The sequence below is a fragment of the Luteimicrobium subarcticum genome (assembly GCF_002798015.1).
Taxonomy (GTDB): domain Bacteria; phylum Actinomycetota; class Actinomycetes; order Actinomycetales; family Cellulomonadaceae; genus Luteimicrobium; species Luteimicrobium subarcticum.
The window spans coordinates 1-57,671 of sequence record NZ_PGTZ01000013.1 but is presented as its reverse complement, the minus strand read 5'-3'; the positions used below and the strand labels follow the sequence as shown (position 1 = coordinate 57,671).

General features: G+C 72.5%; 49 protein-coding genes and 1 riboswitch (1 of these 50 running past the window's edge). Of the genes, 16 read left to right on the top strand and 33 right to left on the bottom strand.

Going from position 1 to position 57,671, the window contains the following annotated elements; all coding sequences use genetic code 11:
- Nucleotides 1–1,485, bottom strand: partial view of a DUF6807 family protein gene (locus CLV34_RS15355; protein WP_100351195.1) — the 5' portion only. It extends 588 nt beyond the left edge of the window; 1,485 of the gene's 2,073 nt are visible here — the first part of the coding sequence; it begins with the start codon at nt 1,483–1,485; its stop codon lies off the left edge, out of view.
- 234 nt (nt 1,486–1,719) lie between these two features.
- Here CLV34_RS15355 and CLV34_RS15350 point away from each other — a divergent pair, with 234 nt between their 5' ends.
- The 8 genes from CLV34_RS15350 to CLV34_RS15315 all read left to right on the top strand — a co-directional run bounded on the left by CLV34_RS15350 (nt 1,720) and on the right by CLV34_RS15315 (nt 11,028).
- On the top strand, nt 1,720–2,667 hold the full coding sequence (locus CLV34_RS15350) for a carbohydrate ABC transporter permease (protein ID WP_100351194.1): 948 nt from the start codon (nt 1,720–1,722) through the stop codon (nt 2,665–2,667).
- A 13-nt stretch (nt 2,668–2,680) separates the two neighbouring features.
- Nucleotides 2,681–3,601 (top strand): carbohydrate ABC transporter permease, encoded by a 921-nt coding sequence (locus tag CLV34_RS15345; RefSeq protein ID WP_100351193.1) that lies wholly within the window; start codon nt 2,681–2,683, stop codon nt 3,599–3,601.
- 93 nt (nt 3,602–3,694) lie between these two features.
- The gene (locus tag CLV34_RS15340) at nt 3,695–5,017 is read left to right on the top strand and encodes an ABC transporter substrate-binding protein (RefSeq protein ID WP_100351192.1); all 1,323 of its coding nucleotides are present in this window, start codon (nt 3,695–3,697) and stop codon (nt 5,015–5,017) included.
- A 91-nt stretch (nt 5,018–5,108) separates the two neighbouring features.
- Nucleotides 5,109–5,873 (top strand): 2-dehydro-3-deoxy-D-gluconate 5-dehydrogenase KduD, encoded by a 765-nt coding sequence (gene kduD / locus CLV34_RS15335; protein ID WP_100351191.1) that lies wholly within the window; start codon nt 5,109–5,111, stop codon nt 5,871–5,873.
- Between the two features lie 88 nt (nt 5,874–5,961).
- A complete protein-coding gene (kduI, locus tag CLV34_RS15330) occupies nt 5,962–6,798 on the top strand; it encodes a 5-dehydro-4-deoxy-D-glucuronate isomerase (RefSeq protein ID WP_100351190.1) in 837 nt (278 codons plus the stop codon).
- Between the two features lie 5 nt (nt 6,799–6,803).
- Nucleotides 6,804–7,940, top strand: coding sequence for a glycoside hydrolase family 88/105 protein (locus tag CLV34_RS15325; RefSeq protein WP_245859290.1), 1,137 nt, complete (start codon nt 6,804–6,806; stop codon nt 7,938–7,940).
- A 116-nt stretch (nt 7,941–8,056) separates the two neighbouring features.
- Entirely contained in the window at nt 8,057–9,523 is a 1,467-nt protein-coding gene (gene uxaC / locus CLV34_RS15320; protein WP_100351189.1) for a glucuronate isomerase, read from the top strand.
- 5 nt (nt 9,524–9,528) lie between these two features.
- Nucleotides 9,529–11,028 (top strand): tagaturonate reductase, encoded by a 1,500-nt coding sequence (locus CLV34_RS15315; RefSeq protein ID WP_157803881.1) that lies wholly within the window; start codon nt 9,529–9,531, stop codon nt 11,026–11,028.
- A 10-nt stretch (nt 11,029–11,038) separates the two neighbouring features.
- On the opposite strand, the gene CLV34_RS15310 is transcribed toward CLV34_RS15315, so the two are convergent.
- The 4 genes from CLV34_RS15310 to CLV34_RS17130 all read right to left on the bottom strand — a co-directional run bounded on the left by CLV34_RS15310 (nt 11,039) and on the right by CLV34_RS17130 (nt 17,130).
- The gene (locus tag CLV34_RS15310; RefSeq protein ID WP_100351187.1) at nt 11,039–12,799 is read right to left on the bottom strand and encodes a SpoIIE family protein phosphatase; all 1,761 of its coding nucleotides are present in this window, start codon (nt 12,797–12,799) and stop codon (nt 11,039–11,041) included.
- Nucleotides 12,800–12,832: 33 nt separating this feature from the next.
- Nucleotides 12,833–13,873, bottom strand: coding sequence for a Gfo/Idh/MocA family protein (locus tag CLV34_RS15305; RefSeq protein ID WP_100351186.1), 1,041 nt, complete (start codon nt 13,871–13,873; stop codon nt 12,833–12,835).
- Nucleotides 13,874–13,970: 97 nt separating this feature from the next.
- Nucleotides 13,971–15,731 (bottom strand): alpha-glucosidase, encoded by a 1,761-nt coding sequence (locus tag CLV34_RS15300; RefSeq protein WP_100351185.1) that lies wholly within the window; start codon nt 15,729–15,731, stop codon nt 13,971–13,973.
- 64 nt (nt 15,732–15,795) lie between these two features.
- A complete protein-coding gene (locus CLV34_RS17130; protein ID WP_245859289.1) occupies nt 15,796–17,130 on the bottom strand; it encodes an MFS transporter in 1,335 nt (444 codons plus the stop codon).
- 109 nt (nt 17,131–17,239) lie between these two features.
- On the opposite strand from CLV34_RS17130, the gene CLV34_RS17240 reads away from it, so the two are divergent.
- Nucleotides 17,240–17,839 carry a TetR/AcrR family transcriptional regulator gene (locus CLV34_RS17240; RefSeq protein WP_100351184.1) on the top strand — a complete coding sequence of 200 codons (600 nt, stop codon included), beginning with the start codon at nt 17,240–17,242 and terminating at the stop codon, nt 17,837–17,839.
- A gap of 16 nt (nt 17,840–17,855) precedes the next feature.
- Here CLV34_RS17240 and CLV34_RS15285 read toward each other — a convergent pair whose 3' ends face one another.
- Nucleotides 17,856–18,860 carry a magnesium and cobalt transport protein CorA gene (locus tag CLV34_RS15285; protein ID WP_100351183.1) on the bottom strand — a complete coding sequence of 335 codons (1,005 nt, stop codon included), beginning with the start codon at nt 18,858–18,860 and terminating at the stop codon, nt 17,856–17,858.
- 136 nt (nt 18,861–18,996) lie between these two features.
- Between CLV34_RS15285 and CLV34_RS15280 the strand changes: the two genes are divergently transcribed.
- Nucleotides 18,997–19,833, top strand: a complete 837-nt coding sequence (locus CLV34_RS15280) for an MBL fold metallo-hydrolase (RefSeq protein WP_100351182.1) — start codon at nt 18,997–18,999, stop codon at nt 19,831–19,833.
- Between the two features lie 85 nt (nt 19,834–19,918).
- Here CLV34_RS15280 and CLV34_RS15275 read toward each other — a convergent pair whose 3' ends face one another.
- A complete protein-coding gene (locus tag CLV34_RS15275; protein WP_100351181.1) occupies nt 19,919–21,220 on the bottom strand; it encodes a carbohydrate-binding protein in 1,302 nt (433 codons plus the stop codon).
- 380 nt (nt 21,221–21,600) lie between these two features.
- Here CLV34_RS15275 and CLV34_RS15270 point away from each other — a divergent pair, with 380 nt between their 5' ends.
- Nucleotides 21,601–23,697 (top strand): glycosyl hydrolase family 28-related protein, encoded by a 2,097-nt coding sequence (locus tag CLV34_RS15270; RefSeq protein ID WP_100351180.1) that lies wholly within the window; start codon nt 21,601–21,603, stop codon nt 23,695–23,697.
- Between the two features lie 75 nt (nt 23,698–23,772).
- Here CLV34_RS15270 and CLV34_RS15265 read toward each other — a convergent pair whose 3' ends face one another.
- Complete coding sequence (locus CLV34_RS15265) at nt 23,773–24,540, bottom strand: SDR family oxidoreductase (RefSeq protein WP_100351179.1); 768 nt, start codon at nt 24,538–24,540, stop codon at nt 23,773–23,775.
- 53 nt (nt 24,541–24,593) lie between these two features.
- On the opposite strand from CLV34_RS15265, the gene CLV34_RS15260 reads away from it, so the two are divergent.
- Entirely contained in the window at nt 24,594–25,166 is a 573-nt protein-coding gene (locus CLV34_RS15260; protein ID WP_170044710.1) for a dihydrofolate reductase family protein, read from the top strand.
- A gap of 13 nt (nt 25,167–25,179) precedes the next feature.
- Here CLV34_RS15260 and CLV34_RS15255 read toward each other — a convergent pair whose 3' ends face one another.
- The 3 genes from CLV34_RS15255 to CLV34_RS15245 form a co-directional block, all read right to left on the bottom strand.
- Nucleotides 25,180–26,061: a sugar ABC transporter permease gene (locus tag CLV34_RS15255; protein ID WP_100351178.1), complete on the bottom strand. Its 882-nt coding sequence runs from the start codon at nt 26,059–26,061 to the stop codon at nt 25,180–25,182.
- Complete coding sequence (locus tag CLV34_RS15250) at nt 26,061–27,689, bottom strand: ABC transporter permease subunit (RefSeq protein WP_100351177.1); 1,629 nt, start codon at nt 27,687–27,689, stop codon at nt 26,061–26,063. The genes CLV34_RS15255 and CLV34_RS15250 overlap by 1 nt, the downstream gene beginning before the upstream one ends.
- 138 nt (nt 27,690–27,827) lie before the next feature.
- Entirely contained in the window at nt 27,828–29,087 is a 1,260-nt protein-coding gene (locus CLV34_RS15245) for a sugar ABC transporter substrate-binding protein (protein WP_100351176.1), read from the bottom strand.
- Nucleotides 29,088–29,333: 246 nt separating this feature from the next.
- Here CLV34_RS15245 and CLV34_RS15240 point away from each other — a divergent pair, with 246 nt between their 5' ends.
- Nucleotides 29,334–30,359: a LacI family DNA-binding transcriptional regulator gene (locus tag CLV34_RS15240; protein WP_100351175.1), complete on the top strand. Its 1,026-nt coding sequence runs from the start codon at nt 29,334–29,336 to the stop codon at nt 30,357–30,359.
- A gap of 37 nt (nt 30,360–30,396) precedes the next feature.
- Here the strand turns inward: CLV34_RS15240 and CLV34_RS15235 are convergent, their stop codons facing one another.
- Entirely contained in the window at nt 30,397–30,885 is a 489-nt protein-coding gene (locus CLV34_RS15235) for a MarR family transcriptional regulator (RefSeq protein ID WP_100351174.1), read from the bottom strand.
- Entirely contained in the window at nt 30,882–32,039 is a 1,158-nt protein-coding gene (locus tag CLV34_RS15230; protein WP_100351173.1) for an ROK family transcriptional regulator, read from the bottom strand. Before CLV34_RS15230 ends, CLV34_RS15235 begins: the two co-directional genes overlap by 4 nt.
- A 262-nt stretch (nt 32,040–32,301) precedes the next feature.
- Here CLV34_RS15230 and CLV34_RS15225 point away from each other — a divergent pair, with 262 nt between their 5' ends.
- On the top strand, nt 32,302–36,165 hold the full coding sequence (locus tag CLV34_RS15225) for a glycoside hydrolase family 3 protein (RefSeq protein WP_211289484.1): 3,864 nt from the start codon (nt 32,302–32,304) through the stop codon (nt 36,163–36,165).
- A gap of 76 nt (nt 36,166–36,241) precedes the next feature.
- Here CLV34_RS15225 and CLV34_RS15220 read toward each other — a convergent pair whose 3' ends face one another.
- The 3 genes from CLV34_RS15220 to CLV34_RS15210 all read right to left on the bottom strand — a co-directional run bounded on the left by CLV34_RS15220 (nt 36,242) and on the right by CLV34_RS15210 (nt 37,975).
- On the bottom strand, nt 36,242–36,883 hold the full coding sequence (locus tag CLV34_RS15220) for a maleylpyruvate isomerase N-terminal domain-containing protein (protein WP_157803880.1): 642 nt from the start codon (nt 36,881–36,883) through the stop codon (nt 36,242–36,244).
- Nucleotides 36,884–36,954: 71 nt separating this feature from the next.
- The gene (locus tag CLV34_RS15215; RefSeq protein WP_100351171.1) at nt 36,955–37,245 is read right to left on the bottom strand and encodes a DUF1905 domain-containing protein; all 291 of its coding nucleotides are present in this window, start codon (nt 37,243–37,245) and stop codon (nt 36,955–36,957) included.
- A gap of 10 nt (nt 37,246–37,255) precedes the next feature.
- Entirely contained in the window at nt 37,256–37,975 is a 720-nt protein-coding gene (locus tag CLV34_RS15210; protein WP_100351170.1) for a hypothetical protein, read from the bottom strand.
- Nucleotides 37,976–38,086: 111 nt separating this feature from the next.
- On the opposite strand from CLV34_RS15210, the gene CLV34_RS15205 reads away from it, so the two are divergent.
- The gene (locus CLV34_RS15205) at nt 38,087–39,145 is read left to right on the top strand and encodes a phosphotransferase family protein (RefSeq protein ID WP_100351169.1); all 1,059 of its coding nucleotides are present in this window, start codon (nt 38,087–38,089) and stop codon (nt 39,143–39,145) included.
- Between the two features lie 9 nt (nt 39,146–39,154).
- Here the strand turns inward: CLV34_RS15205 and CLV34_RS15200 are convergent, their stop codons facing one another.
- The 11 genes from CLV34_RS15200 to CLV34_RS15150 all read right to left on the bottom strand — a co-directional run bounded on the left by CLV34_RS15200 (nt 39,155) and on the right by CLV34_RS15150 (nt 47,330).
- Nucleotides 39,155–39,688, bottom strand: coding sequence for a hypothetical protein (locus tag CLV34_RS15200; RefSeq protein ID WP_100351168.1), 534 nt, complete (start codon nt 39,686–39,688; stop codon nt 39,155–39,157).
- On the bottom strand, nt 39,685–40,980 hold the full coding sequence (locus CLV34_RS15195) for a DUF58 domain-containing protein (protein WP_100351167.1): 1,296 nt from the start codon (nt 40,978–40,980) through the stop codon (nt 39,685–39,687). The genes CLV34_RS15200 and CLV34_RS15195 overlap by 4 nt, the downstream gene beginning before the upstream one ends.
- Entirely contained in the window at nt 40,977–41,975 is a 999-nt protein-coding gene (locus CLV34_RS15190) for an AAA family ATPase (RefSeq protein WP_245859296.1), read from the bottom strand. Before CLV34_RS15190 ends, CLV34_RS15195 begins: the two co-directional genes overlap by 4 nt.
- Before the next feature lie 86 nt (nt 41,976–42,061).
- Nucleotides 42,062–42,610 (bottom strand): hypothetical protein, encoded by a 549-nt coding sequence (locus CLV34_RS15185; RefSeq protein ID WP_100351166.1) that lies wholly within the window; start codon nt 42,608–42,610, stop codon nt 42,062–42,064.
- The gene (locus tag CLV34_RS15180; protein ID WP_157803879.1) at nt 42,607–43,386 is read right to left on the bottom strand and encodes a DUF4129 domain-containing protein; all 780 of its coding nucleotides are present in this window, start codon (nt 43,384–43,386) and stop codon (nt 42,607–42,609) included. Before CLV34_RS15180 ends, CLV34_RS15185 begins: the two co-directional genes overlap by 4 nt.
- 78 nt (nt 43,387–43,464) lie before the next feature.
- Nucleotides 43,465–43,830, bottom strand: coding sequence for a fluoride efflux transporter FluC (locus tag CLV34_RS15175; protein ID WP_100351164.1), 366 nt, complete (start codon nt 43,828–43,830; stop codon nt 43,465–43,467).
- Nucleotides 43,827–44,264, bottom strand: a complete 438-nt coding sequence (locus CLV34_RS15170) for a fluoride efflux transporter FluC (protein ID WP_100351163.1) — start codon at nt 44,262–44,264, stop codon at nt 43,827–43,829. The genes CLV34_RS15175 and CLV34_RS15170 overlap by 4 nt, the downstream gene beginning before the upstream one ends.
- Complete coding sequence (locus CLV34_RS15165) at nt 44,261–44,815, bottom strand: universal stress protein (protein WP_100351162.1); 555 nt, start codon at nt 44,813–44,815, stop codon at nt 44,261–44,263. Before CLV34_RS15165 ends, CLV34_RS15170 begins: the two co-directional genes overlap by 4 nt.
- A 44-nt stretch (nt 44,816–44,859) precedes the next feature.
- Nucleotides 44,860–44,950: riboswitch (Fluoride riboswitch) on the bottom strand.
- A 23-nt stretch (nt 44,951–44,973) separates the two neighbouring features.
- Complete coding sequence (locus CLV34_RS15160) at nt 44,974–45,384, bottom strand: nitroreductase/quinone reductase family protein (RefSeq protein ID WP_100351161.1); 411 nt, start codon at nt 45,382–45,384, stop codon at nt 44,974–44,976.
- 93 nt (nt 45,385–45,477) lie between these two features.
- Nucleotides 45,478–46,803: a carboxylesterase family protein gene (locus tag CLV34_RS15155; RefSeq protein ID WP_100351160.1), complete on the bottom strand. Its 1,326-nt coding sequence runs from the start codon at nt 46,801–46,803 to the stop codon at nt 45,478–45,480.
- 146 nt (nt 46,804–46,949) lie between these two features.
- The gene (locus CLV34_RS15150; protein ID WP_100351159.1) at nt 46,950–47,330 is read right to left on the bottom strand and encodes a winged helix-turn-helix transcriptional regulator; all 381 of its coding nucleotides are present in this window, start codon (nt 47,328–47,330) and stop codon (nt 46,950–46,952) included.
- Nucleotides 47,331–47,475: 145 nt separating this feature from the next.
- Here CLV34_RS15150 and CLV34_RS15145 point away from each other — a divergent pair, with 145 nt between their 5' ends.
- Nucleotides 47,476–47,841, top strand: a complete 366-nt coding sequence (locus tag CLV34_RS15145) for a DoxX family protein (RefSeq protein ID WP_100351158.1) — start codon at nt 47,476–47,478, stop codon at nt 47,839–47,841.
- 61 nt (nt 47,842–47,902) lie between these two features.
- On the opposite strand, the gene CLV34_RS15140 is transcribed toward CLV34_RS15145, so the two are convergent.
- The 6 genes from CLV34_RS15140 to CLV34_RS15115 form a co-directional block, all read right to left on the bottom strand.
- On the bottom strand, nt 47,903–49,033 hold the full coding sequence (locus CLV34_RS15140) for a hypothetical protein (protein ID WP_100351157.1): 1,131 nt from the start codon (nt 49,031–49,033) through the stop codon (nt 47,903–47,905).
- The gene (locus tag CLV34_RS15135; protein ID WP_100351156.1) at nt 49,030–49,686 is read right to left on the bottom strand and encodes an RNA polymerase sigma factor; all 657 of its coding nucleotides are present in this window, start codon (nt 49,684–49,686) and stop codon (nt 49,030–49,032) included. The genes CLV34_RS15140 and CLV34_RS15135 overlap by 4 nt, the downstream gene beginning before the upstream one ends.
- Before the next feature lie 107 nt (nt 49,687–49,793).
- Complete coding sequence (locus CLV34_RS15130) at nt 49,794–51,578, bottom strand: ABC transporter ATP-binding protein (protein ID WP_100351155.1); 1,785 nt, start codon at nt 51,576–51,578, stop codon at nt 49,794–49,796.
- Nucleotides 51,575–53,599, bottom strand: a complete 2,025-nt coding sequence (locus tag CLV34_RS15125) for an ATP-binding cassette domain-containing protein (RefSeq protein WP_211289482.1) — start codon at nt 53,597–53,599, stop codon at nt 51,575–51,577. Before CLV34_RS15125 ends, CLV34_RS15130 begins: the two co-directional genes overlap by 4 nt.
- A 111-nt stretch (nt 53,600–53,710) precedes the next feature.
- The gene (locus tag CLV34_RS15120) at nt 53,711–56,233 is read right to left on the bottom strand and encodes an MMPL family transporter (RefSeq protein WP_100351154.1); all 2,523 of its coding nucleotides are present in this window, start codon (nt 56,231–56,233) and stop codon (nt 53,711–53,713) included.
- Between the two features lie 158 nt (nt 56,234–56,391).
- Nucleotides 56,392–57,498 carry an AI-2E family transporter gene (locus CLV34_RS15115; RefSeq protein WP_100351153.1) on the bottom strand — a complete coding sequence of 369 codons (1,107 nt, stop codon included), beginning with the start codon at nt 57,496–57,498 and terminating at the stop codon, nt 56,392–56,394.
- Nucleotides 57,499–57,671: the final 173 nt, after the last annotated feature.

The window sequence follows — 57,671 nt, the reverse complement described above, 5'->3', positions numbered from 1 at the left end:
GTGGGCCGCGTCCTCGGAACCGCCGCCGCGCGCACCGCCGTCGCCGCGCGAGACCTGGCGCCCGTGGTTCGCGAGCATCGTCAGGCCCTCGCCGGGGACCCAGGTCGGGCCGCCCCAGAAGGTCGTGCCGTCGACGTCGGGCAGCGCGAGCGACAGCCCGTGGTGGTGGCGCCGGTCCGCGGGGTGGGCGGACGTCAGGCGGGTGCCGGACAGCGCCCGGACGGGGTGCAGGTAGGGGCGGGGCGAGTACTCGGCCGGGACCGGCTCGCCCGTCACGTAGCGCGCGAGACGCTGCCGGTCGGCGGTGAGCACGGTGCCGACGACGTCGCTGCGCCAGCCGGTCGTGCCGGGCTCGGCGGGGTGGCGGCCGTCGTCCTCTTCGGGCGTCTCGGGCGACGGCCCGGTCGAGCTGCGCAGCACGAGGTGCGTGCGCAGCAGCTCGGTCGAGCTCTCGGGCAGGGCGAGCGCGGACGTCGTGTCGGCCGCTGCGCCGTGCGTGGCGTGGGACGTCGCGATCTGCTCGTGCAGCATGCTCCACGCCCGCTCGCCCAACGCGCTGCGCGGCACGGCGACGGTCGTGAGCGGGGGGGTCGCGAAGCGGGCGAGGTCGATGTCGTCGAACCCGACGACGGAGATCTGACCCGGCACGGGGACGTCGAGCTCGCGCAGCCGCCCGAGCAGCCCGAACGCGACGAGGTCGTTGTAGGCGACGACCGCGGTGGCGCGGGTCGCGACGACGGCCTCGGCGGCCTCGTACCCGTCGGCGATGGTCGCGCCGCACGGCAACGAGATGAAGCTGACCCCGCCGAACGACGCCTGCGCGGTCTCGAACCCGGCGAGACGCTCGGCGTTCGACGTCGAGGCCTGGGGGCCCGCGAGGTAGACGACGGAGCGGTGCCCGAGCGACATGAGGTGCTCGATGGCCTGGTACATGGCCTCGGCGTAGTCGACGCTCACGGCCGGCACGGACGACTCGGGCAGCGTGCGGTTCACCAGGACGACGGGCCCGGTGGTCGCGACCGCCGCCGCGAGCTCCTCGTCGGTCATGCGCGGCGCGACCATGATGAGCGCGTCGACCCGGGAGCGCGTGTTGCGCACGGCGCGCGTCTCGCGCTCGGGCCGCTCGGCGGTCTCGGCGACGACGACCCCATACCCGGCGGCGTCGGCCCCGGACGCGACGCCGCGCAGGACCTCCTGGAACATCGGGTTGGTGAGGTCGGGCACGACCACGCCGACGGCCTGGGTGCGACCGAGCGAGAGCGACCGGGCGAGCGCGGAGGGCCGGTAGTCGAGCTCTTGGGCGACCTTCCGGACGCGCTCGGCGAGCACGGGGTCGACCTTGCGACCGTTCATGACGCGCGAGACGGTCGCACGGGAGACGTGCGCCGCGGCGGCGACGTCGCCGATCGTGGCGCCGGCGGCGGCCTGCGACCTGCCGCCGCGTCCGGCGCCGCGCGGCGGGACCTCGGGAACTTCGTCGTTCATCGTGCGTCTCCTTGGAAACAGGTTTCTCGCAGACGCTAGCGCACTGTGGCCGACTCTGTCACGACCCCGCACCGCAGGTCAGCCGCGTCCCAGCAGCCTTTCGTGCCCGACCGCCGTGGGACCGTTCCCAAATTGATGCTTGCCCTCTCGTCGCGAGGGCGCTACCTTCTAGCAACCGGTTACTGACGACCGGGGCCACGACGCCGTGGACCATGCCTGACGAGGAAGTGAGACATGTCAGCGATCACCGAGCTGCGGTCGATGAAGCGGAAGCGGGGCACCCCGGCGACCAAGACGTCGACCAACCTGCGCCGGTCCGACGGGAAGGCCGCCGCCGTCTTCCTCGCCCCCTGGTTCCTCGGGCTCGTGACGGTGACGCTGTTCCCGCTCGTCGCGTCGCTCTACCTCTCGTTCACGAAGTACGACCTGCTCAGCTCACCCCAGTGGGTCGGCTTCCAGAACTTCGTCGACCTGTTCCACGACGAGCGGATCTGGCAGTCCCTCAAGGTCACGATGCTCTACGTCGTCACCAGCGTCCCGCTCCAGCTCGGGGTCGCGCTGCTCGTCGCCGTCCTGCTCAACCAGGGCATGAAGGGGCTCGCGTTCTACCGCTCCGTGATCTACCTGCCGTCGCTCATGGGCGGCTCGGTCGCGATCGCGATCTTGTGGCGGGAGATCTTCGGCGAGGAGGGGCTGCTCAACAAGTTCCTCGCCCTGTTCGGCATCCACGGCACCGGCTGGGTCTCCAACCCCGACACCGCGCTGTGGACCATCGTCCTGCTGCACGTGTGGACGTTCGGGTCGCCGATGATCATCTTCCTCGCCGGCCTGCGGCAGATCCCCGACATGTACTACGAGGCGTCCCAGCTCGACGGCGCGTCCCGGTGGCGCCAGTTCCGGTCGATCACGCTCCCGCTGCTGAGCCCGATCATCTTCTTCAACCTCGTCATGCAGGTCATCACGGCGTTCCAGGCGTTCACCCAGGCCTACGTCGTGTCCGGAGGCACGGGCGGCCCGTCCGACTCGACGCTCTTCTACACGCTCTACCTCTACCAGGAGGGCTTCTCGAACCTGCACATGGGCTACGCGTCCGCGATGGCGTGGGTCCTCGTCCTCATCATTCTCGCCCTCACCGGCCTGAACTTCTGGCTCTCGAAGTTCTGGGTCTTCTACGGGGACTGAAAGGAAATCCGTGATGGCGACGCCAACACTCACCCCCACCGACCTCGGCACCCGGATCTCCACGCTCGCCGAGGCCGCTCCCGAGAAGCACCGCCGCGGCCTGTGGCGCAGCCGGACGACGTCCGTCCTGCGGCACACCGTCGTGATCATCGCGTGCCTGCTGATGATCTACCCGCTGCTCTGGATGCTCGGCAGCTCCTTCAAGCCCACCGAGGAGATCTTCCGGGACCTCTCGATCGTCCCGCGGCACTGGGACTTCTCGAACTACTCGACCGGCTGGAACTCGCTGACCTACCAGTTCGGCAAGTACATGCTGAACTCCGCGGCGATCGTCATGGGCTGCCTGCTCGGCAACCTCGTCAGCTGCTCCATGGCGGCCTACGCGTTCGCCCGGCTCCAGTTCCGCGGCCGACGCATCTGGTTCGCCGTCATGCTCGTCACGATCATGCTGCCGATCCACGTGATCATCGTCCCGAGGTACGTGATGTTCCAGCACCTCGGCTGGGTCAACACGTTCCTGCCGCTCATCGTGCCGAGCCTGCTCGCCACGGACGCGTTCTTCATCTTCCTCATGGTGCAGTTCTTCCGCGGCATCCCCATGGAGCTCGAGGAGGCCGCGCGCCTCGACGGCTGCGGCCACGCCCGGATCTTCCTCCAGGTCATGCTGCCGCTGTCCGTGCCGGCCCTCGCCACCACCGCGATCTTCACGTTCATCTGGACGTGGAACGACTTCTTCAGCCAGCTCGTCTTCCTCACGTCCGACGACGTCAAGTCCGCGCCGCTCGCGCTGCGCATGTTCCTCGACTCGTCGTCCGGCAGCTCGTGGGGACCCATGTTCGCCATGTCGGTCGTCACGATCATCCCGATCTTCCTCATCTTCCTGTTCGGGCAGAAGTACCTCGTCCGAGGCATCGCCACGACAGGGATCAAGTAGGCCCAGCAAGTCCGAACCGTCCACCAGCCGACGACAACGACGTCGGGAGGCCGCCCCCGTGCGGTCCCGAACAGCCAAGGAGACACCACGACCATGTCCATCTCGACCAGCCGCCGCGCACGCAGCGTCGGCCTCCTCACGGTCCTCGCACTCGCTGCGACCGGCCTCGCCGGCTGCGCCGCGACCCACGACAACGGCAGCTCCGGCGGGGGCGGCGGTGACAAGGTCACCATCAAGTTCGCCTGGTGGGGCTCCGACTCGCGCGTCGAGTCGACCCAGAAGATCATCGACGCCTTCGAGGCGTCGCACTCGAACATCCACGTCGAGCCGGTCTCGATGACCTGGGACGACTACTTCGAGAAGCTCAACGTCATGGCCGCCGGCGACGACATGCCCGACGTCGTGACGCAGGACGACCGCTACCTCACCGAGTACGCGAGCCGTGGCCTGCTCGCCGACCTCGCGTCCACGGACGTCGACACCAGCAAGATCGACCAGTCGGTGCTCGACGTCGGCACGATCGACGGCAAGCTGTACGGCATCGCGAGCGGCATCAACGTGCACGCCGTGGTCGCCGACCCCGAGGCGTTCAAGGCCGCCGACGTCGCCATGCCGGACGACACCACCTGGACGTGGGACGACTACTCGCGCATCGCCGCCGAGGTCACCAAGAAGTCGGGCGGCAAGGTCTACGGCGTCCAGAACTACAGCTTCATCGAGCCGGTGCTCGAGGTGTACGCCCGCCAGCACGGCGAGGAGATGTTCACCCCGGACGGCAAGATCGGCGTCTCGCAGGACACCGTCGCGTCCTGGTTCCAGCGCTCGGTCGACCAGATCAAGTCCAAGGCGGAGCCGTCCGCGTCGAAGGCCACCGAGGTCCAGGGCGCGGGCGTCGACGGCTCGCTCCCCGCGACCGGCAAGGGCGCCATGGCGTGGTTCTGGTCGAACCAGCTCTCGGCCCTGGAGAAGGACTCCGGCCACTCGCTCACGCTGCTCCGTGCACCCGGCGACCACGACTTCTCCCGCACCGGTGAGTACATCCGTGCCGCGATGTACTACTCGGTCTCCGCGAAGTCGAAGCACCCCAAGGAGGCCGCGGAGCTCGTCGACTTCATGCTGAACTCGCAGGAGGCCGGTGACATCAACCTCACCGACCGCGGCCTGCCGTCCAACCTCGACGTGCGCACCGCGATCCTGCCCAAGCTCGGTGACGCCGACAAGACGAGCGCGAAGTTCATCGAGGACCTCACGAACGACAAGGTCGTCGTCGACTCCAAGCCCGTCCCGCCGAAGGGCTCGGGCGAGGTCTCGGACATCACGGGCCGCATCAACTCCGACGTGATCTTCGGCAAGAAGTCGCCGCAGGACGCAGCGAAGGCCTGGATCGACCAGGTCAACAAGGCCATCGGCCAGTAGCGCCGTGCCGGCGTCGGTGGGGCGGGCGCGCCCCACCGACGGCCGCCCACCCCACCAGCCCCGCACCCGCTCCCGGAGAAGGAGACCCACCATGCCCGCCGACCTGTTCCGCCTCGACGGACGCGTCGCGCTCGTCACCGGTGCGTCGCGCGGGCTCGGCGCCGGCCTCGCCCGCGCACTCGCCGACGCGGGTGCTGACGTCGTGTGCGTCCAACGCTCGGACGACCCCACGACGCTCGACGCGGTCCGTGCCGCGGGCCGCCGCGCCCACCTCGTCACGGCGGACCTCGCGACCGCCACCCCCACCGAGCTCGAGGCCGTCGTCGACGACGCCGTGACCGCCCTCGGCCGGCTCGACGTCCTGGTCAACAACGCGGGCACGATCCGCCGGGCCCCGGCTGCCGAGCACCCCACCGCCTGGTGGGACGAGGTCGTCGCGGTCAACCTCGACGCCGTGTGGCACCTGTCCCAGGCCGCGGGCCGCCACATGCTGGCGCGCGGCTCCGGCAAGATCCTGAACATCGCCTCGATGCTGAGCTTCCAGGGCGGCATCACGGTCCCCGGGTACGCCGCGTCGAAGCACGCCGTCCTCGGGCTCACGCGGGCCCTCGCGAACGAGTGGGCGGCTCGCGGCGTCAACGTCAACGCGATCGCACCCGGCTACATGGCGACTGACAACACCGCCGCACTGCGCGACGACGCGGACCGCGCCGACGCGATCAGCGCCCGCATCCCCGCCGGACGGTGGGGCACGCCCGACGACCTCGCGGGCGCCGCCGTCTTCCTCGCCTCCGACGCGTCGGCGTACGTGCACGGTGCCGTGATCCCCGTCGACGGCGGCTGGCTCGTCCGCTGACGAGGGGCGCACGCCCGTGCCGCACGGCCGCACCCCCTTTCCGCGAGAGCACCCGACCCACCCCATGAACCAGAGCTGGAGACCCCTGATGGAGCAGCGCTACGCGACCCACCCCGCCCAGGTCCCGGGCATGGACACCGCGGCCCTGCGCGACACCTACCTCGTCGAGCGGGTGTTCGTGCCCGGCGAGGTCACGCTCGTGTACACGCACCACGACCGCATCGTCCTCGGCGGTGCGGTCCCCGCGGGCGCCGAGCTCGCACTGCCCGTCCCGCCCGAGCTGCGGTCCGAGTACCTGCTCGAGCGCCGCGAGGTCGGCATCGTGAACGTCGGCGGGCCGGCCCGCGTCGTCGCGGACGGCGAGACGTACCTCCTGCCGAACGGCGCCTGCCTGTACCTCGGTCGCGGCACCCGGGACGTCGTCCTGAGCGACGACCCCGAAGGGACCGGGCCGGGCGCCCAGCTCTACCTGTTCTCCGCCCCCGCGCACACGACGTTCCCGAACGCGCTCGTGCTGCCCGGCGAGGGCACGGTCCGCGAGCTCGGCGACCAGCTCACGAGCAACCGCCGCACGCTGCACCAGTACATCCACGAGAACGGCGTGCGGTCCTGCCAGGTCGTCATGGGCGTGACCGAGCTGCACCCCGGCTCGATGTGGAACACCATGCCGGCGCACACGCACGACCGGCGCACCGAGTGCTACCTGTACTTCGACGTCCCCGAGGACGCCCGCGTCGTCCACCTGTGCGGCGAGCCGACCGAGACGCGGCACCTCGTCGTCGCCGACCGGCAGGCCGTCATCTCGCCGTCGTGGTCGGTGCACTCGGGCGTCGGGACGTCGTCCTACCGGTTCGTGTGGGCCATGGCGGGCGAGAACCAGCGCTTCGACGACATGGACGTCGTGCCCGCGACCGAGGTCCGGTGACCCCGGTGACCACGGACTGGCCCGCGTACGGCGACGCGACGACCGACTGGGCACGCCTCGGCGCGGACACCGTGCTGGCACGCGAGCCCCTCATGAACCCGCACGACAAGTGGGAGTACGAGGACGGCCTGATGCTCGACGGCGTGCACGCCGTGCACCGCCTCACCGGCGACCCCCGGTACTTCGAGTACGTCCGGCACAACATCGACCACTTCGTGCAGCCCGACGGCACGATCCGCGCGTACCGCGCCGACGAGCTCAACCTCGACCACGTCAACAACGGCAAGGCCGTCCTCGACCTGTGGGACGCCACCGGCGACGAGCGGTACCGCCGCGCCGCCGACCTGCTGTTCGCGCAGCTGCAGCGACAGCCCCGGCTCAGCACGGGCACGTTCTGGCACAAGGCGATCTACCCGCACCAGACGTGGCTCGACGGCCTGTACATGGCGTCCGTGTTCTACGCGCGGTACTGCGCGACGTTCGACCGCGCCGACCTGTTCGACGACGTCGCGCTCCAGTTCACGACCGCGTACGACCTGACCCTCGACCCCGCGTCCGGCCTGTGCCACCACGCGTACGACGAGTCCCGGTCGATGCCGTGGGCCGACCCCGTCACCGGACGCTCGCCGCACGTGTGGCTGCGCGCGCTCGGGTGGTTCGTCATGGCCATGACCGACGTCCTCGAGCACCTGCCCGCGGACCTCGCGGCACGCGCCACGATCGAGGGCAACCTCCGCGCGCTGCTCGAGGCGCTGCGGGGCGTCGCGGACGAGCGCACCGGTCTCTGGTACCAGGTGCCCGACCAGGGCGACCGACCGCTCAACTACCTCGAGTCGTCCGGGTCGTTCATGGTCCTCGCGGCGGTCGCGAAGGGTCTGCGGCTCGGCTACCTCGACGACGACGCCTGGTCGCAGCACCTCGACCGGGCCGCCGAGTCCTCGGCGCGCGAGTTCCTGTCCGTCACGGCGCGGGGCTGGGTCACGGTCAACAAGGTCTGCCAGGTCGCGGGGCTCGGGGGTCCCTCCGGGCGCGACGGCTCGTACGCCTACTACATGAGCGAGCCGATCGTCGCCGACGACCACAAGGGCGTCGGCCCGTTCCTCCTCCTCGCCGCCGAGCGGGGGCGCGCTGCGAGCGGCTGACCCCGACCGGGCGCACCCGGCCGGCCGGACCCGTCCGCCTGCCTCCGCCCCCTCCACCCGCCCGCCGCCGCGACGCCGCGGCGCCGCACCGTCCTTGAACTCCCCCGGAGCCACCCATGAGCACCATCGCCCGCACCCCGACCGACGACGCCACCCGTGCCGACCGGACCTGGACCCTCGACCCCGACCGGGCCCTGCCCGCCGACCCCGCCGTGCGCCCGATCGCCCGCGAGATCTACGCGGAGACGAAGGCCCTCCCCCTCGTGTCGATGCACGGCCACGTGCCCGTCGAGTGGTTCGCCGAGGACCGGCCGTTCCCGAACCCCGCCGACCTGATCGTCGTGCCCGACCACTACCTCGTGCGCATGCTGGTCTCGCAGGGCGTCCCGAACGAGCTGCTCGGCGTCCCCGCCGCGCCCGGCTCGGGCGTCGTCGCCGAGACCGACCCGCGCGCGATCTGGCGTCGGTTCTGCGCCGGCTGGAAGCACTTCCGCGGCACCGCGACCCGGTTCTGGCTGGAGACCGAGCTCGTCGAGATCTTCGGCGTCACGCTGCGCCCCGCCGAGGACACCGCGGACGCGATCTTCGACCAGGTGGCTCGCGCCATCGCGGACGACGCGTTCCGTCCGCGCGCGCTCCTCGACCGGTTCGACATCGAGGTCCTCGCGACGACCGACCCGGCCTGGTCGACGCTCGAGCACCACGCCGCGCTCGCCGCGGACGGCTACGGCGACCGCGTCGTCCCGACGTTCCGCCCCGACCCGGTCGTGCTGCTCGACAGTGCGACGTGGGGGCAGGACGTCGAGCGCCTCGGCGAGGCCGCCGGCGAGGACGTGTCGTCGTACCGCGGGTACCTCGCGGCCCTGCGCACGCAGCGCCTGCGGTTCAAGGCCGCGGGCGCGCGCGCCACGGACCACGGCCACCTCGCGACCGACACCACGCCGCTGACGGACGCCGAGGCAGCCGGGATCTACGGAGCGGCCCTCGCCGGGACCCTGGGGCCGGGCGACGCCGACGCGTTCGCGGGCCACATGCTGTTCCAGATGGCCGCCATGTCCGCCGAGGACGGGCTCGTCATGCAGCTCCACCCGGGCGTCCTGCGGGACCACGACCGTGGTCGGCACGCGGTGTTCGGCCCGGACACGGGCTTCGACATCCCCGTCGTCACCGAGTACACCCGGGCGCTGCGCCCGATGCTCGAGGCGTTCGGGCACCACGCCGGGTTCCGGGTCGTGCTGTTCACCGTGGACGAGGACGCGTTCTCGCGCGAGCTCGCGCCCCTGGCGGGCGTGTACCCGTCGGTGCGGCTGGGCGCGCCGTGGTGGTTCCTCGACGCGCCCGACGCGATGCGCCGGTTCCGGGAGGCGGTCACGGAGACCGCGGGCTTCTCGAACATGTCGGGGTTCGTCGACGACACGCGGGCGTTCTGCTCGATCCCCGCGCGCCACGACCTGGCCCGCCGCGTCGACGCCGGGTACCTCGCACGGCTGGTCGCCGAGCACCGCCTCGACCTCGACGAGGCCCTCGACACGGCCGTCGACCTGGCCTACCGCCTGCCGCTCGCGGCGTACGCGACGCGGTGAACGCCGTGGCCGACACCACGACGCTCCTCCCCCTCGACGCGAGCACGGTCGCCAAGCCCGACCTGCCCGTGCGCATCCTGCAGTTCGGCGGCGGCCGGTTCCTGCGGGCCTTCGCGGACCAGATGGTGCAGCGCGCCAACGAGGCCGGCGTCCTGCACGCCGGGATCGCGATCGTCCAGGCGACCGACGCTCCCGACCGTGCCGCGAGCGCACTCCAGGCCCAGGACGGGCTCTACCACGTCGTCCTCGAGGGGGTCCGTGACGACCGGCCGGTGCGTGAGGTCACCCGGGTCGAGTGCGTGCGGGCGGTCGTGCGGGCGCACGGCGAGTTCGACCGGTACCGCGAGCTGTACCTCGACCCGGACGTGCGCGTCGTCGTGTCGAACACGACGGAGGCCGGGATCGTCTGGGTGGAGGACGACGACCTCGCCGCCCGGCCGCCGGCGTCGTTCCCGGCGAAGGTCGCGGCGCTGCTGCACGACCGGTTCCGGCACTTCGACGGCGACCCCGCCGCGGGACTGGCGTTCGTGTGCTGCGAGCTCATCGAGGACAACGCGACCACCCTGCGCGCGTACGTCCTGCGGCACGCGGCGGACGCCGCCCTGGGCGAGGACTTCGCCGCCTGGGTCCGCACCGCCTGCACCTTCCACGACTCGCTCGTCGACCGGATCGTGCCCGGCTTCCCGCGCGACGAGATCGACGCGATCCAGGCCGAGCTCGGCTTCGCCGACGAGGACGTCGTGAAGGGCGAGCTGTACGGGCAGTGGGTCATCGGCGGCGACCCCGTGATCCGGGACCTCCTGCCGCTCGACCGCGCCGGGCTGCCCGTCGTGTTCCTGCCCGACGTGCGGCCGTTCCGCGACACGAAGGTGCGGATCCTCAACGGTCAGCACTCGGCGCTCGCCCCCGTCGGGCTGCTGCTGGGCTGCGAGTCCGTCGGCGAGACCGTGGCGCGACCCGAGGTGGCCGCGTTCCTCGACCGGCTGCTGCGGACCGAGATCCTGCCGACCGTCCCGGGCGACCCGGCGGCCGCCGAGGCGTTCGCCGCCGAGATCGCCGAACGGTTCACCAACCCGTTCCTGCACCACCGGCTGTCCGACATCATGCTCAACGCGTCGTCCAAGTGGGCGGCGCGCAACCTCCCGGTGCTGCTGGACGCGTGGGGCGCGGGGCGGGAGGCACCGCTCACGACGTTCGGGCTCGCGGCGATCCTCGTCGTGCTCGGCGGGGGCGGCCGGTACCCCGCGGGTCAGGTGATCGTGCGCGACGACCCGGACGTCCTCGCGGCCGTCCGCGACGCTCTCGCGGCCGACGACCTCGTGGTCGGGGTCCGACGGGTCGTGGACGTCACCGGCTGGTTCCCCGCCGCGGACGACGACCGGGCCGAGCGCCTCGCCCGTGCCGTCGCGCAGCAGGTCGCGCGGGTGCTGGAAGCGGGGGCGGCGACGGCGCTCGGGGACCTGCTCGCCGTGCCGGCCGTCCCGACGGACGGCCGGGTCGCCTGAGCCCGGGGAGTCAGAGACCTTCGACGTGAACCGTGAGGACGGCCACGTCGTCCTCGTGCAGGTCTCCGACAGACATCGCGTCGACGAGCGCACGGGGTGTCACGTGGTCCAGGTCGGCGAGCCGCTCGGCGAGCCGGTCGAGCCCGACCTGGAGGCGCTCGCCGCGCCGTTCGACGAGCCCGTCGGTGTAGAGCACGAGGGTGTCGCCGGGGCCGAGGCGCGTCTCGTGGTTGCGCCGCGGCAGGTCGGGTGCGACGCCGAGGATCAGGCCGTGCACCCCGATGAGCCGTTCGACGCGCCCGTCCGCACGCCGGACGAACGCGGGCGGGTGCCCGGCGCTCGACCAACGGACCTTGCGGAAGCCGTCCTCGCCCGGCGGTTCGACGTAGGCGAGCAGCACGGAGGCGGTCGCCTCGATCCCGGTGCCGATGTTCGCCTCGTCGACGAGCTGGAGGGTGCCGGCGGGCGACTGCGCCTCGTCGGACCACAGGGACCCGCGCAGCAGCAGCCGCAGCTGGCCCATGAGGGCGGCGGCGTCGATGTCGTGGCCGGTGACGTCCCCGATGAGGACGGCCGTGCCGCCGCACTTGAGGATCAGCGCGTCGTACCAGTCGCCGCCGACCTGGTCGCCGGTGACGGCGGGGATGTACGCACCGTCGAGCGCGAGCCCCGCGGGGTCGGGCAGCTCGGTGAGCATCGCGGTCTGCAGGACGTGGGCGACGTCGTGCCGGTGCTGGAGCAGCCGGGCCCGTTCGAGCGCGAGCGCGGTGTACCCCGCCATGGTGGTGAGGAGCGCCCGGATGACCGCGTCGAACGGCCGGGGCTCGAGCCAGCGGAGCATGAGCACGCCGATCACGGCGTCGCGGGTGACGAGCGGGAGCAGGACGAGCGCACCGGGACCCCCGAGGCCGTCCATCCGGGGGAAGGACGCGGTGAGCTCGTCGGCGTCGGCGAAGTAGAGGGCCTCCCGGCGACGCACGCACTGCACCGACGGCCACTGGTCGTCGGTGTGCAGGTCGTCGGCCGACCACATGCTGCGGGGCATGTCGGGGACGTCGGCAGCGCGGACCCACTCGAGGAGCCGTCCGCGCCCGTCGGTCAGGGCGATCCCGGAGCGCGCGGCCCCGATCTTCTCGGCGGCGAGCTGCTGCGCGGTGTCGAGGACGTCGTCGACCGTCGTGGTCGCGGAGAGCGCCTCCGCGAGCGCGAGCTGGATGCTGGCGTGCCGGTGGCGCCGGTTGGCGTCCTCCTCGGCGGTGCGCGCGCGGCGCGTCTCCTCCTGGAGCCGCACCTGGACGGAGCACGCGTCGGCGAGGTCCGCGAGCGCCTGCAGGTCCCGCTCGGTCCAGTCGCGCGGCTCGTGGTCGATCGCGCAGAGCGACCCGACGGTCCTGCCCTCGGTGTCGCGGACGGGGTAGCCGGCGTAGGCGACGACGTCGGCGTCGCGGGCGGCGGGGAGGTCGCGCAGGTCCGGCTGCTCGCGCGCGTCCGCGACGACGAGCGGCTCGGCGGTGCCGATGACGTGCTGGCACAGCGTGTCGGTGGTCGGCATGCTGGCTGTGTGCTCCCAGGGGCCGCTGCCCACCGCGCCGGGGAACGTGAGGCAGCCGTCGCCGGTCGACATCGAGACGAGCGCGACGGGGACGTCGAGCGTGACGGCGACGAGCCGTGCGAAGCGTTCGAATGCGGGGTCGGGCGAGGCGTCCGCCGGTCGAGCCGGTGGGTCGGTGGCCGGGCTGAGCGTGCGGGCCCCCGTCTGCACGTCGGTCATCGCTGCATCATGGCAGGTTCTGGGACATCTGTGTCAGATCTCGACCCGCCGACCTTCCCGGGCCGACACCCGGGCCGCGTCGAGGACCTGCGCCGTGCGGACGGCGTCACGCGGGTCGACGGGCACGGGGGCGTCGCCCGCGAGCCAGTCCGCGACCGCACGGTAGAAGTCCGCGTGGCCGCCCTGCGCCTGCGGGACGGGGGTGCGCTCGCGCCCGTGGGTGAGCCAGCCGAGCGTGCCCTCGGGGGCGTCGGCGTCGAACACCTCGAACGGTGAGGCGTCCTGCTCGAACGTCGTGACGACGTAGGCGCCGCGCGTCCCGAGCACCCGGGTGCGCGGCCCCGGGGCGCCCACGACGGACGCCGCCCACAGCCGGCTCGTCACACCGCCCACCCCCGAGCCGGACCCGGCGGGCGCGGCATGGTGCAGCGTGAGGAACACGTCGTCCTCGGTCGGGGTGGTCAGGGCGCGCAGCTCGGCGTACACCGACTCGACCGGCCCGAAGAGCTGGGTGGCCGAGTCGACCAGGTGCGGGCCGAGGTCGAGGAGCAGCCCGCCGCCCACGGGGTCGTTCTCCTTCCACCGCTGCATCGGCACGGGCCGCCACCGCTCCCACCGGCGGTCGAACGTGTGCACGTCACCGAGCTCGCCGCGCCCGAGCAGCGCGGCCAGCGTGAGCTGCTCCGGGTCCCAGCGGCGGTTCTGGAACACCGTGAACGGCGCGTGCGCCGCCTCGGCCGTCTCGACGATCTCCTGGGCGCTCGCGGCGTCCGTCGCGATCGGCTTGTCGAGGACGAACGGCACGCGCGCCCTCGCGACCGACTCGGCGTGCTCGACGTGCAGCCCGGACGGCGACGCCAGCACGATCACGTCGTACAGGCCCGTCTTGCCGAGCAGCGACGACAGCGAGTCGAACAGGGACGCGCCGGGCCAGTCGCCGGCCGCCTGCCCCCGGCGGACGGGGTCGCGCACGACGATCGCCGTGACGGTGTGGCCCGCCTCGCGGATCAGGCGACCGTGGATGCCGCGGCCGGAGCCGCCGTAGCCGACGAGGGCGAAGCGCAGGGAGGTCATGCCCCATCGTCACCCGGCGACGCGACGACGGGCGCGAGCGACGCGCGCGGTCCTCCGGGATCGGCCCGGGATCGGCGCAGGATCGGCGCCGGCAGCCTCAGCCCAGCACGACGGCTTCCCACGGGTCGAGGTCGATGCCGGGCTCCTCGTCGTCGCCCGGGCGGTCGAGGCCTGCACCCGCGAGCACGCCGCCCCCGACGATCGTCCCGGTCGCGTGGTGCTCGGTGTTCCCGAGGACGACGCGCATCCCACCGACGTCGAGGGGCGCGCGGCGCCGCTCGCCCGACAGGTTCGCGACGACGACGAGGCGCTCGCCGGCGAACGTGCGCTCGAAGGCGTAGAGGTACTCGTCGTCGGGCAGGAGCATCGTGAGGTCGCCGTGCGCGACGACCGGACGCTCGTGCCGGAGCGCGATGAGCCGCCGGTAGTGGTGGAACACGGAGCGCGGGTCGTCGTACTGCGCCTGCGCGTTGAGCCAGGTGTGGTTCGGGGCCACGGGCAGCCACGGTGTCCCGGTGGTGAAGCCCGCATGCTCGGTGCCGTCCCACTGGACGGGGGTGCGCGCGTTGTCACGACCCATGGCGCGGATGCCGTCGAGCACCCGCTCCGGCGTGAGGCCGCCGGGCGCCTCGCCCGCGACCGCCTCCGCGTACGCGTTGAGGGACTCGACGTCCTGGGCGTCGTCGATCGAGGCGTACGGCACGTTCGTCATGCCGAGCTCCTCGCCCTGGTACACGTACGGCGTGCCGCGGTGCAGGTGCAGCACGGTCGCGAGCGCCGTGGCGGACTCCCGCCAGTGCTCGCCGTCGTCGCCGAACCGCGACACCGCCCGGGGCTGGTCGTGGTTGTCCCAGTAGAGGGCGTTCCAGCCGACGGCCGCGAGCCCGTCCTGCCAGCGACCCAGCGACGCCCTGAGCGCGCGCAGGTCCAGGGGTACCGGGTCGAACTTGCCGCCCGGACCGTGGTCGAGACCCACGTGCTCGAACTGGAACACCATGTCGACCTCGCGGCGCGCCGGGTCCGTGTAGAGGACGGCGTCCTCGATCGTCACCCCCGGCATCTCGCCGACGGTGAGCAGGTCGCGGTCCGGGTAGCGGTCGAACACCTCCCGGCGCATCTCCTGGAGGTACTCGTGGCGCTTCGGCCCGAACCCGTAGACGAAGCCGTCCGCCTCGGGGCCCGTGAGGTCGATCGGCTTCGAGATGTTGTTGACGACGTCCATGCGGAACCCGTCGACGCCCCGCTCGACCCACCAGCGCATCATCGACCAGACCGCCTCGCGGACGTCGGGGTTCTCCCAGTTGAGGTCGGGCTGCTTGGTGTGGAACAGGCGCAGGTAGTACTCGCCCGTCGCCTCGTCCCAGGTCCACGCCGGGCCGGAGAAGTAGGAGCGCCAGCCGTTCGGCTCCGCGCCCGGCTCGCCGCCCACGTGCCCGGCCCGCGGCGGCCGCCACACGTACCAGTCGCGCTTGCTGGACGCGCTCGACGCTCTGCTCTGGACGAACCACGGGTGCTCGTCCGACGTGTGGTTCACCACGAGGTCCATCACGAGCTTCATGCCGCGCCGGTGCAGGTCCGCGATCAGGCCGTCGAGGTCGTCGAGGGACCCGAACAGGGGGTCGACGTCCTGGTAGTCGCTGATGTCGTACCCGTTGTCGGCCTGCGGCGACCGGTACGCGGGAGACAGCCAGACGACGTCCACGCCGAGGCGCTGCAGGTGGTCGAGGCGGCGCCGGATCCCGGGGATGTCGCCGATCCCGTCGCCGTCGGAGTCCTGGAACGAACGCGGGTACACCTGGTAGACGACTGCGCTCTGCCACCACGGCGGGGTCGCCGCGTCCTTCACGGGACGCGTCACCGCGTTTGTCGGTCTGGTCGTCTCGGTCGTCGTCTCAGGGCTCACGCCCCCATTCCACCGGACCTCAGGCCTCCGCGCCGCACGGGACCGGGCAGCGCAGGGCACCGGCCGGGTCCCCGTCTTGCGCGGCGGTCGCTTCCGCGCGCGCGGTCCGGCGCGCCGCCCGTCCGTCGAGCGCGAGGGCGCCCGCAGCCACGACGGCGAGGACGATCGCGGCCGCGCCGTACTGGTAGGCGGTGTCGACGAGCCCGCCGCCGTGCACGACGAGCACTCCCGCGACGATCGCCGGGACACCCATCCCGACGTAGGCGACCACATAGAGCACGGCCAGGAGCCCGGCCCGCTCGTGGGCCTGCGCGAGCGGGACGACCAGCCGGATCGAGCCCTGAAAGCTCGATCCGAAACCGATCCCCGCCACGACCGTGCCCGCGAAGAAGAGCGGCAGCGACGACGTCGCGACCGCGACGAGGCTGAGCCCGACCCCGACCACCAGGGCAGGCATCGCGACGAGGAGCACGGTGCGCGGCGCGAGGTCGCGCAGGAGCCAGACGGCGACGGCGGCGCTGCCGGCGAGCGCGAACAGGGACGCACCCCCGGCGGCGGTGCTCGTCGAGCCCGAGAGCTCGTGCACGAGCGCCGGACCGAGGGCCCCGTAGAGCCCGGCGAGCGACCAGGCGGCGAGGAGCGCCGGCACGATGCCGACGAGCACGCGTCGCGCTGCGCGAGGAGCGCCGAGCCGCGGCCGGAGCGAGGCGACGGCACCGGGTCGGGTGCTCGCCAGCGTCTCTGCCATCAGCAGCAGCCCGACGGTCTGCAGGGCGAGGAGCACGCCGAGGACGTCGTAGACGAGGTGGGTGGGTTGCGGCAGGAACTGGACCAGGAGGCCCGAGCCGATGGCCCCGGTCGCGGTCCCCACGGGTGTCGCGACAGCGTTCGCGAAGGCCCCGCGCGTGCTCGACAGGTCGAGGAGGGCTGCCCCGACCGCGGCGGCCGCCGCTCCGGTCGCGAGGCCCTGGACGACCCGGGCCACGAGCAGGGCGTCGACACCCTGGGCCGTCGTGAACACGACCATCGCGGCGAGCTGCGCGAGTGCGGCGGCCACGAGGACGGGTCGTCGGCCGACGTGGTCCGAGAGGCGCCCGGCGACGAGGAGCGCGGCGAGGACAGCCAGGGCGTAGACGCCGAAGACGACGGTGGTGGTCAGGGGGGTGAAGCCCCACTCGGCCTGATAGGTCGCGTAGAGCGGGGTGGGCGCGCTGGCGGACGCGAGGAACACCACACCGAGCGACACGACGAGGCCGAACGCGAGCGCCGGGGGCAGGGTGCGACGGGTCGGCCTGCCGTGGGCGGGGTTGGCGGCGGCGACCGGGTCGGCAGGGGCGCGGAGCGTGGTGGTCACGGTTCCTCCTCGGGAGCAGCCCCCTGGCGGGGACGGTCCACACAGCCTGAGTAGACAGGTCTGTCTGATGCTGTCGACACTAGACAGACCTGTCTGTTAATGTCAACACATGGCCACCGCGACCCAGCCGTCGGCCCGTGAGCGTCTCCTCGCCGCCGCGGACGAGCTCTTCTACGCCGAAGGGATCCACGTCGTCGGCATCGACCGGATCATCGAGCGCGCGGGAGTCGCCAAGGCCTCGCTCTACACGACGTTCGGCAGCAAGGACGCCCTTGTCGGGGCCTACCTCGACCTGCGGCACGACCGGAGCAGGGCGCGCATCGAAGCCGCGGTGGCCCGGCAGACGGCGCCCCGCGCGCGCCTGCTCGCCCTCTACGACGCCCAGGCCGAGCTCTTCGCCCAGCCGACCTTCCGGGGGTGCGCGTTCGTCAACGCGAGCGCCGAGTCGGACGCGGGCGACGCGGCGGACGAGCGCACCCGCGCGCACCGCGACTGGCTCCGCACCTACCTCACCGGGCTCGCCCGCGAGGCCGGGGCCACGGACCCCGACGAGCTCGCCCGACAGCTCGTCGTGATCTACGACGGTGCGAACCTGTCGTACCGCCTCGACGGCAACCCTGCGGCCACGGAGCTCTCCCGGCGCAGCGGCGCCGCGCTCGTCGACGCCATGGTGCCACCGGCCCGTGCGGGCGGCGCCTCGTCCGCCTGACCGGCGACGACGGACCTCAGAGCCAGTCCTTCAGCTTGAACACCGTGTAGAGGCCGCCCGCCGTGACGAGCATCAGCAGGATCGCGAACGGGTAGCCCCAGTACCAGTCCAGCTCGGGCATGCGCGAGAAGTTCATGCCGTAGATCCCCGCGACCAGCGACGGCGTGAAGAGGATGGCCGCCCAGCCGGACGCCTGCTTCATCTGCTCGTTCTGCCGCAGAGCCGTCTCGTTCTGCCGGTTCCCGACGAGCGACGTGTGGACGTCGAGCGCGTTCGCGAGCACGGAGCGCAGGCCGTCGACGCGTTCGACGCCCGCCGCCACGTGGTCGGCGACGTCGCGCAGCGCGCGCTGGAGCTCGAGGTCCTCGTCGTGCCCCCGCCACCGGATCTCGAGCTGCCGCAGGATCCCGACGAGCGGCGCCATGGCCCGCTGCAGCGACATGACCTCGCGCGACAGGAAGTAGATGCGGCGGGCGAGCGCGTCGTCGCCTCCTTCGCCGCCGAAGAGGTGGTCCTCGATCTCGTCGACGTCGTTCTCCAGGCCGTCGAGCACGGGGGCGTACTCGTCGACGACCTGGTCGAGCAGGGCGTGCAGCACCGCGGACGGCCCCGCCGCGAGCCGGTCGGGGTCGGCCTCGAGGCCGCGCCGGACCTCGTCGAGCCGCGGCGTCTGCGAGCGGCGCACGGTCACGACGAAGTCGGTGCCCACGAACACGGCGAGCTCGCCGACCTCCACCTCCTCGACGTCGTCGAGGTACCGGGCCGGGCGCAGCACGAGGAACAGGGAGTCGCCGTACCGCTCGAGCTTGGACCGCTGGTGGCCGGTGAGGACGTCCTCGACGGCGAGCGGGTGCAGGCCGAGCTCCGCGGCGACCTCGTCGATCTCCTGGACGGTCGGCTGGTAGAACCCGAGCCACGCCATGGCGCCGTCGGCGCGCATCCGGTCGAACGTCACGTCGAGCGAGGCAGGGTCCTCGATGCGGCGCCCCTGGACGTACAGGGCGTTGTCGACGAGCGGCACGGCTCTCCTCCGAGGTCGCAGGGCAGGGCTCTCGCACTGTAGCCGTGGAACGCCCGGGAGACGCCCGGGACGACTGGGCCGGTGTCGGCGAGGGTGGCAGGCTGGGACGCGCACCCAGGACGCGAGAGGACACGACATGACGGACGACTTCTGGATCTGTGCGACGTGCGGCGTGGAGCACGCCGAGCGCCCCGACGTGTGCGCGGTCTGCGCCGACGAGCGCCAGTGGGTGCCGGAGGGCGGCCAACGCTGGACCACTCTCGACGAGCTCGCCGCCGCCGGGGCCCGTGTCGGGGTCGACGAGCTCGAGCCCGACCTGTTCGGCCTGGAGGTGCACGACCCGTCGGGCGGCCACGCCGTCGGCATCGGGCAGCGCGCGAAGGTCGTCCGGACCCCCGCCGGCCTGCTCCTGTGGGACCCCCTCGGCTACGTCGACGACGACGCGGTGGCCGCGGTGCGCGCGCTCGGCGAGGTCGTCGCGATCGCGGCCAGCCACCCGCACATGTTCGGCGTGCAGGTGGAGTGGAGCCGCCGGCTCGGCGGGGTGCCGGTGCTCGTCGCGGAGCCCGACCTGGGCTGGGTCGCCCGCCCGGACGACGCGGTGCGGCCGTGGTCGGGCGACCTCGAGGTGCTGCCCGGCGTGACGCTCACCCAGCCCGGCGGCCACTTCCCTGGCAGTGCCGTCGCGCACTGGGCCGAGGGCGCGGACGGTCGCGGCGTGCTCCTCGCGGGAGACACGATCATGGCGAACCCGGACCGCACGTCGGTGAGCTTCATGCGGTCGTACCCGAACCGGATCCCGCTGTCGGCCGCGGTGACGCTGCGCGTCGCCGCGCACGTCGGACGGTTCGCGTTCGACCGGCTCTACAACAACTTCGAGGGCGTGGTCACGGCGGACGCGGCGGCCGTCGTCCGCCGGTCGGCAGAGCGGCACGCCGCCTGGGTGCGCGGCGACTTCGACCACCTGACGTGAGCGGCGTACGGCCCCGCCCTCTGGCGCAGCGACGGGCCGCCCCCGGAGGGACGGCCCGTCGGTGCTGCTGGTGCGGTGCCCCGGCTCAGAGACCGAGGTCCGCGATGAAACGCTTGGTGTACGAGGCACCGGAGTCGCGGTCGAGCGACCAGAAGCGCACCCCGGCGAGACCGTTCGCCTTGGCGAACGACGACACGGTGTCGGCGTCGGCGAGCGAGAAGTTCTCACCGGCGACGTCGTTCGGGCCGTTCATCGGGCAGAGCTCGATCTTGCTGTAGGGGATGCCGAACGTGTGCTGCAGGTTCTTCGCCGCCTGGACCGCCGAGGCGCCCATGTCGCACTGGCCGCCCGACATGACGCACACCGCGGCGGACGGGCCCCCGTAGTCCATCGTCATGAGGTCGATCGTGTAGTTCGACAGGTTCGACGCCTTGATGGCGTTGACGACGGACGTGCCGAGCGAGTTGAGGCCGGCGTAGCTGCCGTCCGACGCGGCCCAGGTCGCGAGCGTGAAGGAGAACCGCAGCTTCGGGTACGCCGTCGAGGCCGACGCGGCCGCGTTGACCAGGTTGGTGATGTCGCTCGCCGACATGCCGTTCTCGATGTCGAAGTCGAGCCCGATCATGTGCGGGGTGGCGTAGCGGGCGATGAACTTCTGCAGGTCGGCGCCGGACCCGCACGTGAACGACCCGGCGGCACCGCCGGTCGACACGATGTAGTTCAGGCCGGCCTTGTCGAGGTTGCCGATGTTCGCGTCGATGAAGCTCTGCGCGTTGACCCCCGCCCAGCCCTCGTTGGTGCACGTCCCGGTCGCGAACGCGAGCGTGATCGAGCCCATCTTCGGGGCGACGTTCGAGAAGAAGCTGTTCGTCCCGACGAGCGGCTGCATCGAGCCGCCGGCGTTGGTGCGCAGGGTGTTCGTGTTCCAGTCCATCGAGACGGTGATGTCCTTGTACGGGCTGAACACGAAGCCCGACCCGACACCCGTGCCGCCGGTGCTCGTGGGGGTGCTCGTCGGCGTGCTGGTCGCCGTCGGCGTGCTCGTCTTCGTGGGGGTGGCCGTCGGCGTGGCCGTCTTCGTGGGCGTGGCCGTCGGCGTGCCGGTCCCGCCGGTGCACGCGCCCTGCGACGTCCAGGGCTTGCCGCTGCCGGAGGCACCGCTCTGGGTCGCAGGGTCGTCGCCCTGGGTCCACCAGTTGGCCTTGTAGTTGACGCCGTTCTCGCTGGCGGCCTGGCCGCCGGTGTAGACCGTGGAGGCGCTCCACGCCGCGGCGCAGGCCGTGGTCGTGGCGGCGTGCGCGGCGACCGCGGTCGCGAGGCCGCCGGTCAGCGCCAGGGCGCCGGCTGCGGCGACCGCGCCGAGGCGCGCATCGAGCCTGAGCTTCATCGTGACTCCTTGCTCCGGCCCGGTCGCGGGGGCGACCGGGCAGCAGGACGGGGCGACGCGCGAGGTCGAACCAGCGGACCGGTCGGCGTCCCGTCACGGCCCGCTGCCTTGCGGACCGCTGACGTCATGTTTCGTCCGGTTTCGGGGAGAGTTCAAGGACTCGCGCGGAAGTCTGTGGGCTACACGTATCTACCCACGCTTGCTTGCGGGAAAGGCGTAGGTACCGCAATGTGACGCAAGGTCACGCAACTTCTCGACAAATCAATGGAGATTCGATCTCGATCATTGTTGATTCGCTGTGTCCGGTCCTAGAGTCGCGAGTGACGACCCGCGCCGCACCGGCGCGACGCGGGCACCGGCTACGACAGGACGGGTCAACGATGACACCCAGCCACAGGCGGTCCCCCGCGCCCACCCGGGCACGCTGGAGCAGGACCGCTCTCGCCTCCACCACCGCGCTCGTGACCGCCGCGGGCGTGCTCGCGAGCGGCGGCACCGCGCTCGCTCACTCCACCGCCCCGGCCCCCACCCCCGTCACCCGCGCGTCCCTCGACCCGGCGCTCGTGGCCGGACGCGGTGCCGACCTCGGCGTCCAGGAGCAGGAGGCCGAGAACGCCACCACCGACGGGACCGTGCTCGCGAAGAGCCGTGACGCGTACACGCTCGCCGCCGAGGCGTCGGGCCGCTCGGCCGTCAGCCTCCGGGCCGGGCAGCACGTCGACTTCACGCTGCCGCAGGCAGCGAACGCGATCACGGTCCGCTACTCGATCCCGGACTCCCCGCAGGGCGGCGGCATGACCGCTCCCCTCGCGGTCACCGCGACGAGCGGCAAGCAGACGCTCGTCAACCGCACCATGACGCTCACGTCGCAGTACGCGTGGCTCTACAACGCGTACCCGTTCACCAACGACCCCACCCTCACGACGTCGATCCAGCCCGACTGGTGGACGACGGAGTGCGGCTGCGCGCCCGGCACCACGACGACGTTCGCGGCGCCCTTCCGCCCCAACCACTTCTACGACGAGCAGCGCCTCCTGCTCGGGCGCACCCTGCCCGCAGGGACCGTCGTCCGGCTGACCGCCCCGGCGGGCTCCACCGCGTCCACCACGACGATCGACCTGCTCGACTCCCAGGTCGTCGCGCCGCCGAAGGTGCGGCTCGTCGCCGCGAACGTCCTGCTGTTCGGCGCCGACCCGACGGGCCGCCGCGACGCCGCGCCCGCGATCGAGAAGGCCATCGCGTTCGCGAAGGCGCACCGCCTGCCCGTGTACCTGCCGCCGGGCATCTACCAGGTGAACCGCCACATCGTCGTCGACGGCGTGACCATCGAGGGTGCCGGGAGCTGGTACACGATCGTCAAGGGCAAGCAGGTCACGCTCGACGAGCCCTCCGCCGACGGCTCCGTGCACACCGGCGTCGGCTTCTACGGCAAGGACGCGGCCGACGGCGGCTCGAAGAACGTGCACCTGTCGGGCTTCGCGATCGAGGGCGACGTCCGCGACCGCGTCGACACCGACCAGGTCAACGGGATCGGCGGCGCGCTGAGCGACTCGACGATCGACGGGCTCTACATCCACCACACCAAGGTGGGCCTGTGGTTCGACGGTCCGATGACGAACCTGTCGGTGACGAACAACGTCGTCGCCGACCAGATCGCCGACGGCATCAACTTCCACGGCGGCGTGACCGACTCGGCGATCCGCAACAACTCGTTCCGCAACACCGGGGACGACGCGATCGCGCTGTGGTCCGAGGCCACGGAGGACGCCCGCGACGTCGTCGACCACAACACGGTCCAGACGCCCGTCCTGGCCAACGGCATCGCGCTGTACGGCGGCGAGGACAACACCGTGTCGTCGAACCTGGTGGCCGACCCGATCCGCGAGGGGTCCGCCCTGCACCTCGGCGCGCGCTTCGGCGCCCAGCCGTTCGCCGGCTACGCGAAGCTGACCGACAACACCACGGTCCGGGCCGGCGGCCTCGACCTCAACTGGAAGATCGGCCTCGGCGCCCTGTGGATGTACGCGCTCGACCGGTCGATCGACGCCGACGTCCAGGTCACGGGCGACACGTTCCTCGACTCGACGTACAACGCCCTCATGGAGGTCACCGAGTACGGCGTGAAGGACCAGTACTCGATCCCGCACGTCGCCTACAAGGACGTCCGCGTGGACGGCGCCGGCACCTCCGTGATCAGCGCCCGCACGGCGGGCGGGGCGTCCTTCGAGAACGTCGACGTCCGGGGCGTCGGCTGGGCCGCCGTGAACAACTGCGGCGCGTTCAACTGGGCGCCCACCGGGTCGGAGTTCACGCTCACCGACCTCGGCAGCAACGACGGCGTCGACAACAACCCGTGGAACACCGGCACGAACTGGCTCCACCGGTACACGCCGAACGCCCTGACCTGCAACGACGCACCGCCCGTCGTCACGCCGGCCGCACCGTCCACCTGGGTCACCCCGCCGCACGGCGACTGACCTCCCGCGACCCTCCCAGACACGACGGAGCCGCCCCCACCCGTGACCGCACGGGCGGGGGCGGCTCCGTCGTCGTCACCAGGGCAGGACGCCGTACCCGCCGTCGCCGTCGCCCTCGGTCGTCCACAGGTGTCCCCACAGGATCCCGGACGGTCCGTCGTCGGGGAGGGTCGCGAGGTGGACGCTCGCCTCGGCGCCCTGCTCGGCCGTCCGGATGCCGCGGTGGTCGTTGAAGTCGGTCGCCGTGAACCCGGGGTTCGCGGCGTTGACCTTGATCCGTGTGCCGGCGAGCTCCTTCGCGTACTGCGCGGTGAGCATGTTGACCGCGGCCTTCGACGACGGGTATTGCGCGGACGCCGGCATGGTGCTGAGCGGGCTGGTCGCTGCGGTCTGGGAGGCGATCGAGCCGACCTCGCTCGACACGTTGACGATCCGCGCCGCGGGCGCGCGGCGCAGCAGCGGCAGCATCGCGTTCGTCACCGTCACGAGCCCGAACACGTTGACCTCGTACACGGCCCGCATGTCGTCGAGCGAGGTCTCGCTCGGGAGCGCGCGCCGCCGCGAGATCGTCGCCGTCCCGGCGTTGTTGACGAGGACGTCCAGGTGCCCGTACTCCTCGTCGATCCAGGCGGCGGTCCGGAAGACGGTCTCGGGGTCGGTCACGTCGAGCGTGACGGCCCGCGCGTCGACGGCCTCCTCGCGCAGCCGTCGGACGGCGTCCGCGCCGCGGCGCTCGTCGCGCGCACCGACGAGCACCGTGATGCCGAGCGCTCCGAGCCGTCGCGCCGTCTCGAACCCGATGCCCTTGTTTGCCCCGGTGATCAGGGCGACCTTCGTCGTCATGTCGTCCACGCTACGCCGCGACCGCGACCCCCACCGCGACGCACACTGGGGGCATGGGGACCGTCCGCTACTCGATGCTCGTGTCGCTCGACGGCTACGCGGTGGACGCCGACGGGTCGTTCGCGTTCGCCGCGCCTGACGAGGAGGTCCACGCCGCGGCGAACGACCTGGCCCGCGAGGTGCGCACGCACCTGTACGGCCGGCGCATGTACGAGGTGATGCAGGTCTGGCAGACGTTCGGCGCGGGACCGGTCGAGCCCGGCGAGCCGCCCGCACCCGCACCCGTGCGCGCGTTCGGCGACCTGTGGCGCGCGGCCGACAAGGTCGTCGTGTCGTCCACGCTGGACGACGTCACGACCCCGCGCACCGACCTCGTCACCGGGCTCGACCCCGACCAGGTGCGCTCGCTCGCCGCCGACGGCGACGTGAGCGTCAGCGGGCCGACCCTCGCCGCGACCGCGTTCGCCCTCGGGCTCGTCGACACGGTCCACCTGTTCGTGTTCCCCGTGTCCGTCGGCGGCGGGCTCCCCGCCCTCCCCCGCGACCAGCGGCTCGACCTCGCCCTCACAGGCGTCGAGCGGTACGGGTCGGGCGTGGTCCGGCTGGACCACCGCGTCCGTCGCTGACGGCGCCCCGCCGTCAGCCCTTCACAGACCCGGCCGTGAGCCCGGAGACGATGTACTTCTGCAGGATCAGGAACAGGACGACGACCGGGATCGCGGCGAGCACGGCACCCGCGGCGAACAGGCCCCAGGGAGCGTTGCGCTCGTCGGACGCCCACTGGTAGAGCCCGACGGCCAGCGTGAACTTGTCGTTCGACTGGAGCACCGTCTTGGCGATGATGAACTCGCCGTAGGTGCTGATGAACGACAGCAGCCCGACGACCACGAGGATCGGCAGGACGAGCGGCATGATGATCGTCCAGAAGATCTGGCCGTGCGTCGCGCCGTCGATGCGCGCGGCCTCGTCGAGCTCCTTGGGCACGGTGTTGAAGAACCCGTACATGAGGAACGTGTTCACGCCGAGCGCCCCGCCGAGGTAGACGCAGATCAGCCCGAGCGTCGAGTTGAGCCCGAGGATCGGGAACACGTCCTTGAGCGAGATGAGCAGCAGGAAGATCGCGACGACCGCGAGCATCTGCGGGAACATCTGCACGAGCAGCAGGCCCGTCAGCGTGGACCGCCGCCCCCGGAAGCGGAACCGCGAGAAGGCGTAGGCCGCGGCCGCGCCCATGAGGACCGTGCCGACCGCCGTCACCGTGCAGATGACGAGGGAGTTCACCATCCAGTGCCCGTACCCACGCCCCCACAGGCCCGTGTAGTTCGAGAAGTCGATCGTCGTGAACAGGTCCGTCGACCCGGTCAGCGAGCCGTTCGGGCGGAGCGACGCGGAGAGCACGTAGAGGAGCGGGACCACGCAGATCACGATCATCACGATGCCGACGGCGTGCCGCCAGGCGATCTCGCGCCACCAGCGCGCCCCCTTGGGTGCGACGGGCTTCGTCGGGTCGGCGGCGGTCATCACAGCTCCTCGAGCGATCGGGTGCGACGGAAGCCGAGCCAGGAGATGAGCCCGACGGCGATGAAGATGAGGATCGAGACGGCGCTCGCGAGACCGTACCGGGCCGCGCCGGACTCGAAGGCGACCGAGTAGACCATCGAGATGAGCAGGTCGGTCGAGCCGATCTGGAGCGGCGCCCCGACGACGTCCGGACCACCGCCCGTCAGCATGTAGATCAGCGTGAAGTTGTTGAAGTTGAACGCGAACGACGCGATGAGGAGCGGGGCGACCGACACCATCAGCAGCGGCAGCGTGATGGAGCGGAACACCCGGAACGGGCCGGCGCCGTCGAGCTTTGCGGACTCCATGACGTCGCCCGGGATCGACTGCAGCGCACCCGTGCAGATGAGGAACATGTAGGGGAAACCGAGCCAGAGGTTCACGCCGAGCACGGACAGCTTGGCGAGCCACGGGTCACCGAGCCAGTCGATGCTCGCCCCGTGCAGGAGCACCTTGTTCACGAAGCCGTAGCTCGTGTTGAGCATGCCCTTCCAGACGAGCGCCGAGAGGAACGCCGGGAACGCGTACGGGAGGATCAGCAGGGACCGGTAGATCTTGCGACCGCGGACGCGGGGGTCGTTGAAGACCATCGCGAGGAACAGGCCGAGGAAGAACGTCGTCGCGACGGACAGGAAGGCGAACGCGAACGTCCACAGGGTGACCTGCACGAAGAGGCTGGACACCCGGCTGTCCTGGAACAGCGCGGTGAAGTTCTCGAACCCGACCCCGACCCGCCAGCCGGGCTGCAGGACGTCACCGTCCGCGGAGACGAAGTTGCCGTGGTCGCTCGGCGTGTAGGTCTCGCCGGTCTTGGCGTCGGTGAACGTGTCGGTGGACGCGTCGTACTTCAGGACGGGCGAGAACACGTAGGCCGTCGTGCCGTCCTGGGTGCGCAGGGTGCCGTCCGCGGGGTCGTCGGAGACCTGCACCACGAGCTGCGTGACCTCGTCCGAGCGCTGGGCGATCTGCGCGAACTGCAGGATCTCGACGCCGGGCGCCGCCGTCACCTTGCCGCCCTCGACGGTCGCACCGTCGAGGGGCTGGAGCGGCTGGTCGGCGGTGCCGACCTCGGCCTGGCCGTCCTGGACGACCGCGAACCCGAGCTCGCCGCCGTCGAGCACGACGGTGACGGGATAGGCCGCGGAGCCCTCGACGCGCTCCTGGTTCTGCGCGGAGATCGCCGAGATCGCGTCGGACTTCGTGGAGTTGTGGCCGTCGCCGTAGTTCGTGAACGCGACGTAGGCGGTGTACCCCATGGTGAAGAGCTGGTACACGAGCAGGAACAGCAGGCCGGGGACCAGGTACTTGGCCGGGACGGCGCGGCGCGAGAAGTACGCCCAGTTGACGATCACGAGCCCGAGCGCGAGGCTCGCGACGATCCACCAGCTGTGGACCCCGGCGGCCGTGAGGATCCCGTACACGCCGAGCGCGTCGACGATCGCGACCAGCGCGAGCTTGACCCAGAAGCCCGAGCCGGGGCGTCGTGCGTGACTGCTGTCGTCACCGCGGAGCCGCCGGGGGCTGCGCCGGCTCCCGCCGTCTCCGGACACCGGCGCTGTGGGGCGCTCCGCCACCTGCTGTTCGGTCATGCCTTCACCTTCGGTCTGGCGCGCACGTGACCGTACGCGTCGTTGCGCTGCTGCTGGTGGTGCTCGTGCCGCGGGTGACGGACCGACCCCCGCGGGGCCGGCCCGTCACCGGGTTCGGTCGTCGGATCGCCGGGGCGATCAGCCGTCGATGGCCTTCTGGATGTTCGAGACCATCGTGTCCCAGGCCTTGTCGGGGTCGCTCGCCTTGCCGGAGATGATCTGGACCTCCGTCTTGCCCCAGAACTGCCAGACGGAGTCCATCTCGGGGATGGACGGCATCGGCGCGGTCCCGGCCGCGGCAGCGAACTGCTTGAGGATCGGGTCGTCGACCTTGTCGAGCGCCGAGGTCAGCGCCGGGCTGCGGCCGCCCGACTTGTACAGCTCGGTCTGCACGGCCTCGGAGCCGAGGAAGTTGACCACGAAGTCGTTCGCGAGGATGGCGTTCTGCGTCTTCGCGCTGATGAACGCCCCCTGCACACCGACGAACGGGAGCGACTTCTCGCCACCTGCGCTCGGGACGGGCAGGACGGTGACGTCCATGTTCGCCTTCTTGAAGTCGTTGACGTACCAGGGGCCGGTGACCATGTACGGCGACTGGCCCTTGATGAACGCGTCGTGCGCCTTCTGGCCGTCGATGTCGACGTTGAGGACCTTCTCCTTGCCCAGCTTCTGGAGGTACTCGGCGAACTTGTGGCCGTTGTCGCCGCCCATCGCGATCTCGTTGGTGTACGAGCCGTCGGTGTTCTGCTTGAAGACGGGGGCGCCGAACGACGTCTGCAGCGGGTACAGGTGGTACGCGTCGCCCTCGGCGCCCTGCTGGATCAGGACGGGGTACTTGACCGTGGAGTCCTTGGCCACGACGCCCTGGCCCTGGGTGACGAGGTCGTCGAACGTGTCGGGGGTGTCGCTCGCGAGCTTGTTGTTGCGCACGAGCGCGATGTTCTCGGTCGCGTAGGGCAGGCCGTAGACGCTGCCGTCGTACGTGAACGCGGAGACCGACACCGGCTCGAAGTCGCTCTTCTTGTCGCCGAGCTGGATCGGCTGGACGACGCCGTTGGTCACGAACTGACCGGTCCAGTCGTGCGCACCGATGATGACGTCGGGGCCCTGGCCCGTGGGGACCTGCTTGACGAAGTCGGCGCGGATGTCGCCGGACGCCTTCTGGACCAGCTTGACCGTGACGCCGGTCTTCTCCTGGTACTCCTTGGCGAGCGGCTTGAAGCTGTCGATGCGGGTCTCGTCGACCCACACCGTGAGGGTGCCGGAGAGCTGAGGGGCCGACGACGCGGTGGACGACGCCCCGCCGTCACCGGAGTCGTCCCCGGACCCGGACGAGCAGGCTGCGAGCGCCAGCGACGCTGCGCCGACGACGAGTGCGGACAAGATGCTCCGTCGCATCAGTGGTCTCCCGTGGTGGTCGAGTGGCGGCCGGCGCGGCGGGCGCCGCCGTCGGCCTCGGATACCGGGAACCGTAGGTCAGTCGGCGCATCTGTGCAAGCGCTTGCAGCAAGAGTTCGGCATCCGTTACGGTTCTGTTGCAGAGGCTTCCACCGGGGGCCCACGCCTTGCAGCAGGTTGCCGCGCTGGTGCGGCACAGGGCGTCACCGACGAGGAGGTCTTGTGGCGCGGACTACTCTTTTGCGCGTGCGTACACGACTTGCAGACCTTGCCGAGGTCGCCGGCGTCAGCACGGCCACGGTGTCCCGCGTGCTCAACGGCAAGTCCAACGTCTCGCGCGAGACCCGTCAGGCCGTCCTCGCCGCGCTCGACCAGCTCGGCTACGACCGCCCCGGACGAGACCGGGAGCGCTCCGCCGGGCTCGTCGGCCTCATCGTCCCCGAGCTCGTCAACCCCGTGTTCCCCGCCTTCGCGCAGTACGTCGAGCACCACCTCTCCGACGCCGGCTACACGCCCGTGCTCTGCACGCAGAGCGCCGGCGGGACCACCGAGGACGAGTACGTCGAGACGCTGCTCGAGCACGGCGTCGACGGCATCGTGTTCGTCTCCGGGCTCCACGCCGACACGCAGGCGAGCCGGGAGCGCTACGTCCGCCTCTCCGAGCGTGGCATGCCGATGGTGCTCGTCGGCGGGTACGCGGAAGGCGTGGACGCGCCGTTCGTGTCCGCCGACGACTCGCAGGCCGCCGACCTCGCCGTCCGCCACCTCGTGAGCCTCGGTCATCGTCGCATCGGCCTCGCTGCCGGCCCCGCGCGGTTCGTGCCCACGCAGCGCAAGCGCGACGGGTTCGTCAAGGCGCTCGTCCAGCACGGCCTCGCGCCTGACGCCGAGTCCGCCGGCGCGGACGTCGTCAACACCCTCTTCACCCTCGAGGGCGGCCAGGCCGCGGCCCTGGAGCTCCTCGCGCGCGGCTGCACCGCCGTCGTCTGCGCGAGCGACCTCATGGCTCTCGGCGCCATCCGGGGTGCGCGCTCCCAGGGGCTCGTCGTGCCCCGCGACGTGTCGGTCGTCGGGTACGACGACTCGCCGCTCATCGCGTTCACCGACCCCCCGCTCACGACCGTGCGGCAGCCCGTCGCGTCGATGGCCGGCGCGGCCGTCGCGGCGCTGCTCACCGAGATCGGGGGCGAACGAGCACCCCGCACCGAGCTCCTGTTCCACCCCGAGCTCGTGGTGCGCGAGTCGACGGGATCGGCGCCCGACCCGCGCTGACCCCGCGCTCACCCGCGGGGCCGCGCCGGCACACAGGTCAGCGGGCGGGCGGGACCTCCGACGGCAGCCCGAGCGAGCGACCCAGCGCAGCCAGCTCGTCGACCGCGCCGCGGAGCCGAGACACCTGGTCCGACGGGACGCCCGACAGGGCGTAGCGCACCACCTGGGCGCAGCGGCGCCGGGCCTCGTCGCGCACCGACCACGCTGCGGACGTGGCCGACCAGCGCTCCTCGTCACCGTCTCGCGTGCGCTCGACCAGCCGACCGTCCTCCAGGGTCCGGAGGGCTCGCGCGACCTTCGCGACGGTCTGCCGGGTGGCGGACGCGAGGTCGGGCACGGTGCTGCGGGGGTGCCGGACGAGAGCGAGCAGGACGGCGTAGGGGCGCGGCGCGAGCGGTTCGATCCGGGCCCGTACCTCGGCCTCGGGGCGCAGCACCGCGTTGACGGAGTCAAACGCCTCTGCCAGGTCGACGAGGACGCGGACCAGGTCGTCCTCGCCCCCGACGGACCCGGTGGACGCCGTCATCGCGCAGCGGCCGTCGCAGCCGTCTGGAGCGCGCCGACGAGCTCCGCGGACGTCCCGAGCTCCGCGGCCACCACCTCGAGCGCCGCCGCCGTCGCCGGCTGGGCATGCCGGTCGACGGCGGCGCGGATGCCCTCCAGCAGGGGCGCGCCGTACAGGCCGAGCTCGCCGCCGACGACGACCGCCTCCGGGTTGAGGAGGTTGCACAGGTCGGCGAGGACGCCGCCGAGCGTGCGTCCGGCCTCGTCGAGGATGCGGCGCGTCACCGGGTCGTCCACCCGGCCCACCCGCAGGTCCTCCTCCGCGGCGCCCGGGTGCGCGTGGCGGATCTGCTCGCGCACCGTCTCGACGGAGAGGACCGCCTCGAGGCAGCCGCGGTTCCCGCACCGGCACATCTCGGTGTGCCCGGGCAGGCGCGTGTGCCCGATCTCGCCGGCGAGCCCGGTCGAGCCGCGGAACGGGGCGCGTCCGATGACGATGCTCGCCCCGATGCCGTGCGACGCCTTCACGTAGAGGAAGTGCTCGTAGTGGCGGCCCGCACCGCGCCGCAGCTCGCCGTAGGCACCGAGCACCGCGTCGTTCTCGACGACGACCGGTACGCCGGTGCGGCGGGTCAGCTCGTCGGCGGGCGAGAGGCCCACCCAGCTCGAGAGGATCGTGGGCGACCGCACCAGCCCCGTCAGGGTGTCGAGCGGTCCCGGGATCCCGGCAACGAGCTGGGACACCCGCTCCACGTCGTGCTCGCGCTGGAGGCGCGCGAGCAGGTCGGCGGCGACGTCCATCGCGCCGGCCGCGTCGAGGTCGACGTCCAGCTCGATCCGCTGCTCGCCCACCGGCTCGCCGGACGCGTCCGCGAGCGCCACGTAGATGTGGGAGTGCCCGAAGTCCACACCGGCGACGTGGGAGCTCTTCGGTGCGACGCGCAGCCGGGTCGCCGGACGCCCGCTCCCGGAGCCCGGCCCCTTCTCCTCCAGGTCGCTCTCCACGACGCGCCCGGCGTCGAGCAGACGCACGACGGCGGAGTTCACCGTGCTCCGGGACAGGCCGGTGGCGTCGACGAGCTCGGCCCGTGTCAGTCCGTCGGAGGTACGGATCAGGTCGTAGAGGTCGTCACGCGTCCTCGTGCGGGGCGAGGACCGCTGCGTCGTCGCAGGCATGTGCCCACTGTAGAGGGTCGCGACCGCGATTTCGCCCATCCTCGGCCTTTTAATTGGCCCATGATGGTCTTTTAAATCGCGATCGAAACCTTTCTTTCTGCTGTTGACAGACTGAATAGGGCTTCGTACGGTCCATTCAGCCGACATCGACGTCGGCACGCGGTCGAACGCTCCGTCGTCCGTCCGCGCTGTTGTCAGAGAGGACGACACACCGATGCACCTGTCTCCCAGTGCACGCGGCGCCTGCCGTGCGGTACTTCCCTTGACGATCGCCGGCGCGCTGGTCGCGTCCGGCGCTCTCGCAGCCGGGGCCGCCACCACCAACCCCAACCCGAGCTCGCTCGAGCTCAGCAACTCCCAGCTCTCGAAGCAGGCCGCGACCGAAGGCATGGTCCTGCTGCAGAACAACGACGACGCACTCCCGCTGGCGAAGAGCAGCAACGTCGCGCTCTTCGGTGTCGGCGCCTACGCCACCGTCAAGGGCGGCACCGGGTCCGGCGCCGTGAACAACCGCTCGAACGTCAACGTCCGGCAGGGCCTCGAGAACGACGGCTTCACCGTCACGACGTCCGACGGGTACTGGTCGGCCATGACCAGCGCCTACGACACGAAGTACCCCGCCGGCTCCGGCGGAGGGGGCGCCTTCGGCGGCGGGGTGGACTACTCGTCCGTCGAGCAGGTCCTCAGCTCCACCTCCGTGCAGCCGAGCGCACCGACCGACACTGCGCTCTACGTCATCGCCCGCAACTCCGGCGAGGGCGCCGACCGCAAGTCCGGCCAGGGCGACTACACGCTCACCGACACCGAGTACAACGACATCCAGCTCATCGGGCAGACGTACCAGCACGTCGTCGTGCTCATCAACTCCGGCGGCATCGTCGACACGTCGTTCTTCACCGCGATCAACAAGGGCGCCAACGACCCCGACGGCAACCGCCCGCTCGACGGCCTGCTGCTCATGAGCCAGGCCGGGCAGCAGGGCGGCAACGCGCTCGCCGAGGTGCTCGACGGCACCGTCACCCCGTCCGGCAAGCTCACCGACACGTGGGCCTCGAAGTACTCGTACTACCCGGCGTCGAGCACCTTCGCCGCCAACGACGGCAACTCCACCCAGGAGAACTACTCCGAGGGCGTCTACGTCGGCTACCGATACTTCGACTCGTTCTACAAGACCTTGAACGCGTCGTCGCCCGACTCCGTCGTGAACTACCCCTTCGGGTACGGCCTGTCGTACACGAACTTCTCGATCGAGCCGCAGTCGGTCACGGCCGACATGGACCACGTGACCGTCAAGGCGAAGGTCACCAACGTCGGGAAGACGTACTCGGGCAAGGAGGTCGTCGAGACCTACTTCTCGGCGCCGCAGACCGGTCTCGACAAGCCCTACCAGGAGCTCGCGGGCTATGCCAAGACCGACGACCTCGCTCCCGGCGCGTCCCAGACAGTCACCATCACGTACGACACGACCGAGATGTCGTCCTACGACGAGTCGAAGGCCGCGTACGTCATGGACGCCGGGGACTACGTCGTCCGCGTCGGCGACTCGTCGCGCAACACCCACGTCGCGGCGAAGATCTCGCTCGCGTCCGACCTCGTCACCGAGCAGGACCACGACGAGTTCCAGGACCAGAAGCTCGACGCGGTGCTCACGAGCGACCCGACGAGCTTCTACACCTACGACGGCGAGGCCGCGGAGATCGCCGCCGCACGCACGGTCACGCTCTCGACCGCGGGCTTCGTCCCCGTCCAGGCGGCGTCCGAGTACCAGCAGGACGTCACGGTGGACTCGAGCTCGCCGTACTACGCGATCGACGGCGACAAGATCTCGTCGATCACGGCCCACACCGACGCGGCCCAGACCAACTGGGAGGGCACGGGCGCGCCCTACGCGGCAAAGACCGGAGAGACGGTCGAGCACGTGACCACGAGCCCGTCCAACACCCTGTTCGACGTGGCCAAGGGCACCGTCACGATGGACCAGTTCGTCGCCGGCCTGTCCGTGACCCAGCTCGCGAACATCGTCGAGGGGGCCAGCGCCAAGGGTTCGACGGCCTCGGCCGTCGGCGCCGCGGGCTACACCACCGCGAAGTACGAGAAGCTGGGGATCCCCGGGCTGACGCTCTCGGACGGCCCCGCCGGCCTGCGCCTCACCCAGCAGATCGCGACCACCCCGGCCACGTACCAGTACGCCACCGCGTTCCCCGTCGGGACGATGCTCGCCCAGACGTGGAACCACGACCTCGTCGAGCAGGTCGGCGAGGCGATCGGCAAGGAGATGCGCGAGCTGGGCGTCTCCCTGTGGCTCGCACCCGGCATGAACATCCACCGCGACCCGCTCAACGGCCGCAACTTCGAGTACTACTCGGAGGACCCGCTGGTCTCGGGCCTCACTGCCGCCGCGACCACCGAGGGCGTCCAGTCCATCCCCGGCGAGGGCGTCACGATCAAGCACTTCGCCGGTAACAACCAGGAGACGTCGCGCAGCGGCGGCAACATCACGGTGGACGAGCGAGGCTTCCGCGAGATCGAGCTCAAGGGTTTCGAGATCGCCGTGAAGTCTGCGCAGCCGATGTCCGTGATGAGCTCCTACAACCGCATCGAGGGCACCTACGCAGCCCAGGACTACGACACCCTGACCAACATCCTGCGAGGTGAGTGGGGCTACGAGGGCACGGTCATGTCCGACTGGGGCGGCAGCCACGACGCCACTGCCACGATGTACGCCGGCAACGACCTGATCGAGCCCGGCAACGCACCGCAGAACATCATCAACGCGATCATCAAGCAGTCCCCGACGATCGACGTGAACGGGATGCCGGTCTACAACAAGACCGTCACCACCACACGCACCTCGTACACGTGGTCGTTCAACGGCATCACGCCGTCGGCGACGGGTACCCAGTCGTTCGCCACCACGGTGGACGGCAGCACCGACCTGTCCCAGGTGCCGGCATCCGGCACGACGACCGTGGACGTCATTAACAACCAGACGTTCGCGGCCAACGCCAAGTTCACCTCGGTAGACGACGCGTACAAGCAGGCCGTCGCCTCGCAGACCAACCTCACCACCGCGCAGAAGGCCGGGGTCGTCATCAGCGACATCCAGTACCAGACCGCGGGCGACACCACGTCCCCGGTCGTCTCGTACAAGGTGACGGTCCGCGGCGAGTACCCGACCACCGGCTTCCCGATGCGTCTGGGTGACCTGCAGCGGTCCGCGTCGCGGGTGCTGAACACCGCGATGCAGTCGCCGCAGTTCCAGCAGCTCGCCTCGCTCAAGGGCGTCAAGGGCGTCACGGTGAAGCCCTACGACGACCAGTTCACCGACCTGAAGTCCTACGTCGGCGTCACCAAGGGCAAGGTCGTGGCCCCCGTCACCGGACAGGCCCCGAAGATCACCGTCGCCCCCACCACCACCTCCGCCACGGGCTGGTACAAGGGCACCGTGAACGTGGCGGTGACCCTCGACGACCCCGACACCCAGACCGCCTACGTCAGCATCGACGGCGGCGAGACCGTCCGCTACACCGCGCCGGTCACCGTGACCGGTGAGGGCGAGCACCAGGTCGAGGTCTTCGCACAGGCCGACGGCGGCGCCGTGTCGTCCACGTCGCTCACCGTGAAGATCGACGACACCAAGCCCACCGTCAAGGCGACGTCCACCGCGGGCGGGAAGCTCACGCTCAAGGCGACCGACGCCCTGTCCGGTGTGCGGTCCGTCCAGTACTCCCTCGACAACGGGAAGACCTGGAAGACGTACACCACGACGGTCACGGTCACGACGGGCGCCCCGAAGGCCGTGGTGTTCCGCGCCACCGACCAGGCGGGCAACGTCAGCGCGACGGGCAAGGCGACGGTCGCCGGCGTCCAGACGCTGTCCACCCCGACGATCAAGGGCACGGTGGCGACCAAGCACACGGTCACGGCGTCGGTCGCGAAGCACACCTCGGGTGCGAAGCTCTCGTACCAGTGGTCCCTCAACGGCAAGGCGGTCAAGGGTGCGACGAAGTCGTCCTACACCATCCCTGCCTCCGCGAAGGGCAAGCGCCTGACCGTCACGGTCACCGCCACGAAGACCGGCTGGACCACCGTGTCGACGACGTCCGCGTCGAAGACCGTCCGGTAGCCCGCACGACGACGGCGGGTGCAGGGCCCAGGCCCTGCACCCGCCGTCGGTCGTTCCCGAGCCCTCGGCCCGCCCGTCAGCCCCAGGCAGGAAGCTCGGGGAGCCCTTCGCCACCGCGGCCGAGGAGCCACGCGAGCACCTCGTGGTCGCGCAGACCCTCCGGGACCTCGACGCCCGGAGCACGGGAGGGGAGCTGGGCGAGCTCGTCCGGCAGGAACGTCCGCACGAAGTCGCCGGGCCACTGGCCGCTGTTGTGGCTGCCGCCCAGGTCGAGCCGGTGCACCTCGACCTCGCGCCACCGCGACACGAGGAGGCGCATCGCCGGGTAGGACTCCTGCGGGGTCGACACCTCGCCCGCCCACACCTCGTCCGGCAGGGCCGCGAGCGCCAGGTCGCACGCCACGGCCGTCACCTCGACGTCCGCGACGAGGTCCACCCAGTCGCGTCCGGCGCCGCGCTCGATCTCCGCGGCGCGGCCGTCGCCGCCTCCGACGTACTTCTCGGTCGTGGCGCCGATCGCCGCAGCGACCGCCATGCGCGAGGTCGCGTCCGCGTTCCGGGCCAGGTGGGTCAGGAGGTGCCCGACCGTCCACCCCGGCAGCGCCGTCGGTGCGGCCGGGTCGAGCGGCTCCGCGTCCAGGTCGTCGAGCAGGCGACGGTGCGAGTCCGTGATGCGTGCCAGGAAGAGGTCGGCCTGGTCCGGGGGCGGGAGCGTCATGCCCCCCATCCTCCCGTGCCGCGCGAGCGGCGTCACCATCGGACGCCCAGCCGGCTTCCCGCCGGGCGGTCTCAGGGGTCGGGGACGGTGACGCGCATCGACACGACGTCCCCCAGGTCGATCCCCTCCGCGCGCCGCACCGCGACCTTCACCGGGACGGCGAACCCGCCGTCCTTCGGGAACAACGACGTCGTGTACGTCGTCGCACCGACCCGCACGGTCGCCGGGATGCAGCCCCAGCCGTACGTCACGAGGTTCGCCACGGCGCCCAGCCGTGCGGCCTCGTCCGCGGGCAGGCTCACGAAGTGGAACGGCGCGGGACCGCGCCAGTACCAGACCTCACCGGTGACCTCCAGGTCCATCGGTCCAGCATCACACCGTCGACGCGCCGAGGCGCTCGCACACCTGCTGCCGCTGGGCACCCACGGCGTCGAAGGGGAAGCCCTCGGTCGCGGCGGCGACCACCTCCGGCAGCCGCAGCCGCACCGTCGTCGTGATCCCGAGGCGGGTGGCGTCGACGTCGACCGCCGCGACCGCCGTCCCGGACCACGTGTCGCCGAAGCCGCGCGAGAACCGTGGCGCGTCCACGCGCAGCACGACCGAGCCGCCCGCCGGGACGTCGACCGACGACGACACCGCCACCGGGCGTCCGTCGAGCGCGACGCTGTCCGCAGCCAGCGGCGCCTGCTCGAAGGCGACGGCCGCCCCGCCCGGCTGGTCCGCGACGGCGAGCACGACGTCGTGGTCGCCCAGGTTGCGGACCTCCACGGCGTAGTCGGGATCAGCGCCGAGGTCCGTGCCGCCCGACGCGTCCGGCCGCGTGGCGACCACGACAGGCGCGCCCGGGCAGCTGAACGGCAACGCCTCGGTATAGGTGAGGTCGCCGAGCCGCACGTCGACCTCGTGGCCGACGTGCCGCCACACGGTCACGCCTCCCGTGGCGACCGTCGCGACGACGACGAGCGCCGCGGCGGTGAGCGCGGCCGCTCGCCGCGACGGACGGCGGCGCCGGCGTCGCGAGCGCCGCGGCGGTGGATCCTGCGGTTCGGGCGAGGGATCCTCCGCCGGCTCGATCACCACCTCGACCTTCATCCCTCCAGCGTCACGCGTCCGCTCCGCCGCGGCAGCGTGGACGTCGGCCGACCGCGTGCTCCCACGCAAACCACCCCCGCGGCGGGCGGCGCGCCGTCTAGGGTCGGCGCCATGGACGAGGTCGCCTCCACCGCCCGCGAGACGGTGCCCCCTGCTCCCCCGGTGCCCCCGGTGCCCGTCGCCTCCGGCGGCGCTCGGCTCCTCTGGGACGACCTCCCGGCAGCGGTCCGCGTCCGCGTCGAGTCCCGGCTCGGGTCGCCCGTCGTCGGCGCGTCGAGCGCGTCCACCGGGTTCAGCCCCGGGCTCGCGTCAGTCCTGACCGGCGCCGACGGACGCCGCACGTTCGTGAAGGCAGCGCGCGAGGCCGACCAGCCGGACGCCGCGCGCCTGAACCGGCAGGAGGCGTCCCTGGTGGTCCGGCTTCCGGATCACCTGCCTGTGCCACGCCTGCTGTGGTGCGACGACACCGACGGCTGGGTCGTCCTCGGGTTCGAGGCCGTGGACGGGATGCCGCCGTCGACCCCGTGGGACGCGGTGACGCTGGCGTCGTCCGTCACGGCCCTCGACGCCGTCGGCGACCTGCTCGCGCCCGCCGGCCTGGTCCCCGTCGCGGAGTCGGTCCGCTCCATGTTCGAGGGCTGGCAGCGGCTGCGCGCGGAGCCCGACCCGGCCCTCGCCGACCTGGTCCCGTGGGCGGCGCAGCGCCTCGAGCGCCTCGCCGCGCTGGCGCAGGACGGTACCGACGCCGCGACGGGCGACCGTCTCCTCCACCTCGACGCCCGTGCCGACAACCTGCTCGTCGCGGCGGACGCGACGACGTGGGTCGTCGACTGGGCCCACGGGGCCGTCGGCGCGCCGTGGGTCGAGGTCGCCGCGTTCCTCCCGAGCGTCGGGATGCAGGGCGTCGTGGGACGGTCCGCGCCCCTGGTCCACGGTCGCGACGCGGCCGCGCGCCGGGTCACGGGCGAGCTCCTCGCCGCGACCTTCGAGGCGTCGCGGCACGGTGGCGCTGCCGACCCCGACGCGGTGCGGGCGTTCGTGGCCGGGCTCGCCGGGTTCTTCGTCGACTCGAGCCGTCGGCCCGCCGTGCCCGGCATCCCGAACCTGCGCCCGTTCCAGCGCGCGCAGGGCGTCGCCGCCCTGGCGTGGCTCGAGGCGCTCGAGCGCTGAGACGGCGGGCTAGCGGCGGCCCGCCGTGGCGCCACGCACCGACCGCCGCGCCACGAATCCGGCACCCACGAGACCGGCGACGGCGACGACCCCCGCGACCGGGTAGGTCGCCGACCCGGCCCCGAAGAGCCACAGGGCAGCCGTCGCGAGGATCTGCAGGACGACCTGGCCACCGAGGAGCCGCAGCCCGGGCCGACCGAGCGCCCGCAGCTCGACCCGCGCGAGTGGTGGCCACAGTCGCGAGCGCGCCGCGAGCGCATGGAGCAGCGGCACGCCGAGCAGCAGGACGTGGAAGCTCACGTCGCCCGGCCCGGGCAGCCCGCGCGCGAGCTGCCCCACCGCGAGCGCCGCGATGACGACCCACTCCGCCGCCGTCCAGGGCCACACGGCACCGATCAGCGCACCGATCGCGCACGCCACGGCCGGCTGGGGTGGCATCACGAGGACCGCGAGGCCCACGCTCAGCAGCACCGTCACAGCCCGCACGACGAACGCGGGCACGGCCGGTCCGGTGGCGGGGAACGGCGACGGCGCGCGGCTCACCGGTGCCCCCGTCCAGCGCGGACGAGCCCGCGCAGCGACCCGGTGCGGTCCGCGTCGAAGCCGGACCGGCGCCAGTCCAGCACCCCGATGCCGAGGTCCCGCAGGCCGTCGATGCGTTCGGCCCGCTCACCCTCGAGGAGCTGGGTGGCGACGGCCTCCCTCGCGTCGAGGTCGTGCCGGTCGAGGTGAGGGAGCACGTCGACGAGGACGACGCGGTGCCCGGCGAGGAACCAGGTCGTCGCGAGCTCGCTCGTCGTGTCGTCGAGATGGGTCCCGACGAGGTACACGAGCGCGCCGCGCGCCACGACGGGCGCCCGCAGCCGAGGCGTCCACAGGCCGGTCGCGACCATGCCCGCAGCGGCGCGGCGCACCCGGTCGAGGTGCCGGCGCCCGGCCCCGGGGGGCACGACGCGGCCCTGGTCGGCGAGGTCGTGGAACGCGACCTGGTCGCCGGCGTGCACGTACGCGGCAGCGAGGGACGACGCGGCCTCGCGGGCGAGGTCGAGCGACGTGGTCCGTTCGACGAGCCCGGCGGGGGTCGTCCACGTCGCGACGTGGTCGCTCACCTCGTCGCGCGTGTCGACGGCGATCACGACCGTCGCGTCGGACTGCGCGGTGGTGCGGCGCACGTAGAGGTCGCCGGGGCCGCGGCGCAGGCGCGCCGTGGCCCGCCAGTCGATGCGCCGCAGCCGGTCCCCCGGGACGAACGGGTTGATGTCGTGAAGCTCGCCGCCGTCCCCGAGCCGGACGGACGCGTGCAGCCCGGTCAGGCCCGTGAGGCGCGGCGGGAGCGGCAGCGGGCCGTCGAGCTCGACGCGCTGCGGCAGGACGACGCGGCGCAGCCGGACGGGCCCGACGGGCGGACCGGCCCACACCGCGTCCTCGCCGAGGACGCGGTGCCCGACGGTCGCGACGGCGACGGGCCCGGTGTGCCAGGTGGGCGCGGAGCCGACGAGCTCACGGGCGCCGGGTGCGACGACGAGGTCGCGACGACGCCCGGTCGACAGGACCACGCGGACGTGGAGGGCCTCGGCCGAGGGCGGCGGCTCCAGCCGGATCCGGTAGCCGACCCGGCCCGTCGGCGCCTCGGCGTGCTCGACCGCGACCTGGGCGACCCCACCCGCGCTCGGCACACGCGTCCACAGCGACGCCACGAGCAGCGGGACGCCGAGCAGCACGACATCGACGCGACCCGCCGCGACACCGACGACGAGGACGACGAGCCCGGCGACGGTCCCGGCCAGCGAGCCGGCGGACCGCAGCGGCGGGTGCGCGGTCCCGGGATCGCTCACCGGGCGACGGCCGACGGCTCGGCCGCGGGCGCTCCCCCGGACCGGCTGACGACGGGCGGCCCGGGGACGCGCGCGACGACCTGGGCGACGAGGTCCGCGGGGCTGACGCCGGCCGCCCACGCGGGCGTGGTGAGGGACAGGCGGTGGGCCAGGACGGGCACCGCGACGGCCTTGACGTCGTCCGGGGTCACGTAGTCGCGGCCCCGCAGGACGGCTCGGGCACGCGCGACCAGCAGGAGACCCTGCGACCCGCGCGGGGACGCCCCGATGGCGACGGACTCGTGGTCGCGGGTCTCGGCGGCCAGGTCGACGCAGTACCGGACGACGTCCGGGTCGACGTGCACGGTCTCGACCCCGGCCTGCATCGCGAGCAGCGTCGTCGTGTCGATCACCGGCTCGACGGTCGCGACCTCGTGGCGCCGCGCGACCCGGTTCTGGAGCACCTGCTGCTCGCTCTCGCGCGACGGGTAGCCGACGCTGAGGCGCACCATGAACCGGTCGAGCTGCGCCTCCGGGAGCGGGTACGTGCCCTCGTACTCGACCGGGTTGGAGGTCGCGACCACGTGGAACGGCGCGGGCAGCGGGAACCGGGTCCCCTCGACCGTGACCTGCCCCTCGGCCATCGCCTCGAGCAGCGCCGACTGGGTCTTGGGGGCGGTCCGGTTGATCTCGTCCGCGAGGAACAAGCCGGTGAACACCGGGCCGGGCCGGAACTCGAACCGCGACGCCGCCGGGTCGAACACGTAGGAGCCCGTGATGTCGGACGGCAGCAGGTCGGGCGTGCACTGCAGGCGCCGGAAGTCGAGCCCGAGCGCGCTCGCGAGGGACCGTGCGGCGAGCGTCTTGCCGAGCCCGGGCGCGTCCTCGAACAGCACGTGACCGCCGGCGAGGATGGTCGCGAGGGCGAGCTCGAGGGCGTCGCGCATCCCGACGACCACGGTCCCGACCCGGTCGAGGACCTGCTCGGACACGCGCGCGACCTCGTCGACCGTCAGCGGGACGGGCGCGTCCGCGCGGTCGCCGGCACGGGCGCCGGGCTGCGCGCTCTCGTCCTGCGTGGGGACGGCGGAGGACGGTGTCGTCACGGGATGCTCCTGGGTGTGCGCGGTGTGGTGGCTGCGGCGTCCGGCCGGTCGGGCCGGTCGAGATCAGCGAGCCGGTCGAGCGCGGCCCGCAGGTCACGCACCCGGACGACGGCCGGCCCGTCGGGCGCGAGGACGCTCGCCGCCCGTTCGCCCAGGGCGGTGACGGGATCGGTGTGCGTGCGGGCGAGCCGCGCGGCGCCGAGGCGCCGGGCGCGCACCAGCACCTCGGGGCTGACGACCGCTCGGCGACCTCGGACGTCGTCGGCGAGCCGGACGGAGAGGCGGGTCACGTCCGAGCGGGTGCCCGCGGCGGACGGCACGACGGGCCGGTGGTCCCACGGCGGCGCGACGTCGGGTGCGGTGACGCGGCCCCGGTCGACGGCGTACCCGACGACGAGGACGACGAGGACGAGGACCGCTCCCGACCAGCCCCCGAGCCCGGTGCCCCACGCGAGGACGACGACCACGGCGGCCGCCACGACGGCGAGCAGCATCCCGGCGTGCGCGCTGCGCCACTCGGCGACGGCGTCCGCGCGGCGGCTCACGCGGCACCTCCGGCCGGGGTGGCTCCCCCGGCCCGGGCGGCTCCCCCGGCACGCGCGGCCGACGCGGACGACCGCCGGTGCCAGCCCGCCGTCATGGTGGCGAGGCACTCGCGCGCGGTCTCGACGTCGGCCGCGGTCGCGTCGCGCCCGCCGAACCGGGTGCGCTGGTAGAGGTCGAGGAGCACCTGCGACGCGCGTTCGTCGACGTCGAGGAGCCGCAGGATCCGGGCGGTGAGCTCCGTCGGCGTCTCCGACGCGCCGCGGACGACACCCGCGTCCTGGGCGGCCTCCTCGAGCCCGAGCCAGGCCGCCACGATCGCGTCGGTCGGCGCGCGGTCCTCGCCGAGGACCTCGAACGCCCGGTCGAAGCCGCGCAGCACGCGTGCGACGTCGGGCGTGGGGTCGTCCTCCTCGGCGACGACGTCGGCCGGGCGTGCGAGCCGGCCCGCGGTCGCCCGGCGCGGGCGCGACCGCCACCACCGCACCACCGCGACGACGACCAGGACGAGCGCGGCGATCGCGAGGAGGGTGAGCAGGACCTTGAGGACCTCGCCGACGAGCGGGCTGTCGGAGCGCACCGCCTCCTTGAGCTGAAGGTCTGCCGTGCGCTCGACGGGGGCCTTCGTCGGCTGCGTCAGCTCGGCGGTCCCGGACGACCACCGCGCGGGCCCGGCGTGGAGCACGCCGGCGGCACCGGTCGCGACCACGACCACGACCAGCGAGGCCGCCAGCACGGCGCGCAGGCGCGCGTCGGCGGGGCGGTCCGTCGCTGGCATGCGCGTCACCGTACCGGTTCGACCGGACGCCCGGAAGCACCGTCCGGAGTGATCGGCGCGGGTTCGGCGGCCGAGCGGTCAGCCGCCCGCCACGACGAGCCCGAGCGCGGCGGCGCCGAGGCTCACGACGAGCATGCCGCCGGAGTGCACGAGCGCGGCGCGCGTCCGGCCCTGCTGGACCAGGCGCACGCCCTCGACGCTCGCGGTGGAGAACGTGGAGTAGCCGCCGAGGAACCCGGTGCCGAGCACCTGCCTGAGGTGGTCGTGCCCGGGGTGCGCGAGGGCCCAGCCGGTGAGGAGCCCGAGCAGGAGGCATGCCGTGGCGTTCACGACGATCGTCCCGGCGGGGAACGTGAGCCGGTGACGCCGGTTGACGGCGGTGTCGACGAGGAACCGGGCGACGGCACCGCACCCGCCCGCCACCGCGGTGAGCAGCAGGATCATCCGTCCGTCCCCCCGTCGGTCCCGCTGTCGGCCGCGGGCGCCACCGGGAGGCGGTTCGCGAGCGCCGCGCCCGCGCCCGCGGCGACGAGCCCGAGCACCACGCTCACCGCGAGGTAGGCGAGGCCCAGCGCGGCGCTGCCGTCGCGCAGCAGGTCGACGTCCTGCACGAGGAACGTGCTGTAGGTGGTGAACCCCCCGAGGACGCCCGTCCCGCACAGCAGGCGCACGGTGCGTCGGGCGCCCGTGTCAGGCCCGCGGCGCAGCAGCGCCTGGAGCAGCAGCCCGAGGACGAAGGCACCGACGACGTTGATCGTGAAGGTCGTCCAGGGCCACGAGCCGGCACGGTCGGGCGCGATCTCGCCGAGGGACGCGCGCAGCAGCGTCCCGACGGCCCCGCCGGCACCCACGAGCAGGGCGGACCGGGTCGTGCTCATGCGTCTGGGCCCTCCGCCCAGTCGACGACGGACAGCGGCACGGTGAGGACGGGCCGGTGCTGGTGGTGCGTGAGGTGCCGCGCGACGGACCCCTCGAGCAGCTTGTGGAGCGTGTGCCCGCGCCCGGGGTTCCGCGTCCCGACGACGATCAGGGCCGCGTCGAGCGCCCGGGCGAGGTGCGTGAGCGCACGGTCGGGGCGACCGGCCAGGTAGTGCAGGCGCCACGCGACCTCGCCGTCCGGGTCGGCGCCTGCGAGGACGGCGCCCAGGTGGTCGTGGAGCTCCGACCGGGTGCGCTGCCACGCGTCGTCGGCGCCGTCCGGGTCGAGCGCCGCGTGACGGACCGACCCGTCGGGCTGCTCGTCGACGACGAACCGGCCCGGGTCCGCGTACGCGAGGTGCAGCTCGAGCCCGCCTGCGGCTCGCGCCCACTGCAGCGCGGTGAGGACGACGAGCTCGGGCTGGCCGGGCATGACGCCGACGACGACGGGGTGCCCGGCGAACGGGACCATCCGTTCCACGGACGGTTGCGGGACCTCACGACGGGACACGGGACCTCCTCCTGCGGGCACGGCACGTCCTGCCCGCCGACGACGACGGGACAGGAACCATCAGCCGGGTGCCCGGAGGGGCTGTGGCGGTTCGGGCCGCTGACGGCCCCGGCGGGATCCATCGCCGTGTGGTGCGGGGCCAGCCTACCGGCAGGCGGTCAGCGGCGCGTGAGGCGTAGCACGGGAATGACGCGGGTCGTCTTGCGCTCGTACGACCGGAACCCTTCGGACCGTTCCGTGAAGCGCGCCCAGGCCGCATCCCGGGCGGCGCCCGAGAGGTCCTCGGCATGCACGGCCACGACGCCGTCGTCGGGCGTCTCGATGCGGACGTCAGGGTGCGCGAGCAGGTTGTGGTACCAGGCAGGGTTCGAGGGTGCGCCCGCCTTGGACGCGGCGACGAACCACGCGTCGTCGGTCTCGCGGACCGCCGCCACCGGGTTCACGCGCTCGGCCCCCGTCTTCGCACCACGCGTGTGCAGGAGGACGAGCCCCTTGCCGAACCCGTTCGTGCTCACGTCCCCGCCGTTCGCGCGGAACTCCTCGATCACCTGCTGGTTCCAGTCCGCCATGCCTCCGGCTTATCACCTCGGCGCGCCCCGCGCACGCACGGACGGACGGACCGGCGTGCGCGCCGGTCCGTCCGTGCACTCGGGTCGGGGTTGTCAGCGGTGGACGCCGTGCCCGCCGTGGCCGGTGGGCCGGGAGGTGCTGCGGTGCTGCTGGCTCATCCACGTCCACACGGGGACGCCCTGCGCGGTGCGGGGGTCGTCGTGCGCGAGGTAGATCCACGACCAGTGGCCCGGGTAGGTCTGTCCGTCCCAGGTGACCGTGTCGTAGAGCGTGAGCTGCGAGCCCGGCAGGAGGTCGTGCGCCCAGACGCTCGCCCTGTCGTACGGGACCGTGGCGTCGTCGCGGGACTGGACGAACCAGCTCGGGGTGCTCGAGAGCCGCGACACCTCGTCCGCGGTCGTGAGGTACGCCCCGGTCCGGAAGAGGTACAGCGCGGGCGACGCGGCGACGAGCGACGCGAACGTCGTCGGGTAGGCGGCGCCGAGCTCGACCGCCATGAGCCCGCCGGCGGACGCGCCCGCGAGGTGGATCCGGCTCGTGTCGACGTCGTAGCGCCGGCCGAGCTCGTCGACGAGCGCCTTGAGCCTCGCCCGGTACCCCGCCGTGTCGGCGTCGTACCAGGTGCCCGGGACCTCGGGTGCGACCACGTACGCGCCGCCGAAGGCCTTCTGTGCCTCGGCGGTCGCGAAGCCGAGCGCGCCGCGGTTGGCCCGGAGCTGCGCCTCGTTGCCGTACGCGTCGGGGAGCCCGCCCTCGCCGTTGCCGTGCAACCACACGATCAGGGGACGGTCGCCGCGGACGTGGTCGGGCGCGTACAGGCGGTACTTGAGCCCGCTCGCGGACGTGCCGCTGCGGAACGCGTCGACCTCGGGGTCGACGAGCCGGGTCTGGCGCAGCCCGGTGAGCGTCAGCGTGCGGCCCGGGGCGAGCGCGACGGGTGCGGTCTGCGTCACCGTGTACTGCAGGTCCATGAGGACGTTGCGTCCCGGCGCGGACAGGTAGTCGAGCGTGCCCGCGCCCGCGACCCCGTTGCCCGACAGCAGATCGAGGCGGGTGCGACCGTCGGGAAGGACGGTCACCCCCGTCACGGTCCGGTCGACGTCGTAGGCGACGGTCGCCTGACCGCCGGTGTCGATGCCCGCGGGCACGCGTCCGACGGCGTGGACCGTGAACGTGCTCGCGGCGGGCCGCGCGCTGCGGATCCCCGGCACGTCGCGCGTGTCGAGTGTGACGGACGTGACCTGCTCGCCGCCGTCGAGGACGGTCCCGTCGAGCGTGAAGGTCGCGCCGGTCCTGATGTCGTGGTCCGGCCGGTGCTGGCCGCGTCCGTGGGCGCTGCTGGTGGCCGCAGGGGCTGCGACCAGGGCGATCGTCGTGCCGAGCGCCCCGATGGCGCCGATCACGCGGTGCTTGCGCATGCAGTACTCCTCATCGTCGAGGTGCGTCGAGCGACAAGGTACTTACAGGTCCGTAAGCATTCAAGGAGGCCGCGGTCACGGTCATCGGCGTGTCGGAGCGCCCGCGTGTCAGAGTGCCGTCTGCCGATACGTCGGCGGCCCACCGGTCAGCGGGCCGCGCGCGCCTCGTGCTCCGCGCGGCTCGCCTCGATCGCCGGGTTGTGGCGGATCGCCCAGTCCGCGAGCGCGACAGCCGGTCCGATGAGACTGCGTCCGACGTCCGTGAGCTCGTACTCGACGCGCGGCGGGACCTCCGCGTGCACGGTCCGGGTCACGAGCCCGTCGCGCTCGAGGTGCTTGAGCGTGAGGGAGAGCATGCGCTGCGAGATCCCGGGGATGTGCCGCTGGAGCTCGCTGTACCGCATGACGCCGGGCTCGAGCGTCACGACGACCAGCAGCGTCCACTTGTCGGCGACACGGTCGAGGACGGACCGGACGGCCGCGCCGTCGTCGCCACGGATGGTGCAGCTGCGCTCGTAGTCGGACACGGCTCTCCTCCGGTGCGCGGACACGCGTGTCGGGGACGAACACGCGTGTGCCTTTTGTAGGCTCCTTGATTCTGACGCACGATGTGGTTCCGCACAGATCGTGCGGTGACGCACCATGTGTCATCCGTCCCGGACAGGAACCCCTATGCACGTCGCCTACTGGATCGTCGCCGGTCTCCTCGCCGCCCTCTACCTCTACTCCGGCGCGATGAAGCTCACCCGGTCCCGCGAGCAGCTCGCACCGATGATGCAGTGGGTCGAGACCACGCCGATGCCGGCCGTGCGGCTCATCGGCGCCGTCGAGCTGCTCGGTGCCCTGGGCCTGATCCTCCCGCCGCTGCTCGACGTCGCACCGGTCCTCGCGCTCGTCGCGGCGGTCGGGTTCGTCCTCGTCCAGGTCGGCGCGATCGTCGTCCACCTCCGGCGCGACGAGGCCAAGGTCATCGGGTTCAACGTCGTGCTGCTCGTGCTGGCCGCCGTCGCCGCCTGGCTCGCCACGTCGTTCGTCTGACCGGAAGGGCCGGCCGCGGACGCGTCGTCGCGCCCGCGGCCGGCCCTTCCGAGTCCCGCGGTCAGTGCCCCAGGTAGCGCGTGCGGTACGTCTTCTCAGGAAGACGCTCGTAGCCGGACAGGTCGGGGAGCGCGGCGAGAGCGTCGGCCTCGGCACCGGGCGCGTACCAGCTCGTGTGAAGGGTCGACCAGATCTCGGTCGGACTCCCCCCGACCGCGGAGCGCATCTTCTCGTAGCTCTTCTTGAACACCGGGAGGTGCAGGGCCGGGTCGAAGCACACCGTCTCCGACCACGCCAGGATGTCGTCGTAGTCGGACCCTGGGACGTACTCGTCGCCCGCGTAGACCCGGCCGTCGTTCCCCGACAGGTCGATGCACGTGGCCGACTTCCCGCTGACGGTCTTCTCGTAGGGTGACGAGGCCTCCACGCCCTCTGCTGCCGCGAGCGTCTCGGTGCTCGCGAGCTCGTTGGTGGTCGACGCGAGGTGCTCCCGCTCCTGGCTCGGCACCGTGTCGACGTCGTCCTCGGGACCCCCGACCTGCCAGGGGAAGGACGTGTAGGTCTTCGCGACCTTGTTGACGTACGAGTAGGTCATGTCGACCTCGCTCCCCGGGTCGGCGATGTGGTACTCCCACGTGTGGTCGTCGTCGTCGTAGTGCGACATCGTGAACCGTCCGTCGACCGTGCTGACGCCTTCGGCACGAATGGACAGCTCACGAGGCTCGCCTGCCTCCTTGAACCACGCGGTGTGCTTCGTCGTCAGCACCCATCCCGTGAGGTCTTTGCTCTCGGTCGCCTCTCGAGCACCCGCGATGTACGCCACCGCCGCGGCGTTGGCGCGCGGCACGTCGGGTGCGGAGTCCCCCGGCGACCCCGCACCCGCCGTCGCCGCCGACGTCCCCGTGACCGGTGCCGGAGTCACCGTGTCCCCCGCGCCGGCTGCTGCCGGCGCGGCGCCCCCGTCGGCCGGGACGCCGCCCGACACGAGCATCCCCGCCGCGGCGACGGCGGCCACGCCCGCCACCCCGAGGGCTCCCACCGTGGCGGTCCGCCGCCGCCGGCGGGTGCCTGCGCCGGGCGCCGTACCCTCCGTCGTGCGGTGCAGCCGCGCGAGGCCGCCGTCGAGGTCGAGGTGGTCGTGCGCCGGTCGCGCCGCGGCGCGCAGCTGCTCCAACGGGTCGTTCTGGCTCATGCCGTCATCCCCTGTTCCCGGGTCCTGGCGAACCCGCCTGCCTGCGATCGCGGCGCGGTCGCGCCCTTGCTCTCCTGCGTCGGGACACTCGTCCCGCTCCCTGCCTGCGCCGCTCCGCCGCGCTGCGGCCGCGTGCTCGTGGCCGCACCCTGGCGTTCCGCATAGACGCGGGCCAGCCGCTCCTTCGCCCGCCGGACGCGCACCGACGCGGTGTTCGGCCGGCATCCGAGCGCGGCCGCGAGCTCGGGGATCGAGAGGTCTTCGACGACGAGCAGCCGCAACACCTCCTGGTCCCGCGACGGGAGGCCGGCGAGCACCCGGTCGACGGTGTCCAGCGCGACGACGTCTCCCGACGCGTCCTGGACGTCGTGGTCCTGGGTGGTCGCGACCCTGACGGCGAGCGCCCTGCGCCGGAGCCCGGCCCGCACGTGGTTGGACATGACGTGCCGCGTGGTCCGCAGCAGCCACCCCAGCTCGTGCTCGGGCACGACGTCGATGCGCCGCCATGCGACCGTGAAGACCTCGCACACGACGTCCTCGGCGTCATGGGGTGCGAGCCGGGTCCGGGCGCAGCGGTAGACCGCCGGCGCGTGGTCCCGGTAGAGCCGGTCGAGGCGTTCTCGCGCCTGTTCGACCGATGGTGGTGATGTCATCGCCGCTCCGTTCCGTGGTCGACGGACGCCCCCTCACAAGCGCCCCACAGAAGGGATATGTCCGGCACAGGGGGTCCCGGTGACACTGGACCGGAACTCCCCGGCCGTCAGCGGTAGGCGTCCGCCTGCAGCGCGAACAGCTCGGCGTACAGGTCGGGCGCGGCGACGAGCTCGTCGTGCGTGCCCTGCTCGCGGACGCGGCCGCCGTCGAGCACGACGATCCGGTCGGCGTCCCGCACGGTCGAGAACCGGTGCGACACGAACAGCGTGACGCCGCCCGCGAGCGCCCCGGCGCGCTCTGCCGACGCCGTGAACCGCTCGAACAGGGCGTGCTCGGTGGTCGCGTCGAGCGCCGACGCGGGCTCGTCGAGGACGAGCAGCAGCGGGTCCGGCCGCAGCAGCGTGCGCGCGAGGCCGAGCGTCTGCCACTGACCGCCCGACAGGTCGACCCCGTCGCGGTAGTCGTGCCCGAGCACCTGGTCGAGGCCGTCCGGGAGCCGCTCGACGATCGGTCGCGCCCGCGCGTCGTCGAGCGCCCGCCCCAGCGCGTCGTCGTCGTCGAGGCGGGCGAGGTCACCGACTCCGACGTTGTCACGCACCGCGAGCTGGAGGCGCGCGAAGTCCTGGAAGAGCGTCGTGACGCGGGCGTGCCAGTCCGCGGGCGCGACGTCGGCGAGGTCCACCCCGTCGACGAGGATCCGTCCGGACGTGGGCCGGTAGAGGCCGCAGAGCAGCTTGACGAGGGTCGACTTGCCGGCGCCGTTGTCGCCCACCAGCGCGACGGTCGCACCGGCAGGCAGGTCGAGCGTGACGCCGTCGAGCACGGGCCGCGCGGCACCGGGGTACGCGAACGTCACCTCCTCGAGCCGGATCCCGACGCCGAGGCGCACCGGGACGGCCGCGCCCTCCGCACCGGGATCTGTGGCGCCCGCCAGCTCGCCCCGCATCTCCTTGACGTGCTCGACGACGCGCCCGGCCCCCTGCAGCGTGCCCAGGAGCCCGATCGCGCTCGACACCTGCACGCTCACCTGGATCGCGAGCGTCACGACGAGGACGACCTGCCCGATGGCCGCCGTCCCGGACGCCGCGCTGTGCACCACGACGAGCACCGCGGCGGCGTACGCGAGCGCGAACCACACCTGACCGGCGGCGCGGAGCAGCGCGGACCGCCGGTGCGCCGACCACACGACGCCCGTGGTGCGCGCCCACACCTCGTGGTGCCGGGCCGCGAGCAGGTGGCGGGCGCCGAACAGCCGGATCTCCTTTGCGGACGACCCGGACGTCCCCACGGTGACGAGGTGTCGAGAGAGCCGGATGTCGGCCGCGGAGTCCTCGCGGGCGGCGTCCAGGACGCGCTGCGCCCGCTGGGCGAGCAGCACCGGCGGCACCGCGGCGACCGGGAGCAGCAGCAACCAGGGCTCGACGACCCCGAGGATGACGGTCGTCACCGCGACCTGGAGCACCATGCCCGCGAGCATCAGCGTCGACTCGAGCGCACCCCGGATCCGCACCACCGCCTCGGTCACGGTCGTGACCCGTTGCGTGAACCCGGGGTCGTCGAGGCGCGCGATGTCGCCGCCGTGCACGATCCGCGCGATGTCGTCGGTGAGGTTCATCGCCTGGAGCTCACCGACCTCGAAGTACGACAGGTGGGCGAAGTGCCCGAGCATGAGCTCGGCGACGAGCAGCGCGACGAGCACGAGAGCCAGGACGACCGCGCGCGTCGTGTCGGTGTCGAGCGCCGCACCCGTGAACAGCGCGAGCACGACGCCGACGAACGGCGCGGCGAGGTACCCCACCGTCATGAGGGCGGACGCGACGACCAGCCGGCGCCGGTCGGTGCGCCACGCGTGCCCGAGCAGGAACGTGGCAGCGGTCAGGACGGGCCTCATCGGGATCCTCCGCTCGTCAGGGCGGCATCGCTGACAGGAGCGGGGCCGGCGTCGGGAGCGACCCGGAACCGGCTGGCCTGCAGCTCGAACAGCTCGGCGTACCGTCCGCCGAGGGCGACGAGCTCGTCGTGGTCGCCCTGCTCGACGACCCGACCGTGCTCGAGCACGACGATGCGGTCCGCCGGTCGGACGGTCGAGAACCGGTGCGAGATGACGACGCTGGTCACGCCGTCCCCGACGGCCCCTGGCGCGAGGAACCGGTCGAAGAACTCCGCCTCGGCGCGGACGTCGAGCTGCGCGGTCGGCTCGTCGAGGACGAGCACCCGCGCGCCCGCCCCGACGGCGAGCAGCGCGCGGGCCAGGGCGACGCGCTGCCACTGCCCGCCGGACAGGTCCTGCCCGCCCGGGTACCCGGACGCGAGCGTGGTGCGCATGCCGTCGGGCAGCCGGTCGACGACGACGTCGGCCCCCGCGGCACGGACGGCCGCGTCGACCGCGGCCGCGAGCGCCTCGGGGTCGTCGTGCAGGTGCGGTGCGCCCCAGCCCACGTTGTCGGCGGCGGGCAGCTCGAGCCGCACGTAGTCCTGGAAGATCAGGGCGAGCCGCCGGTGCCAGTCCGCGGACGCGTACGCCGTGACGTCGACACCGTCGACGGTGATGCGTCCCTCAGTGGGCGCGTAGAGGCGCGCGAGCAGCTTGACGAGGGTGGACTTGCCGGCGCCGTTGAGCCCGACGATCGCGGTGGACCGCCCGGCGACGAGCTCGAGGTCGAGGTGGCGCAGCACCCACGGGCCGTCGTCGGAGTACCGGAAGGACACGTCCTCGAACCGGACCACGCCGAAGGTCTCGGGGCACCCGCCCGCGCCGGCGTCCCCTCCCGCAGCGCCTCCCGCGGCCGCACCCGCCCGGGCTCCTCCAGCCTCGCCACCGGCCCGCAGCGCGCTCTCCTCGAACGACACCAGCGCGTCGTGCGACAGCATCCCGTACTGGGTCTGGACGTCCGCGTCGGGGAAGTACACGCCGAACCGCATCGGGATGAGGAGCGCCTGGAGCGCCACCCCGAGCGCGAAGAGGTCGAGACCGCCCGAGCCGGCGTCGACCGCGACGAGGACGAGCACCGCGCCGCCCCCCGCGAGCGCCACGACCGCGTACCCGACGAACGGCCAGAACAGGATGCGGCGCCGTCCGGTCCACAGGGGCCGCAGGTGCTCGAGGGTCTCGGCCCGGAGCCGTTCGCGCAGCCAGTCGAGCAGCCCGAGCAGGCGCACCTCCTTGGTGACGACGCCCGTGGTCGCGAGGTCCCGCAGGTAGCCGGTGCTGCGGCGGGACGCCGCGAAGGAGCCCCACATCTCGCCGAACCGGCGCAGGCCCCGCCGGTTCCCGTAGCGCACCACGACCGCGGTGGCGAGGATCAGCGCCCCGGTGACGGGCGACACGACGACACCGACCAGCACCGCGGCCCCGAGGAGCTGCACGTAGCGCGACACGAGCGGGAGGATCGCGGCCACCGCGTCCCCCGGGCTCAGGTTGTGGCGGGCGAACGCCGCGCGGGCGTCCGCGAGGAGGTCGAGCGCGGCTGCGTCGTCCAGCGTCGCCAGGGGCGCGTCCCGCAGGGTCGCGGTGAGCAGACGGTCGACGCAGTGCTCGTCGACGCGGCGCGCGACGACCTCGACGACCCCCGTCTGGAAGGGCGCGAGCGCCTGCTGGGCCACCAGCACGACGACGGCGGCGACAAATGTGCGGACGAGCTCGTCGGACGCGCCGCCGGCGGCGACGTCGGGCAGCAGGAACAGGACGCGGCCCAGCAGCACGATCAGCAGCAGCGGAAGGAGCCCGAGCACCACGGCGAGCACCAGACCGCCGGCGACGAGCGGTGCACCGGCCTGCGGGAGGAGCCGCACGATGGCCGCCCACCTCCCGACGCCCGCGCGGAACGACGCCCCCGCCCGCGCGACGCGACCCGGCCGCCGGCCCGGCGTGCCCGTCGCGTCCGCCGCCTGCTCGTCCGTCCGTCCGGTCACGGCGCATCCCTCCCCCGGGCGTGCCGGGCGGCGCGCCGTTCTGGGGACCCTAGGCGATGTGGCCGGATTTGTGCACGACGTTTCCGAATCGCGGACCGGCGCCCACGCGGGTCAGCGCACCGGGACCTGGTCGTCGTCGGCCGGCGTCCCCGGCTCGCCGGGCACCGGGTGCGAGCGCTCGAGCTGCGCCCCCTCGACGTCGACGTCGGGCAGCAGCCGGTCGAGCCAGCGCGGCAGCCACCACGCCGCACCACCCATGAGGTGCATGACGGCGGGGATGAGCATCATCCGGACGACGAACGCGTCGACGAGCACACCGAACGCGAGGCCGAACCCGATCGGCCGGATCATCGCCTCGTCGGAGAAGATGAACCCGCCGAACACGGAGATCATGATGATCGCCGCCGCCGTGACGACGGGTCGCCCGGCCCGGAACCCGCGCTGCACCGCGAGCCGCGGCTCGGCCCCGTGCGCGTACGCCTCACGCATGCCGGACACCAGGAAGAGCTGGTAGTCCATCGCGAGGCCGAACAGGATCCCGATCTCGATGATCGGCAGGAAGCTGAGGATCGGTGCGGGGTCGTGCACCCCGAACACCGACCCGAGCCAGCCCCACTGGTAGATCGCGGTGATGCCGCCGAACGAGGCGAGCACCGACAGCACGAACCCGACGGTCGCGGTGAGCGGCACGAGCAGCGACCGGAACACCAGGATGAGGATCAGCAGCGACAACCCCACCACGACCGCCAGGTAGAGCGGCAGCACGTCCGCGAGCTTCTCGGACACGTCGATGTTGGCGCTGGCGTTCCCGGCCACACCGAGGGTGACGTCCCGCCCGTCGACCTGGACGGGCGACAGGGCGCGCAGGTCCTTGACGAGCTGCTCCGTGGACTCGCTGTTCGGCCCGCCCTCGGGGATCACCTGGAACACGAGCGTGGTCCGGTCGGACGACGTCCCGACGGGGGCGACCCCCGCCACGTCGCCCTGCGCGGTGACCTCCTGCGCGACGCCCACCTGCACCGACAGCAGCGCGGCGTCGTCCGCGGGCGCGTCGGGCAGCGTCGCGACGACGAGCAGCGGGCCGTTCTGCCCCGCGCCGAACTCCGCCTCGACGGTCTTGTAGGCCTGGTACTGCGTGGTCCCGGTGTCCTCGGAGGACCCGTCGGGCAGGCCGAGCCGCATGGACGTCGCGGGTATCGCCACGACTCCGAGCAGCAGCACGCCGAGCACGAGCGTCACGACCGCCCGGACGGTCGACATCGGCGCGTCGGCAGCGGCCGTCCCCGACCGCGGCGTCGGCACGTCGGACACGGCCGCCGCCGCGCGCTCCTTGCGGCTCAGGATGCGCTGGCCCAGCAGCCCGAGCATCGCGGGCGTCACGGTCACGGCGACGAGGATCGCGACGACGACCGCCACCGCGGCGACGGTTCCCATGAGCCCGAGGAACGGGATGCCCGTGATGTTGAGCGCGAGGAGTGCGACGACCACGGTCGAGCCGGCGAACACGACCGCGTTGCCCGACGTCCCGTTGGCGAGACCGATCGACTCGTGGACGTCCATGCCCTGCTTGAGCTGCCGGCGGTGCCGGTTGAGGATGAACAGCGAGTAGTCGATCCCGACCGCCAGGCCGAGCATCACGCCCAGGACGGGCGTCACCGAGATGAAGTCGACGACGCCCGAGAAGGCGAGCGACGCTGCGGACGCGACGAGGACGCCGAGGACCGCGTTGAGCAGCGGGAGGCCGGCCCCGACGAACGTCCCGAGCATCACGAACAGGACGATGGCCGCGATGACGAGTCCCACGACCTCGCCGATGCCGAGGATCTTGGGGACGGTCTGCGCGATGTCGTTGCCCACGAGCGAGTCGACGCCGTCCACCGGGTTGTCGGTCACGGCCGCCTCGACGTCGTCCTTGACGGACTGCGGGACGTCGAGGGTCGACTGGTCGAACTGCACGGTCGCGAGCGCCGCGCTACCGTCCTTCGACACCGTCCGGACGCCCGCTGCCGCCTCCGCGAGCGCCTGCCCGTCGGACACCTGCGCACTCTGCGCCTCGAGCTTCTTCGTCTGCTCGTCGAGCTGCGACTGCTTCTCGTCGAGCGCCTTCTGCTGGGCGTCGAGCTGCGGCTTCGCCTGCGAGTACGTGCCGGTGGTCTTCGCCTGCGCGACCGCGGCGTCGAGCTGCTTCTGCCCGGCGTCGACCTGGTCCTGGGCGGCGGCCAGCTTCGCCTTCCCGTCGTCGACCTGCTGCGCGCCCTGCGTGAGCTGGTCCGTCTGCTTCTCGCGCTGCGCCTCGACCTGGAAGGGGTCGCTGACGGCTTTCACCCCGTCGACCTTCGCAACCTTCTCGAGCACAGCGGAGACGTCCCTCTGCTGCTCCGAGGTCAACGCCGCGCCGTCCTGGGTCGCGAAGACGACCGTCCCCGAGCCGCCGCTCGCCTCGGGGAACGTCGTCGCGAGGTCGTCGGTGACCTTCTGCGTCGCCGTCCCGGGGATGGTGATGGCCGTGGTGATCGTCCCGCCGAACGCCAGGTACGCCCCGCCCGCGACGACCAGTGCGACGAGCCAGGTGACGAGCACCACCACGTACCGGCGCGCAGAGAACCGTCCTAGCCGATACAGCAGTGCAGCCATGCGCGTCGCGTCCTCCCGAGAGCCGACCGAAGGCAGGTCTCACCCGGAACGGGCGCCGCCGTCGTCCGTCCATCGTCGCCGCACCACGGGTCTCTCCGCACGACGAGCGCGTGCGACGCGCGTCACGTCGGACGCGAGGTGGGGCGGGCCCCCGGCCGTCAGGCAGGCTGCGGCGCGTCCGCCTCGTCGTCGTCCGCGTCCTTCGCGGCCGGCACGGCGGGCCGAGGAGCGGCCTCCGTGTCGCCGGAGAGCCAGCGCAGCCACCTCGTGTCGGGGTCGCCCTCGAGGACGAAGGCGCGCAGGAGGAGCGTCAGCGGGATGGCGAGGATCGCACCGAGCGGACCGATGATGAACGTCCAGAACAGCACGGAGACGAAGCTCAGCGTGAGGCTGATGTTGACGGCGTCGGCCACGAACTTGGGCTGGACGAGCACCTGCAGCACCACGTTGACGACGCAGTAGACGCCGATGACGACCAGCATCAGCGGCCATCCGCCGACGACGAGCGCCAGCACGGCCGGCGGGATCAGGCCGAGCACGAAGCCGATGTTCGGGATGAAGTTCGTGACGAACGCGAGGATCGCCCACACGGCCGGGGCCGGGACGCCGAGTGCCCACAGGGCGAGGCCGTCGATGATCGCGACGATGCCACCGAACGTGGCACTCACGACGAAGTACCGGCGCACACCCCCGTTGAACGCCTCCGTCCGATCGATGATCGGGCCACGCGTGTCGCCGAACAGGTCCCGGGCCTGCTCGTAGCGTGCGCCGTCGGCCGCCATGAAGATCGCGTAGGCGCAGATGACGAAGAGCGTGGACGCGATGCCGACCAGCGTGCCGCTGATGCTCGTCGCGAGGGACAGGAGCTTGGACGGCTCGAGCCACTGCGTCACGGCGTCCGACCCGGACGTCTGCAGCCCGAGGTCGTTGAGCCGCGCGACGACGTCGTTCGCCGTCGACTGGAGATCCGAGAGGTACTGCTGCACCAGCTCACCGAACTTCACGCCGGCGAACGTGAGCATCGCGGCGAGGGCAGCGAGGATGGCGTAGACGATCGCGACCACGACCGACGTCGCGAGCCAGCCGGGCCAGCCGCGACGCACCAACGGCTTGCGCACGGGGTGCGCGATGATCACGAGGACGGCGGCGAGGAACAGCGGCGCCAGCACACCACGCGCTTCGTGGACTCCCGCCAGGACGACGATCGCCGCCGCGAGGCTGAGCAACGTGCGGGTCGAAGGGGCCAGGCCCGTACGGGTCGGCATCGTGGGCTCCTCGAGATGACGCGAGCGGACGGACGATCGCGCCGGTGCCGGCGCAACAGGGCTCCGAGGTTACCGCGTGCGCGGCTCGGTGGACGGGCGGCGCGGCGGTGAAGGGTTCTGGATATGCCGCAGGCCACCCCCGGGGTCGGGGGTGGCCTGCAGTGAATGGGTGT

Coding starts and splice junctions, on each gene's coding strand:
- CLV34_RS15350 (WP_100351194.1), top strand. CDS start 1,720: ATGTCAGCGATCACCGAGCTGCGGTCGATGAAGCGGAAGCGGGGCACC.
- CLV34_RS15345 (WP_100351193.1), top strand. CDS start 2,681: ATGGCGACGCCAACACTCACCCCCACCGACCTCGGCACCCGGATCTCC.
- CLV34_RS15340 (WP_100351192.1), top strand. CDS start 3,695: ATGTCCATCTCGACCAGCCGCCGCGCACGCAGCGTCGGCCTCCTCACG.
- kduD (WP_100351191.1), top strand. CDS start 5,109: ATGCCCGCCGACCTGTTCCGCCTCGACGGACGCGTCGCGCTCGTCACC.
- kduI (WP_100351190.1), top strand. CDS start 5,962: ATGGAGCAGCGCTACGCGACCCACCCCGCCCAGGTCCCGGGCATGGAC.
- uxaC (WP_100351189.1), top strand. CDS start 8,057: ATGAGCACCATCGCCCGCACCCCGACCGACGACGCCACCCGTGCCGAC.
- CLV34_RS15310 (WP_100351187.1), bottom strand. CDS start 12,799: ATGACCGACGTGCAGACGGGGGCCCGCACGCTCAGCCCGGCCACCGAC.
- CLV34_RS15305 (WP_100351186.1), bottom strand. CDS start 13,873: ATGACCTCCCTGCGCTTCGCCCTCGTCGGCTACGGCGGCTCCGGCCGC.
- CLV34_RS17240 (WP_100351184.1), top strand. CDS start 17,240: ATGGCCACCGCGACCCAGCCGTCGGCCCGTGAGCGTCTCCTCGCCGCC.
- CLV34_RS15280 (WP_100351182.1), top strand. CDS start 18,997: ATGACGGACGACTTCTGGATCTGTGCGACGTGCGGCGTGGAGCACGCC.
- CLV34_RS15275 (WP_100351181.1), bottom strand. CDS start 21,220: ATGAAGCTCAGGCTCGATGCGCGCCTCGGCGCGGTCGCCGCAGCCGGC.
- CLV34_RS15270 (WP_100351180.1), top strand. CDS start 21,601: ATGACACCCAGCCACAGGCGGTCCCCCGCGCCCACCCGGGCACGCTGG.
- CLV34_RS15265 (WP_100351179.1), bottom strand. CDS start 24,540: ATGACGACGAAGGTCGCCCTGATCACCGGGGCAAACAAGGGCATCGGG.
- CLV34_RS15260 (WP_170044710.1), top strand. CDS start 24,594: ATGGGGACCGTCCGCTACTCGATGCTCGTGTCGCTCGACGGCTACGCG.
- CLV34_RS15255 (WP_100351178.1), bottom strand. CDS start 26,061: ATGACCGCCGCCGACCCGACGAAGCCCGTCGCACCCAAGGGGGCGCGC.
- CLV34_RS15250 (WP_100351177.1), bottom strand. CDS start 27,689: ATGACCGAACAGCAGGTGGCGGAGCGCCCCACAGCGCCGGTGTCCGGA.
- CLV34_RS15245 (WP_100351176.1), bottom strand. CDS start 29,087: ATGCGACGGAGCATCTTGTCCGCACTCGTCGTCGGCGCAGCGTCGCTG.
- CLV34_RS15235 (WP_100351174.1), bottom strand. CDS start 30,885: ATGACGGCGTCCACCGGGTCCGTCGGGGGCGAGGACGACCTGGTCCGC.
- CLV34_RS15230 (WP_100351173.1), bottom strand. CDS start 32,039: ATGCCTGCGACGACGCAGCGGTCCTCGCCCCGCACGAGGACGCGTGAC.
- CLV34_RS15220 (WP_157803880.1), bottom strand. CDS start 36,883: ATGACGCTCCCGCCCCCGGACCAGGCCGACCTCTTCCTGGCACGCATC.
- CLV34_RS15215 (WP_100351171.1), bottom strand. CDS start 37,245: ATGGACCTGGAGGTCACCGGTGAGGTCTGGTACTGGCGCGGTCCCGCG.
- CLV34_RS15210 (WP_100351170.1), bottom strand. CDS start 37,975: ATGAAGGTCGAGGTGGTGATCGAGCCGGCGGAGGATCCCTCGCCCGAA.
- CLV34_RS15205 (WP_100351169.1), top strand. CDS start 38,087: ATGGACGAGGTCGCCTCCACCGCCCGCGAGACGGTGCCCCCTGCTCCC.
- CLV34_RS15180 (WP_157803879.1), bottom strand. CDS start 43,386: ATGCCAGCGACGGACCGCCCCGCCGACGCGCGCCTGCGCGCCGTGCTG.
- CLV34_RS15175 (WP_100351164.1), bottom strand. CDS start 43,830: ATGATCCTGCTGCTCACCGCGGTGGCGGGCGGGTGCGGTGCCGTCGCC.
- CLV34_RS15170 (WP_100351163.1), bottom strand. CDS start 44,264: ATGAGCACGACCCGGTCCGCCCTGCTCGTGGGTGCCGGCGGGGCCGTC.
- CLV34_RS15160 (WP_100351161.1), bottom strand. CDS start 45,384: ATGGCGGACTGGAACCAGCAGGTGATCGAGGAGTTCCGCGCGAACGGC.
- CLV34_RS15155 (WP_100351160.1), bottom strand. CDS start 46,803: ATGCGCAAGCACCGCGTGATCGGCGCCATCGGGGCGCTCGGCACGACG.
- CLV34_RS15145 (WP_100351158.1), top strand. CDS start 47,476: ATGCACGTCGCCTACTGGATCGTCGCCGGTCTCCTCGCCGCCCTCTAC.
- CLV34_RS15140 (WP_100351157.1), bottom strand. CDS start 49,033: ATGAGCCAGAACGACCCGTTGGAGCAGCTGCGCGCCGCGGCGCGACCG.
- CLV34_RS15135 (WP_100351156.1), bottom strand. CDS start 49,686: ATGACATCACCACCATCGGTCGAACAGGCGCGAGAACGCCTCGACCGG.
- CLV34_RS15130 (WP_100351155.1), bottom strand. CDS start 51,578: ATGAGGCCCGTCCTGACCGCTGCCACGTTCCTGCTCGGGCACGCGTGG.
- CLV34_RS15120 (WP_100351154.1), bottom strand. CDS start 56,233: ATGGCTGCACTGCTGTATCGGCTAGGACGGTTCTCTGCGCGCCGGTAC.
- CLV34_RS15115 (WP_100351153.1), bottom strand. CDS start 57,498: ATGCCGACCCGTACGGGCCTGGCCCCTTCGACCCGCACGTTGCTCAGC.